Origin of the sequence: Aurantimicrobium minutum (assembly GCF_029893825.1) — a bacterium.
Lineage (GTDB): Bacteria > Actinomycetota > Actinomycetes > Actinomycetales > Microbacteriaceae > Aurantimicrobium > Aurantimicrobium minutum_C.
On the sequence record NZ_JARXXV010000001.1, the window covers coordinates 976465 to 1032558 of the forward strand.

Consider the following 56094-nt stretch of genomic DNA (forward strand, 5'->3'; position numbering starts at 1 on the left):
TCCCTACGGTCTGTTTACTCAAGAAGCCCGCACCACGAACAAAGCAGTCTTTGTTGGTGCAGGTATTGGTATCACTCCTATCCGCGCCCTTCTTGAAGCTTCAGATCTTGCACCACACGAAGCAACCGTGATCTTGCGAGGCAGCGACAACACTGATGTGTACCTCTGGCAAGAGACCTATGACCTGTGCGTCGAAAAGTCTGCCTCCCTACGTGTGCTCGTTGGTCACCGCCCTCGTGGTGTGAACACATGGCTCTCAGCTGAGGCATACGGCAAGGGTGAATCACTGCTGACCCTTGCTCCCAAGATCAAAGAATCCGATCTCTACATTTGTGGCCCCACCCCGTGGACCGAACTCGTCATCCGAGATGCGCAGCGTCTTGGCCTCAAGGATCACCAGATCCACGCAGAAAGGTTTGATTTCTAATGCGTTCAGGTAGTGCATTCATGGCTGGACTTGGTTCAGCAGCAATCATCGCTATTGGTTGGCAGGCAGGCGTGGGAACGCTCACCTCCGCTCTGCCACAAAGCGGAGCTTCTGCTTCTGGCACAAGCAATGCTGCAGGTTCATCTTCAGGAACCAGCTCAAGTTCTTCCAGCTCTGCAAGCACCGACACTTCGAGCCAGGCTGCAACTACTGCTCCTGCGGCAAGTGGTGCAGCGGATGGCACCTATGACGGCTCTGTGGTCAACACCCGTTTTGGAACCGTGCAGGTTCAGGCAGTGATTTCTGGTGGCAAGATCACCGACGTCATCGCAGTCAAGCTCACCGATGCTGACCGTAAATCTGTAGCCATTAGCCAACAGGTGGCACCGATGGTTCGCTCCGAGGTGCTCACCGCGCAGTCAGCAAAGGTAGCCAACATCTCAGGTGGAACCTACACAACCCAGGCATACCTGCAGTCACTGCAGTCTGCACTGGATGCTGCTGGCTTCACTGGCTAACTCTTTCTATGTCCGTTCACACCTTTGACACCATGGGAACCATGGTCAGTATTCGCATTGCGGATACTGAAGAAGGTGTTCCCAGACAGAGCATTGCTGCAATCAATGAGATTGAGCACGAGTGTGCTCGATTGAACGAGACCTTCAGCCTCTATCTCAAAGATTCTGAAATATCTCAGATAGCGCGCGGGGAATTGGCTTTGGCAGATTCCAGTGAACTGATGCGAACCGAATATGCGCGGGCATTGGACTGGCGAGAAAAAACAGACGGCGCTTTCACCCCTCATCGTCCAGATGGCGTTATTGATCTTTCTGGAACCATCAAGGCCGTCGCCATCGATACTGCAGCACAAACTCTGATCGGTTCGGGTTTCAGAAACTTTTCGGTCAATGTGGGCGGCGATCTCACCACCTTCGGAAATCAATCCAGTGAGGAAACGGGCTGGATTACCGGCATTCTGGATCCCCTCGATCGATCTTCACTGCTTGCTGCACTGCGTTTGACCCCAGACTTTCCTGCCGTGGCGACCTCAGGTTCTGCTGAACGCGGTGAACACATCTGGCTACGGCCTGAGACCACAAAGGCATTCGTGCAGGCGAGCGTGATTGCTTCCGACATCATCACAGCAGATGTGTTGGCGACCGCGATCATCTCTGGCGGCCAGGCAACCCTGGATCAGATCACACAGAACTTTGCTGTGGCTGTAATGACCGTTGCGCCAGATGGAGCTTTGCAAGCCAACGCGAAGTTCCAAGAGCTCGTAGCGCGTTAACAATCGCGACCACATCAATAACTTCTTGGAAACCTGCACCAACAACAGCAGGTATGAGTCCAAAGGTTGCCAACACCATCAAAATCAGGCTGAGTGAGATACCAATCCAGATGCTTTGTGTGGCTATTCGAATGGTTTGCTGACCTATCTCAATCGCCCTGGCAATGCGGTGCAGATCATCTTTCATAATCACCACATCTGCTGATTCACTGGCAGCAGTGGAACCACGTGCACCCATCGCGACGCCCACATCTGCAGCAGCCAGCACAGGTGCATCATTGACTCCATCTCCCACCATCATGACGGGACGATCAGTTACTGCCTCAACTGCGTGAACTTTATCCAGGGGCAAACACTCTGCCTGCACGTTCGTCACACCCAATTCGCGAGCCACATGCTCTGCGGTGACTTTGCCGTCGCCGGTGAGCATGAGTGTGTGACGAATACCCAGAGCTGCAAGCCACTGCAAGGTGTCTGGTGCATCTGCGCGAAGTTCATCACGCAATAACAAGGCCCCAGCAAATTTGCCATCGATGGCAACATACACAGCCAGCTCACCGGCGTTAATCTCTACCCGAACTGCGCTGGGGTCTTGTTCGGCAATGAAGCTGTATTTGCCCACCACGACCTTTTTTCCCTCGATGGTGGCGGTCAAGCCCGCAGCGGTGGTTTCGGTCACATCGTTGCAGGCAGTCACACTGAGGCCACGCTGCTGGGCTCCCACCACAATCGAGTGAGCCAGGGTGTGGGAAGAATATTGCTCTGCGATAGCAGCCAGTCGCACCAGCTCGTTTTCATCAATGCCAGGTGCCGTAATCACAGAGCTCAACACGGGTTGACCGTGAGTCAATGTTCCTGTTTTATCGAAGGCCACTGTCTTGATGCGTGCCAGCTTTTCGAGCGTGCCACCGTTTTTGACGATGATGCCGTGACGAGCTGCCCGGCTCATTCCCGCGATAAAGGCAACCGGTGCAGCAATGATCAGTGGACACGGGGTTGCCACAACCAGCACCTCAGCAAAGTGGGACGGGTTGCCGCTGATTAACCAAGCAGTTATGGCCAAGACATACGCCACGATGGTGAAGGGAACTGCGTAGCGGTCTGCCATGCGAACAAACGGAGCTTTGCTCTCCGAAGCCTCTTTCACCAGCTCCACGATGCGCTGATATTGGCTGTCTTCAGCACGTGCGGTAACTTCCATCCGGAACACAGCCGAGCCGTTGACTGAACCACTGATGACTGCTTCGCCTTTTGTCCTCTCGAAAGGGATGCTCTCCCCCGTCAGGGACGACTCATCGAGGATGGCTTCTGCAGTGAGCAATATTCCATCCACAGGAATGAGTTCACCTGGCTTCACGACAACGACGTCACCAACCTGTAACTGTGTAACAGGACAATCTTCGGTCGCGAAGAGTGCACCCTTCTCTGCCCCAGCACTGGAGTAGACCTCACGGTGAGCTATCTGTGGTGTGTTGTTCAGCAGTGACGTCAGCTCCCGCTTTGCGCGGCTTTCGGCGTAATCTTCGAGAGCCTCACCACCGGTGAACATCAACACGATGATGATGCTTGCCCAGTACTCCCCGACCAGCACCGTGGCAATGATGGCGGTTACTGCCAGAACATCAATGCCCCAGTGCCCTTTGAGGATGGATCGAATCATGCCGACTGATTCTTTGGCGGCAACACCTAACGCAAAAATGCTGATGATCCAGCGGGTTGCTTCTTCTAACCCGGAAAGAGCGAGAACTCCACCCACGAGGGCAAGCACAATCGTCGCCGCGATGACGGGATATCGCAGGAAGAAGGGACGATGTTTTTCCACTCTCTCAGCTTCTCACATTCGCCTTAAATGAAGAATGGGCTCCTAAAGGAGCCCATTCACTTCAGGTTCGAGCTGAAGAGACTAGTTGCAGGTGCAGAGTTCGTTTTCAGGAACTCCTTGGAGTGCCTGTTCGATGTGCTCGCCGCAACCGGTCCAGGTGGTCTTGCCGCATGAACCGCACTTGGCTGGACTACACATGTTTTACCTCCGTGTTTGCGATGACCCAAAGGTCAATCTGTATACCCCCTAGGGTATCTTAACTGCGCCCTCTTCGCCAGAGCGAAGAACTGCACAGCGTGAAGTTAAAGGGTAACTCCCAGAAATAGTTAATCAAGCATTTACATTCGCCAGGTGCCCAAAACTCCCTGCGGGTTTACCCTAGAACTATGGGGAACTACAGATTAGAAGAACTCAATGCCAGCAACATCGTTGCGGCAAACAGCCTCACGCTCAAGCGTGGCCAAGAACAGTTCATTGCTCCCCCGTCCTACTCCATTTCGGAAACCTATGTGAACCCCACCACTGCATGGCCACGCGTGGTGATGGATGGTGACACCGTCGTCGGATTCATCCGCGGAAACTTTGATCCAGAAAACCCCAGCGAAGAACTGCGCAGTTGCCTCTGGCGCATCCATGTCTCTGCCGACTACCAGGGCAAGGGTGTGGGAAGTTTCGCTGTTGCAGCTCTGGCAGATGAAGCACGCAAGCGCGGGAACAAGCGCCTGACCGTGCTCTGGGAAAGCGGACCCGAAGGCCCAGAGGCTTTCTTCCACCGCGTTGGCTTTAAAGACATTGGCACCTCCCGCTTCGGTGAAACCATCGGCGAGATCACTCTCTAAGACAACGAACAAAGGGACCCAGTAACCTGGGTCCCTTTGCTGTAAGCCTCAGCGTTGTTAGCGCAGACGCACTGACAAGCAGGTGACACAACCTTCGAGCTTTTCGAACTCGGAGATGTCTACCGTGATAACGCGGTAACCGAGTTCGCGGAAGAGTTCAGCGGACTTAGGTGCTGCCGAGGACATCAGAACGGTGTCTGGAGAGAGCACAACGACGGCAGTTCCATGTGCTTCTGGCACAGGCAAGAAGCGATCGAACACTCCCTGGTCATCGACCAGGGGTGGGTGACCAATGACGGTTCCATCTGGCAAAGCAGTAACAGCAGTCTTGAGGTGAAGAGCCTTCGTCACAGGAACAGCAACAACGGTGTAGTCCTGCTTGGCAGCGATTGCGCGCAGCTGGCGAATACCTTCACCGTTAGTGCGACCACCACGACCGACATAGATCGTCTTGCCAACCTTGAGCACATCGCCACCATCGAGAGCACCTGGGCTCACAATGCGGTCAATTTCAACACCCAGCTCACGCAAGGTTGACTCGGTAGCTTCAATCTCAGGCTTGCGACTGTCTGCACCTGGGTTGGTAATGACGGCAAGCTTGCCGAGCATCACGACGGTGTCCTCAATAAACACGCTGTCAGCGAGGTCATCACGAGGCTCAACCTCAACGGTGGTCCAGCCTGCAGCATTCAGCGCAGCAACGTAGCCATCCCATTGCTGGTCTGCCAGTTCAAGGTCAACCTTCTTGCGCTTGATGTGGGTAACCAAGCCATCAGCCAAAGTTGCAGCAGGAGCGCGCACCAAGGCCACCTTGGTGGGTGTGGCAACACCACGGCCCAAGATTGCACGCCAAATGGCAGTTCCCGCAGTAACGGTGGCAATTGAACCAGCAATAACAAAGATCAGGTTCACACTCAGCAGCGAAGCGAATACACCGGTGAATACCTCGGGCGAGAAGACGGCGCCCTGGACAGCTGCCTGAATGAACATGCCCAGAATGGCTGAAACTACTGAAGCAACGAGGCCAACCAGCCAGGCGTAACGACGCTTAGCCAAGAAGCCAAACACACCCGCGATGAAGATAAGGAAGAACAGGATGGTGCTCGCACCAATGAAGAACGAACCTGCCTGCCACAAGATTGCTTCCTCAAAATTATTGCCAATGAAGAAAGCAAGGCCGGTGGCGTCCTGAGTAATGACCGCGACTGCGAGTGCAGCGAGTGCGGCGGCAATGAGACGACGTGGTGTGAGCATTTATTTATCCTTTAGTGGAAGAAGTGGCGTTCGCCGGTGAAATACATGGTGACTCCAGCCTTCTGAGCAGCGGCGATGACTTCTTCATCGCGAACTGACCCACCAGGCTGAACAACTGCCTTGATACCGGCAGCAAGGAGAACTTCGAGACCGTCTGCGAAGGGGAAGAACGCATCGGAGGCGGCAACTGAGCCCGCAGCGCGGTCTCCCGCACGGTTCACCGCGAGATGGCACGAGTCAACACGGTTGACTTGCCCCATACCCACACCCACTGAAGCGCCGTTGTGGGCGAGAAGAATCGCGTTGGACTTCACCGAGCGGCATGCTTTCCACGCAAACTCGAGATCAACCAAGGTCTCAGCGTCAGCAGGTTCACCTGAAACAAGCTTCCAGTCGCTGATCAGTTCACCCAGCTTGGCGTCACCATCAAAGAGGTCCGCATCTTGAACCAGGAAACCGCCAGAGATCTGGCGGATCTCCTGCGGTTCACGACCAAAGTTTTCCGGAAGCTGCAGCAGGCGCAGGTTCTTCTTTGTCTTGAGCAGGGTAAGTGCGTCAGGTTCAAAACCGGGGGCAACGAGAACCTCGGTGAAGACTTCGCTGACCTGCTCAGCCATCTTGAGAGTGACGGGGCGATTTGCCGCGATGACTCCACCGAATGCAGATACGGGGTCGCACTCGTGAGCCAGGCGGTGAGCTGAGGCAATCTGATCCACTGCCTTATCCCGGCCCACAGCAATGCCGCATGGGTTTGCGTGCTTGATGATGGCAACAGCAGGGTTAATGAAGTCATAGGCGGCACGCACTGCGGCATCAGCATCAACGAAGTTGTTGTAAGACATTTCCTTGCCACCTAAGAGGGTGGACTGGGCAATACCGTGACCACCCTGCTCGAGGTAGAGGGCAGCGTCTTGGTGAGAGTTCTCGCCATAGCGGAGAATTGATCCGCGCTGGGCTGCAATCGAATACGTCTCGGGGAACTTCTCATCCTTGACGAACCAGGCAGAAACAGCAGCGTCATAAGCGGCAGTGTGCGCAAAAGCTTCAGCAGCCAACGAACGTCGCTGGGCCAGCGTCGTTCCACCTTGTGCAACTGCCTCCATGATCTCGCCGTAACGAGCAGGAGAAACCACAATGGCAACATTGGGGTGGTTCTTGGCAGAGGCGCGAACCATGGCTGGCCCACCGATATCGATCTGTTCAATGACGTCTGCATCTTCAGCACCGGAAGCCACAGTCTCACGGAAGGGGTAGAGGTTGACCACAACCAGGTCAAAAGCCTGAATGCCCAGATCGTCGAGCTGATCCGCATGAGCCTGCAGGCGAAGGTCAGCCAAGATTCCTGCGTGCACGGACGGGTGCAAAGTCTTCACGCGACCATCGAGCGACTCAGGGAAGCCCGTGACGTCGCTCACATCCTTAACCAGGTGACCTGCATCGCGAATGGTCTGTGCAGTTGAACCAGTGGACACCAGCTCAACACCGGCAGCGCTAAGTGCACCGGCAAGGTCGAGAAGACCGGTCTTGTCGCTGACCGAAATCAGTGCGCGACGGATAGGAACAACGTCGCGGTGGTTGTAGAGACTGGGGTCGTGTGAAGGGCCGCTCATCAGCGTGCTAACTCCTCAAGGTTGACGTGGGCGTGGGCGATATTGCGAACGGTGTGAACAATGAGTTCACGCTCGACAATCTTGATGCGCTCGTGAAGTGAGTCTTCAGTGTCATCAGCGTTGATGGCAACCTCCACTTGCTCAATCACGGGGCCAGTGTCGACGCCCTCGTCGACAATGTGGACTGTTGCACCGGTCACGGTTGCACCATCTTCCAAAGCGTCACGCACAGCGTGAGCACCGGGGTAGAGAGGAAGCAATGCAGGATGCATATTGATCAAATTGGGCGAGAATGCAGAAACCACATTGGCAGGAAGTATGCGCATAAAGCCAGCACACACCACGAGGTCAGGTGCATACTCTGCTATCTCAGCAACGAGAGCTTCGCCCCAGCTCACTCGGTTGGCATAGTCACTAGGTTTAACCACAAAGGTGGGAACGTTGAACTCCCGAGCATGGGCAAGACCAGAAGCCTCGTTATCTGCGCCAACAGCAACAATTTGTGCGGGGTAGGTCGCATCTGTCGCTGCCTCCAGAAGGGCACGAAGATTTGAACCTGATCCGGAGATCAGGACGACGAGTTTCAGCACCCCTCAAGCCTACCGGCTAGAACTGGGGCTGTTTTGGCGAAGTTTCTGTCTGAGGACTTGTCGATGCTCGAGTCTGTGAACGTGATGCCGCATACATGCCTAAAGATCCCGCAATCAGGAACTCAACCGCTGCAACACCACCCGTGCGCAGGGCATTTGGCCCCACATCAACCAATCGTCCTGGGCCTGCAGCACCACCGCTTGCCCATGCCAGCAAACCAAGTGTTGCGCCACCAATGAGCGCCAGTCCCACGACGACAAAAATAAACCAGCGCACTGCCTGATCTGCACCCAAAGCTCGCACCAGTGCCGGGCGAATAAACCAGGCGGCAACGAAGCCTGCAGCGATGGGAAGCAAGATACCTAAGAACCCAAAAGCCAAATCAGCTGTGGGCATTGCCCCCAAGATGGGAAGCGCAGGAAGCAAACCGAGATCTGTTCCCACTGGTGAAACTGATGAACCGGTTCCCAAAGCAAACCCGGTGCCCACGAACCACGAGGCAACCCAGAGCACAAAGTTTGGCATGAAGAGTAACTGTGCTGCGGTGAGGATGAGGCTTCCACCGCCACCTCCCTGGAGACCTTCATAGAGTCCGAGAATGCTGGAGAAGTTCGCGATCATCAATACCGAAAGCACCACCGCAGAAATGCCGACCACGATAGCGGTGGCAGCAAGACCTCCACGCAGTGCCGAAGCCATAACCGCACGAACCTGGCTGGGCAAGCCGAATGCCCACCCCATGACCTTCTGCTGAACACGTTCAGCACGCCCACCTGAGTGACCAATTTCGCCACGTGCTCCGATGAACAACCCCAGTCCAAAAATGATGGTGGGGAATGACAAAGCCATCCACATCACCGGCATGGCATTGGCATTGATTGCGGACAGTGCAATCAACACGGTCAAACCACCAAAGGTGCTGATTGCGGCAACGGGTCCAACGAACCGTGCTCCCGATTCCAAGGACTTTCTGCCGAGTCGAACACCCAACAAGATGGTCAGCACGGAAAAAAACAGGGGAGCAATAGAAATCAAGAACGGCTTGTCAGCACCTGGCAGGTTGACCGCTGCCGCAAGTACAGGATCCAACGTGATGGTGAGGTCAACACCGTGACCCACCAACCAAATATCAGCTGATGCCCGGTAGAAGACATCCCAGCCAATGCCGCTGTCCAGTTGGACAGCCCACATCAAACTCAGTGGAACGAGCGAAATACCCAGACCAATACCCACTGCCAGGAGAGACTCCAGGGCAGCAAGCAGAGCAATCAGGGTGCGGTTCACCCCTTGATGCTATGACTTTTTAGTGGTTGGCTTCTTCGCGACAGGCTTAGTTGAGCCAGTTGCGCTCTTCTTTACCGCAGGCTTCTTTGCAGGAGCCTTCTTCGCAGGGGCTTTCTTTGCCGGTGCCTTGGCAACAGTTGCCCCTTCAGTTGCAGCGGGAGCTGCAACCTTCGCAGTTGCCGCCTTGACTACGGGACGCTGGAGTACTTCATAAGCAAACAGCAGAACGAGCCCGATAATCGTCCAGATGAACACGTCACCAATACTGAGCGGAATGATTGAGCTGAGAATCAGCGCAACACCACCGATGATGACGATGCGTGCAACGATGCGGTATTTATGCATCACAACAGAAGACTGAGCGAAGATCTTGTTTTCAGGGTCTACTACCTTGCGCAGTGACGTGATCTGCTTGTCAGAGAATCCGCGGAACTTCTCTGCAGATTCGCTGGAGCCCAAAGCCCAACCGGTGACGATAGCCACAATGGAAGCCAGTGCGAGTGCGACAACCACGCTCAAAACGAAGGCAACGAGTGCGTCATAGACAGCACCAACAATGGCGGCATATGCAGGGTCAATCACGGTGGTTGCCACAATACGTCCGCTGGTGAAGGCGAAGGCAAGTACAGCCATTAGGGCCAGCATGACGCTACCGGTTGCCAAGAGTGCTCGTGGGCGGCGGCGTGCTGCAGCGATACCCAGAATGAAGAGACCAGCAACTACCCAAGGAAGCCAGGTTCCTACACCCACACCAACCTGGTAGATCACACGTGCTACAGCGAGTTCGGGAACTTTACCAATGGTGATGTCAGTGTTGACTTCAGGGATTGCCGAGGCAAAGCCCACGCCCTGCTTCACAAGTTCCTTCTTGATGTCCACGATGATGGGCTTCAAAGGAAGGGTCAAGGTTCCATCGTTAGAGAGCTTGAGTAAAGAATCTGGGCTGCCAGAAAGAAGTGCAACAGTCTGCTCCTGAGTCAAAGTGAGCGTCTTGTCCCATGCCTGCGCGAAAGCATCTGACTTAACCACGTTGGTCACGAGAGTCTGGACGAGTCCTTCAACTCCGCTGGCTGCGGGAGCAGCCAACATTCCGAGGGCTTTCTTGGCAGCATCGGGAAGGTCGAGGGCATTGCCCAAACCATCAAAGAGGGACTCGGTCACACCCTTAATGTCGACCTGCTTGTCGATTACCGTGGTGACCTCAGTGATGATGGTCTCTTGAACGGCAGGGTTCTTCGCTAGGGGCGACAGTGTCGAAACAAAGCGCTGTGTGTTTGTTACTTCACTGGTTGCCCAGTGCGTGACGATAGCAGCGGGTGTGAGTGCGACAGCAAGTATGAGTGCAATGGCGGAAAGCCAAGCGCGGCCAGCTGATTTCTTCACAGCAGTAGACATGTGTGTATCCCCTAGAACTAGAACGTAGGTCTAGTCTGCCAGCTTCAGAGGGAAAAATGACGAGGCGTGGATAAATCGTTACCCCGAAGTTAAACGAACTTGGCGCCTCCCCTCAAGGGAAGCGCCAAGTGAGCAGTCTCTCGTGTTTAGAGGTTTGCCATAATTTCGCGCATCAGGCGGGCAGCCTCGGAAGGAGTCTTTCCAACCTTGACACCGGCAGCCTCGAGGGCTTCCTTCTTTGCCTGAGCAGTTCCGGCGGAACCAGAAACAATTGCGCCCGCGTGACCCATGGTCTTACCCTCGGGAGCAGTGAAGCCGGCAACATAGCCAACAACTGGCTTGGTCACGTTTGCCTTGATGAAGTCTGCAGCACGCTCTTCAGCGTCACCACCGATTTCACCAATCATCACGATTGCCTTGGTCTCAGGGTCTGCCTCGAATGCAGCAAGTGCATCGATGTGGGTGGTGCCAATGATGGGGTCTCCACCAATACCGATTGCGGTTGAGAAACCGAGGTCACGCAGCTCGAACATCATCTGGTAGGTCAAAGTTCCAGACTTGGAAACAAGGCCGATGGGTCCCTTGCCGGTGATGTTTGCAGGAGTAATACCTACAAGTGCCTCACCTGGGGTGATGATGCCGGGGCAGTTAGGACCGATGATGCGGGTCTTGCCGCCCTTTTCCTTGGCGTATGCCCAGAACTCAGCAGAGTCCTGAACGGGGATGCCTTCGGTGATCACAACGAGGAGAGGAATCTCTGCGTCGATAGCTTCGATCACTGCATCTTTAGAGAATGCAGGTGGAACGAAAGCGATTGATACATCAGCACCGGTTGCCGCCATTGCCTCAGCAACGGTTGCGAAAACGGGGAGTTCAACGTCACCGTGGGTCACAGTGGTGCCAGCCTTGCGAGCGTTTACACCACCAACAACCTGGGTGCCTGCAGCGAGCATGCGAGCGGTGTGCTTGGAGCCCTCACCACCGGTGATGCCCTGCACGATGACCTTGGAGTCTTTGTTCAGAAAGATTGACATGTCTTTTCTTTTCCTTGATTCTTCGTGCCGGACTTAGCGGGCAGCCAATTCGGCGGCCTTGTCGGCGCCGTCATCCATGCTGTCTGCGAGGGTTACGAGTGGGTGGTTAGCCTCTGCAAGGATACGACGACCCTCGTCAACGTTGTTGCCGTCGAGACGAACAACCAGTGGCTTGTTAGCAGCGGAACCGAGGGTTGCCAGTGCCTGGACGATACCGTTCGCCACAGCGTCACAGGCGGTGATGCCGCCGAAGACGTTGACGAATACGCTCTTGACCTGTGCGTCACCGAGGATGACGTCGAGACCAGCAGCCATCACCTCTGCCGATGCTCCACCACCGATGTCGAGGAAGTTAGCAGGCTTGACTCCGCCGTGGTTTTCACCAGCGTAAGCAACAACGTCGAGGGTACTCATCACGAGACCTGCACCGTTACCAATGATGCCGACTTCACCGTCGAGCTTGACGTAGTTAAGGTCAGCAGCCTTTGCCTTTGCCTCGAGAGGGTCAGCAGCTGCCTTGTCTTCGAGTGCCGCGTGGTTCTCGTGACGGAACTCAGCGTTCTCATCGAGCGAGACCTTACCGTCGAGTGCGATGATGTCGCCTTCTTCGGTGAGAACTAGTGGGTTGACCTCAACCAGGGTTGCGTCTTCGCCGGTGTAGACCTCGTAGAGCTTGACGAAGACAGGTGCAACCTTGTCAACGAGCTCAGCTGGGAACTTGGCAGCAACAGCAATGCGCTTTGCTTCGGCCAGATCGATGCCCTTGATGGGGTTGACCTCAATACGAGCGAGTGCTTCAGGGCGCTCAACAGCAAGCTGTTCGATCTCCATGCCACCTTCGTAGGAGGTGAGGGAGAGGTAGGAGCGGTTTGCACGGTCAAGCAGAACGGAGAAGTAGAACTCTTCAGCAATGCGAGCACCAGCGGCAACCATGACTCGCTTGACGACGTGGCCCTTGATGTCGAGACCAAGAATGGCCTTCGCTGCTTCTTCTGCTTCTTCAGGGGTCTTTGCGACCTTGACGCCGCCCGCCTTACCGCGGCCGCCAACCTTAACCTGAGCCTTGACGACGACAACGCCGCCCAGCTTTTCTGCTGCAGCACGAGCTTCAGCAGGTGTGTCTGCAATGATGCCAGCGAGCACGGGAACACCGTAGCTCTCGAATAGGTCCCTGGCTTGGTATTCGTAAAGATCCACGTGATTTCCCAATCCGCGTTGAGCGATAAAGAGTGGTGAGCGACAATTCACCCGATGAGTTAAAAGTAACTTGATATCAAGATAAATTGACCAGTTCGACTTTACCGGTTTTTTCTCTCGATTACACCCCTAGATAGGTTTGCCTAACCAAAGTGGCACAGAAGACTGTGAGCTGACAGAGTAGAAACATGGCTGAACCAACACTGGAACACGGATTTGAACCCCACGATGCTGCCTCAAACAGCAAGCTGAACTGGCTGCGCGCAGGCGTTTTGGGCGCCAACGACGGCATCGTCTCCATCGCTGCCCTGGTCGTTGGTGTTGCTGCAGCAACAACTGATCCCGCTGTCATCTTCCTTACTGGTATCGCAGCCGTGGCAGCTGGGGCTATCTCGATGGCACTGGGTGAATATGTCTCTGTTTCCAGTCAGCGTGACTCAGAGCTGGCCTGGGTAAACAAGGAACGCCGTGAGCTCGAGATGTTTCCTGAGGAAGAACTTGAAGAGCTCGTTGCTCTCTATGAAGCTAAGGGGCTCAAGCCAGAAACAGCTCGCCAGGTTGCCGTTGAGATGACCGAGGTTGATGCGCTCAAGACTCACCTCGATGTTGAACTTGGTATCGACCACGAAGAGCTCACTAACCCACTTCACGCTGCGGTGTCCTCGGCGATCTCTTTCCTAGTCGGTGCACTACTTCCCCTGCTTGCTGTGTTGCTCACACCAGCACCGTTCAAGATTCCGGCAACTGTTGCCGCATCTCTGATTGCTTTAGCACTCACCGGTGGTGTTGGCGCATACATCGGTGGCGCTCCGATGCCTCGTGCAATCTTGCGCGTGACCATTGGTGGTGCAGCTGCCCTCGCCGTGACCTACTTCATCGGTTCACTCCTCGGTGGAGCTGCAATCTAACATCTGATCAGATAGCTACTCGCGAATAGTTGAGTAAAAAGGCTGGTGGGTTAAGCTTCATCGGCTTCGGTTGCTGAGAGAAACTGCAAGTTTGAGTAAGCATCCTGCGATCAAAGAGAGTGCTGCAAACGTCAGCCAGGCGGTTGCATCGCTACCGGTTTCCGCGAGCGCTGGATCGGTTCCCACAGTCAGCGTGGAAGTGTAAAGGCTGTAATTGCTTATGACTGGGCTTACCGACCATGCCATGAGGACCGCTCCCTGGGCATTGACCGCGAGTGAAGGATTGGACATCAAGATACCGGGGTACGGCAAATTCTGTTGTTGCGACCAATTGATTCCGTCATCCGTGACTGCACTCGTACGAGTTTGATTACCGAGGCCATCATCCACGACCCAAGTGGCAACGAAAGAACCAGAGGGAGTAGCCACCGGAACCGGCCAGTAGGCAGTGGAGGTGTTTGCGGTGAGCTCACGACGAGGAGTGAATGTTGATCCGTCGGTTGTACTGCGAGTAACAACAATTTGATTCGAGCCGGAGAGACTGGAATTCCACATCACGAGGAAGCGGCCAGCGGAGTTGACCGCGATGTGCGGAAAGGCGAGGTCATCTGCAATTCCGTCACCAATCATGACGGGTGTGCTCCATGTGGTGCCATCAGTGCTCGAAGTGGCATAAGCACTAGAAACCGCACCCGCCGAGGCGAGATATGTGACCAGAATGCGTCCTTGAGGTGATACTGCGATACTCGGTGCGTTGCCGACCGCGCCTGAAGGGGAAACGATGGTTCCCCAGGCTGTTGATCCGGTGCTCCAGGTGACGCCGTCTGATGTAGTGCGCACCACAATAGCTACGTAACCGGGCCGATCTGAGTGGTACGCAACAACAAACCCACCGCCCGGTAAAGGTGCAAGAACTTGTTGATTTGCAACGTATCCACTGGTGTCATCTGAGATTGCAGCTGGACTCGACCATGTGGTGCCGTTAGTACTAGTTGCTGCGTAGAGGATGTTGGAGGTGTATCCGCTGGCACCCACATCTCCAATCCAGGCGACCTCGAAATTGGGGCCACTGGCAGACAACTTTGGGAGTGCGTAATCTCGCGACGTGTTTCCAATCATTGCCGGGGTAGACCACGTTTGACCATCGGTGCTTGCCATCGAATAGAGACGACTATTGGGCATATCGGCGACTCGGTAGACGAGTGCAAATATCCCAGTGCTGTTGACTGCCAGTCGCAGATTTTGCAGGTTAGTAGCGGTCGCAGCGGTTGCGACTGGTGTCGACCAGCTCTTACCATCACTGCTCGTTGCAGCTTTTACTTCTTGAGTTGTTCCGTCGCTTTCGACCCATGCCATTACAAAGAGCCCCGAGTTGTTCACGGCGGTCACCGGCTCATCGATGAATGTTGCCGTGGCGACGTTGACGGGTGTTGTCCAGTTAAGAGTCAAGGCCTGGGCTACTGTTGGCAGGCTGAGAGTCAGAATGACTGCAGAAACTATTGTCGCAGCCATGAGAAAGGCTCTTCGGAGGAAACGGGGCACGAGTATCAGTGTGTCCTATGTGTTGCGAGTCTGTCTACTAACGAATGGTTGCTTTGAGGCGCCGGGATGGCAAGACCAGTCCAAGCACAAAACGGCCAAAATTCCTGCGGCTTTGATTGCCAGATTATTGCCGGCTTAACCCCGAAATTGACTTGCATAAAGTTATTTCTGCACGGGAACGTAACGAAGAGAAATAACTAGATCTTTTCGATCGGAGCAATCTTGATCAGGAGCTTCTTGGCTCCAGCAGAATCGAACTTCACGTGGGCAACACGCTTAGCGCCTTCACCCGTGACCTGATTAACCGTTCCTTCACCAAAATCGGCATGAGAAATACGGTCACCAGCAACTAGCTCTAGATCGCCGTTGTCCCGAATCTTGTTGGTGACCCGGTTTGCCCACTCAGTTTTAGGTTTGGGTGCTGCTTCGAGAGAATTCCAGCCACCTTCGGTTGAACCCCAGCCGCCGAGTTCCGACGAGCCAAAGCCGCCGTCATAGCGAGATCCTCGAGCATTGAGCGCACGGGATTGATATCCATCACGACCATTAACCGAACCAGGAGACTGACGCCAATCAATGAGTTCAGACGGTATCTCTTGCAAGAAGCGTGACGGCATCGCAACATTCGTTTGACCGAACTGGGCACGGCTCATCGCGAGGGAGAGGAAGAGACGCTTGCGTGCACGGGTAATTCCCACATAGAACAAACGGCGTTCTTCTGCAGGCCCACCAGGTTCCCCTGCTGACATGCGATGAGGTAGGAGCTCCTCTTCAACACCAGTAATAAAGACAGCGTTGTATTCCAAACCTTTTGCCGTGTGCAATGTCATCAGGGAGACTGTTCCACTGGCATCATCAAGTTCATCAGCCGCCGCCACCAACGAGACTTCCGTCAAGAAGTCCAGCAAAGTGCCACCGGGATTGTTCTTGTCGAATTCCTTAGTCACGGCCAAGAGTTCTTCAACGTTCTCTGCGCGAGCTTCGTCTTGTGGGTCACGAGTTGCACGCAACAGGTCCACATAACCGGTTTCTTCCAGAATTCGAGTGAGCACATCGGCTACAGGCCCTGATTCGGACAGTGCTGTTGCTTCATCAATCAGCGCTGAAAGCTTAGCTATTGCGCCCGAGACTTTGGGCCCCAGGCCCAGTGAATCTGCTGAGCGCAGTGCTTCACGCAGCGTGATCTGGTTGGTGTCAGCGTAGTTTTGCAATCCAGTTTCCGTGGCAGGACCAATGCCTCGCTTGGGCACATTCAAAATACGGCGAATGGCTAGTGAGTCTGCCGGGTTCGCCACCGTGACGAGGTAGCCGAGGATGTCCTTGATTTCTGCCCGCTCATAGAACTTGGTGCCGCCAAGAATTCGGTAGGGAACAGCAGAGCGAATAAAGATTTCTTCCAACGCACGGGTCTGGGAGTTGGTTCGATAGAACACAGCCATCTCGTTGTAACCCATACCGGCCGAATGCAGGGTGCTGATTTCATCGACAACGAACTGTGCCTCATCGTGTGCAGAATAACCAGTGAAGCCCACGATGAGCTCACCATCACCCACATCACTCCAGAGCTTCTTGTCCTTGCGGTCAAAGTTGTTGGAGATCACCGCATTGGCGGCAGAAAGAATTGTCTGAGTCGAACGGTAGTTCTGCTCGAGCATGACAACATGTGCGCCTTTAAAGTCACGTTCGAACTCGGCAATGTTGCGCATGTCTGCACCGCGGAATGCATAGATGGACTGATCCGAGTCACCGACCACGGTCAGTGAAGCACCTGGCATGCCATCTGCTGTTTCACGAGTCAATTCATGAATAAGCGCATACTGGGCGTGGTTGGTGTCCTGATACTCATCCACCAGCACGTGACGGAACTGTTTGCGATAGTGATCTGCCACGTGCGGAAAAGCGCGGAACAAATACACCGTCTGCGCAATGAGGTCATCAAAGTCGAAAGCATTGGCTGCTTGGAGTGCGCGGGTGTAGCCACGGAACACTTCAAGGAACTTCACCTCGGTGGGATCGTTGAGGTTCGCATTGCGCGAATAACTGTCCACATCTGAAAGTTCGTTTTTGAGTCGGGAAATCTTCCCGGCAACACCGGAGACAGAAAGGCCGTAGGTGTCCGCCTCATATTCCTTGATCAATCTCTTGATCAGGGTGCGGGAGTCGTGTGAGTCATAAATGGTGAACGCTTTGGTGAAACCAAAGTTCTCTGCCTCGCGGCGCAGAATGCGCACACATGAAGAGTGGAAGGTGGAGATCCACATACCCTCTGTAGCTACACCCAGCATTTTCTCTGCGCGTTCACGCATTTCTGCTGCTGCCTTATTGGTGAAGGTAATAGCGAGAATCTGGCTTGGCCATGCTTCACGGTTACGGATCAACGACGCAATGCGCCGAGTGAGCACACTCGTTTTACCTGAACCAGCACCGGCAACAATGAGCAATGCGGGTCCCCGATATTCCACAGCCTCGCGCTGTTGGGGGTTCAGTCCATCCAGTAGTGGATCGGCAGAAGAAAGCTCACTCATAGCCCGTCAAGTCTACGGGCGAGTACGGACAGCCAAGTCTGGATGGTCAGCAAAAGCACCATCCACACCCAGTTCCCACACCTTCTCGTAATAGGCCTGCCACTGTCCGTGGGCAGACATGTCAGTAGAACTATGAAAACTGACCGGCAAGAATTCATTTTCAGGGCGCAATGTCCAGACAAAAATCTTCAGACCTAACTCATGAGCCTGGTGAACTATCGCTTGGCCATGACTGAGCTCATCTGGTGTGCCATCAAAGAGAAGGTGCGTAGCTAACGCCAAACCGTCGAGCCTGCCCGAGAAGGCCTCTAGTCCAGGCCCAGAAAGTTCGTCCTCATTACTTATCGGAGGCACCCCCTCAGAGGTTGACCACACTAATTCATCAAAGGCAGTGTGATTGACATCCATGATGTAGAAGTGCTGGGCACCAATCTGGAGTTCTTTGAGCCGAACAATGATGCTCTTCTCAAAGCTCTCCATGATCAACCGTGGGTCATCCGTACGCCAGCCTGCAAGAAAGAGGTCTTGGGTGAGCAGTGCTTCAAAGCTGAACCCTAGACCGGCGAAATAGGTGGGATGTTTGATCTCCACCACGAGTGAGAAGTTATCGCCTGCTTGATCTGCGATTTCGAGCAGGTCAATAAACCGAAGCATTCTTTCGGTGTCGTTGTGTGCGACATTGTCAGGTCGCAGTTCGGGCAAGCGTTCACGGCATACCAATGTGGACAGCTCAGCCCAGGTGAAATCTTCAGTAAACCAGCCGGTCAGTTCCTGACCGTCCACAATTTTGGTCGTCATGCGGTCGGCAAACTGGGGAAGCTGTGCCACATTCGTTGTTTCAGAGATCTCATTCTCGTGACGAATGATGAGTACTCCATCTTTGGAAATCACCAAATCTGGCTCAATGGCGTTCGCACCTTGCTCGATAGCTGCAAGATATGCCGAGCGTGTGTGTTCCGGAAAATACCCACTCGCACCACGGTGAGCAATAACCAGAGGCAGCGATGACATGGCAACAGCCTAGCCAGCCACGAGCAAAACAAAACACAGCAAATTCAAAGGATTTCCTCGATATCGTGGAGGTAACGCTCAGAAAGCGTTCAACTTCCTGAAAGGAACCAACAACCATCATGGCTGTTAACAACCCCGCCTTCACCGGTAACAAGGCCTTCTCGCCGAATGCCACTGCAGAAGAACTGCAGGCACTCTATGACGCACCCTCGGCCAACCGTGCACCCGAACGTGCAATGACCTACGAAGACACCGTTGCTAAGTCATTTATCTCATTCGTTGTGCTTCTGGTCGGTGCCGCTGCTGGCTGGATCCTCACCAGCATGAACCCTGCAGCCGGATCAGGTTTGATGATCTTCGCCGGAATCGGTGCGTTTGTCCTGGCAATGGTTAACATCTTCAAGAAAGAGCCCTCCCCCGCGCTCATCCTCGCTTATGCCGCACTCGAGGGAGCATTGCTTGGTGGAATCTCCCTGGTCTTTGACGCTCAGTGGAGCGGCATCGTTGCGCAGGCCGTCATTGCCACCGTCGTTGTTGTCGGTGTAACCCTGGCACTCTTTGCTACCGGCAAGATCCGCGCATCAGCTCGTGCAACAAAGATCTTCTTCATCGCCATCATCTCCTACCTGATCTTCTCCGTAGTGAGCTTGCTGATGCAGGCCTTCGGTGCAGCGAACGGAACCTTTGGTCTCAACAGTGTTGAAATCTTCGGTGTGCCCCTGGGGCTCATCATTGGCCCACTGGTGATCCTGCTCGCTGCATACTCACTCGTTCTTGACTTCGATATGGTCCAGCGCGGTGTTGCCAACAAGGCACCGGCGAAGTTTGCATGGACCGGAGCGTTCAGCATCATGGTCACCGTGGTCTGGCTCTACATGCAGATCCTGCAGTTCCTGGCTATCGCCCGCGACTAACACGTCAACTCAACGCTGTGGCCTTCCTTCGGGGAGGCCACAGTGCGTTAACCTCACAGCTTTTGTGCGCATCGAAAGAAATACAGAAAGACACTAGGTTGAATGCATGGTCAATTCACTGTTCATCAACCTGCCGATCGAAAATCTGAAGAAGTCGGTCGACTTCTTCAGCCAGTTAGGTTTTAGCTTCAACGCACAATTCACCGATGAACAGTCCACGTGCATGATTGTCAGCGACAACATCTTTGTGATGCTGCTGGAGAAAGCAAAGTTTCAGAGCTTTATTGAAAAGCCGATCGCTTCCAGAGACACCACCGAAGCAATCCTGGCCCTGTCATGCGATTCAGCCGAAGAAGTTCGAACACTCACCGAAAAAGCTCTCGAACTAGGGGCTCGCAAACTCAATGAACCCGAAGACATGGGCTTCATGTTTAGTTGGGGATTTGAAGACCTCGATGGCCATCTCTGGGATGTGTTCTGGATGAACCCAGACCATGTCATGTAAATTCTCAAACGCACAAAAACTTTAAGGACAACCATGGGAACTCCCATTGACTTCGTCAACGTCAGCACTGCTGGTGTTGAATCTTCACCTCATGCAGATGCCCTCGCCGGGCTTCGAGCAAATGAGGCCCGCTACTTCAAAAACAAGTACGACCTTGTTTTCGAAACAACACCTGCCAGTGATGCTCCTGAGCTCGTGGAATATGTGGCAAAGGTTCTTCTCGAGCGAGACATTGTTGTTTCTTCGAAACCTCTCGAGGTCACTGAAATGATGATCGACACTGCAGACGGCCTGGTGCGTTGGACCTATGTGTTCTATGAAAGTGGCCTAGCCATTAACGTGCTCTACACCGTGAACGACAACAAGAAGCGAGCTGTCGGGTTCAAGCTCTCTGACGGTATGGAAGTCCCTGAGGAGTTAAGTAAGTTCAAGTTCGCGCGAATGAAGTCGAAGCTTGCTGGCACCATCCGCGGCAGCTACTTCGTGGTCAAAGGCGAGTACTAACTTCTACTTCCAAGGTGCGGCGCGCTCTTCATCCCTAGTTGCATCGTGCGGGTAACCGGTGAGCTCCCCCGCACCTGCCCGAATGCACAGCCAGCGAAGCTCGCCATCGCTGTCGGGCATAGCGCGCCATGTGCGCCACACTCCTTGACCCACGCGCACGACTGAGCCTGGACCGACATCAACGATGTCGTCATCGAGCCCCATCTGTCCTGTGCCCTCGAGAAAGACATAGAGCTCTTCGATCTCTGAGTGGGTGTGCCAATAACCTGCCTGTTCGCCGGGCTCATACGCATTTGCCGTCATGCCAATGAATTGGTTGGTCATCTCATGATCAACCACACGACGTCCTTGTCGGGAGGTCTGGGGCACAAAGCCGCCATAGAACTCTCGCCAGGTGTCTGGGGCGCCGATGTTGTTGACTTCGTATCCACTCATGTGTTCACGTTAGCAATCTCACCTTGGAATAAACAGAAGTGGGGCACTGGATTTCTCCAGTGCCCCACTTCGTAGTTTGTTGACTATGCGCTCAGATCGAAACGATCTGCGTTCATCACCTTTGTCCATGCAGCCACGAAGTCTGCAACGAACTTCTCTTGTGCATCGTCCTGAGCGTAAACCTCAGAGTAAGCACGAAGGATTGAGTTTGAACCAAACACGAGGTCAACTCGTGAAGCGGTGAACTTAACCTGGCCATTGTTGCGGTCACGCACGTTGAACAGGTTGTCGCTGACAGGTTCCCAGACATAGGTCATGTCGGTGAGGTTGACGAAGAAGTCGTTCGTCAGCTGACCTTCACGCTCTGTGAGAACACCGACCTTTGAGCCACCGTAGTTAGCGCCGAGGGCACGCATGCCACCAACCAGCACGGTCATCTCTGGAGCAGTGAGCCCCATCAGCTGAGTGCGGTCGAGCAGGAGTTCTTCTGCACTAACGGTGTAGTCCTTCTTGAGCCAGTTACGGTAACCATCGTGGATGGGCTCGAGTGGTTCGAAGGAATCAATGTCAGTCTGTTCCTGGGTTGCGTCACCGCGGCCAGGAGCAAAAGGAACAGTGATCTTGTGGCCAGCTGCTGCTGCAGCCTGCTCAACACCGAGGTTTCCAGCAAGCACGATAACGTCAGCAATGCTGGCGCCAGTCTCTGCTGCGATGGGCTCAAGAACTGCAAGTACACGTGCCAGACGCTCTGGCTCGTTGCCTTCCCAGTTCTTCTGAGGCTCCAGACGGATGCGTGCACCGTTAGCACCACCACGCATATCTGATCCACGGTAGGTGCGAGCAGAATCCCACGCAGTTGAGACCATGTCGGAGATGGACAGACCTGCTGCTGCGATCTTTGCCTTCACTGCGTCAACGTCATACTTCGCATTGCCTGCAGGAATAGGGTCCTGCCAGATCAGATCCTCAGCAGGAACCTCAGGACCGAAGTAACGAACCTTGGGTCCCATGTCACGGTGAGTGAGCTTGAACCAGGCACGAGCGAATACTTCAGAGAAGTACGCAGGGTCGTTGTAGAACTTCTCAGAAATGGCACGGTAGGCAGGGTCCTTAACCATGGCCATATCTGCATCAGTCATCATCGGCATCAGACGAATCGAAGGATCCTCAACATCAACAGGCTTGTCTTCTTCCTTGATGTTGATGGGGTGATAGATCTGAGCACCTGCTGGTGAGTGAGTGAGCTCCCAGTCATAGTTGAACAAGAGGTAGAAGTAGCCGTTGTCCCACTTGGTGGGGTTGGTGGTCCAGGCACCTTCAATACCGGAGCTCACGGTGTCACGACCCACGCCACGAGTGGTGTGGTTCATCCAGCCAAGGCCCTGCTCTTGAATATCTGCGCCTTCGGGCGATGGGCCCAGGTTGCCTGCATCGCCGTTACCGTGTGCCTTACCCACGGTGTGGCCACCTGCGGTGAGGGCTACAGTTTCTTCGTCGTTCATCGCCATGCGAGCGAAAGTTTCACGAATCTGCTGTGCAGTCTTCAGTGGGTCAGGCTTGCCATTGACGCCTTCAGGGTTGACATAGATCAAACCCATCTGAACAGCAGCAAGAGGGTTCTCCATGGTGGAGGGGTCTTCCAGGTTGCCATAACGCTCATCTGAGGGGGCAAGCCATTCCTTCTCTGAACCCCAATAGGTGTCCAGTTCAGGGTGCCAGATGTCTTCACGACCGAAGCTGAAACCAAAGGTCTTCAATCCCATCGATTCATAAGCTACATTTCCGGCAAGAATAAACAGGTCAGCCCAGCTGAGTTTGTTTCCATACTTACGCTTGATAGGCCACAGCAAACGGCGGGCCTTGTCGAGGTTAACGTTGTCAGGCCATGAGTTCAATGGTGCGAAGCGGAAGTTTCCGTTTCCAGCACCACCACGACCGTCTGCGGTGCGGTAGGAACCTGCGGAGTGCCATGCCATACGGATCATGAGGCCGCCGTAGTGTCCCCAGTCTGCTGGCCACCAGGACTGGCTGTCCGTCATCAACATCTCAAGATCCTTCTTGAGAGCTGCAACATCAAGCTTCTTCAGCTCAGCGCGGTAATCAAAATCTTGACCAAGAGGATTTGTCTTGGTGTCGTGCTGGTGCAGGATGTCCAAATTCAGTGCGTTAGGCCACCAGTCCATGTTGGACTTTCCAGTGGTGGTTTGTGCGCCGTGAATGACGGGGCACTTTCCAGATGATTCCATCGATTTTCTCCTTATTCAGCAAACTTCAGGCATGAGACGACGCCTTGAAGTCCTTATTACATCGTAACGAGATGGCACTGACTACGGCATAGGCCTTGGTGATTCCATACATGTGCAACCCCTATTTCAGCTGAATATTTACACAACTTGTACAGCGAGAATTCCAACGCCTGAAACTGGGACGCAGGAGACCTCCTATGCCGCCTTGAGCATGAGTAAGAACTGACCTCCGCCAGGAACGACCTCGACGTCGAAGTTCGACTCTGGCGAATAGCGACTGAGACGATCTAATAACCACGAGGCAGCCTCTAACCCATCCTCACGGCTTGGGCACCGGGCAATAGCTTCACGGCCACCCTTCTTATTGAGCCGGTCAACAGTGGCCACGATGGGTGAGGGATCAACAACGAGTAAATGTTCAGGCCACGGCACCACTGGAGCAATTTTGCCCTTCATCGTGTTGCACGAACGGTGTGCCAATCGCTCAACGGTGTCGCTCTTTTTCTTTGAACGAGCTACCTCAAAACTGTCAACGCTTGGCCCACGATCCGAATTCACCGACGCATCAGGATCTACTGGGGTGTCGCACAACCAACAGATCCAGTTATCGCGTTCCCCAACCTCATTCAAATCACTCATTGTTTTAGGCTACGCGAATTCAGTAATACAAGGTGACTTTAGACAAGCGAGCTATAAACTCAAGAAATCCCTCCGTTACAACAGTTACAAGAGCCATGAGCGAATACCCCATTGATCACCTCAACGATGAAGAATCGTGGGAGATTATCCAGTCCAACCAAATAGGCCGCATTGCAAGCGCTCGCGAAGGCGCTCCCGACATCTATCCGGTGACCTATGTTGTGCACAACTGGAAGATCTACTTCAGGACTGGGGCAGAATCCCGACTCAGAAAAGAGACCGACGGTCGGCTTGTGGCATTTGAAGCAGGTTGGCAATTGATGCGTCACTTCTCCAGCACCGTTGCTTTGGGCGTGCTGAGAACTCTGACAAATGAGGAAGCAGCCAATACCTTGGACCAACTGCCCATTGTGAACTTTGCACCAGATCGTGACTACGTCTGGATGGAACTTACCCCCAGTGAAGTCCGTGGTCGCAGACTCAATGTCCTCGACACAACCCGGTAGCGCATTTTCCACACCGCGAGGAGAAGCACATGAAACCCCTGTTGAGTTTTTCACTTATTGCGCTTCTGCTCACCGCTTTGACCGCCTGCACCCAGCACGGTGAAGCAAAACCAGCGGCATCCAGTGTTGATGAGGCTTTAAGTAACTATGCCGAGGTTGCCCCCACTGCCTATGCCTCCATGGATGCTGCGGAAGAACCGGTACTTCAGGGCATTGAAATCGACTTCGACTTCCAAGATGGTGTTTCTGAAGAAATGCGCGGATACATCACAGAGAACGTGGGGTATTCGGTAGCTCACCTCGGTGCTCTATTGGGTACTCCAGAGATTGTCCACGTGGTGGGTATGTCAACGCGAGACTGGGGTAAAGAACACATCACAGGCATCTACCCCAACGACGGTGTTCTGTCAGATGACATGAACAATATGCTCGCTGACGGTAGCCAATGGGGTAAAGCTACTGCCCCATGCCGTGGCATGGGCGGCTTTGCTATTGGCTACACCGAGAACCCCATCATCGTTCTGGATGCGGGCACTGGATGCACCTGGGTAGACCCTCAAGAAGAAGCTGCCGGTATTGATGTTGCTTCTGATGTCGTCTCGCACGAATTTTTCCACCTCGGCCAAACCGCGCTGTCGGGAACAGACAACATCAGTTGTGTTGCACCCACTTGGTTCTCGGAGGGACAAGCCGTTGTCGTGGGAATCCACTCCTCACGAATGGATTCGCAATCCAGATCAGCTCAAACACGCAATGCAACCCTGAACTGGCTTGAGAAGGCATCTTCCTCGAGTATGAAACAGCTCGAGAAGCCAGATTACGACAAGATGCAGGAATACCGACAAGGTGCACTTGCTGTTGAATATCTAGTTGCTCGAAGTGGGTGGAAAAAGAGCTTGGAATTGATTTCGGAAGCAGGACGCCTAGCCGGTGGACAGTGCCTCTCTGATCAAGACCTTATTGATGGATTTAACACTGCTTTTTTGACCGTCTATGGTCAAAGTCTTGACCAATTCTATGCAGAAGTGACCCCCTACTTAGAGTGGTCTTTTGAGAACAAGCAACCTGCTCTTTAACTTCTGTGTTCTCGCGACTTTAGAGAACCATAAATATTGCAAGCAAGAGCAGCAAAACAGCTAGAACAACGCTGGGGATAGCACCCTTGTTGTCATTGTGGCGGAAGTGCCAGATCGCTGCTGCAACCATGAGCACTGCCAGGCAGATTGCTGCAGCAAACTGGAGAATTCCCAGGCCAACGATGCCCGGAAGAATCAGACCGATACCACCCAAGAGTTCAGCCCAACCAATGAGCTTGACGGTGCGAGGGGTGTAGTCCTTGACCCAGGCCATCTTGGGTTCTAGCTTCTCTACAGGCTGAAATGCCTTGGTTGACCCAGCAAAAACAAAAACAACTGCCAACAGCAGATCAAGAATAGACAGAACAACGGCCATGGTTTACCTCCAGTAACACAGGGGGAAACATCGTATTCCCCCTCTACGAGCCTAACCGGGAAAGCAGGTGCGCTATTCCCGTTTAGAGCCGATTGAGGATGAATTCAACGCGCTCTTCCGGTGAGAGAACGGGAACCTCAACAACGTCGTTATCGAGTTCTAGATAGACAGCCTCAATTGAATCATGGATGGCATGTTGAGTTTGTTCGTCCTCAAGACGATTCCAGTCCAGCTTCACAGGCAACGGATCCAAGATAAAAACCCGGCGATAGGAGGTGGCCTTGGCGGCAGCAGTGAGTTCGGGATTAGGAGTCAACTTCAAAAAGCGTTCATAGCCCAATCCGTCAGGAATCCCACGATCAAGGAAAACCGTCTGCGCTGGATCTAGCGAATCTTCATGTTCTTGCTGCCTGCGAAGAATCTCTTTCTGAAACCATTCCCCGTCAGCACGAACTTCCTGCAGAGTGCGGCCCTTGACTATCTCTTCGGCAATGATTTCAGAGGCATGCTCATGCGCTATCTCAAAACCTTTGCCACGAAGTAGTTCAACCGTGGTGGTTTTTCCTGAGCTCGGTCCCCCAGTGATGACATACCACGGAGGTGAATCTGCGGAACTCATCGGGTGTGAAGAAGTAAGGAACTTACTTCTTCCCCTTCTCCAGGGCTGCTGCTTTGAGGTCTCCCATCAAGACGGCAGCACCACCTTCGACAATGCCCTGGGCAGCGTATTGCTCGAGGCGCTCACGAGAGTCAGCAATGTCGAGGTTACGCATGGTGAGCTGGCCAATGCGATCTTCAGGACCAAAGGCAGCATCTTCCACACGCTCCATAGAGAGCTTGTCAGGGTGGTAGCTCAAAGCTGGGCCAGTGGTGTTGAGGATGGTGTAGTCATCACCGCGACGCAGACGCAGTGTGACAGCCCCGGTGACAGCAGAGCCAACCCAGCGAACAATGGATTCACGCAGCATGAGTGCCTGGGGGTCGAACCAGCGACCTTCATACATCAAACGACCCAGGCGACGACCTTCTGCTGCATAGTTTGCGAGGGTGTCTTCATTGTGAATGGCGTTGAGGAGACGTTCATAAACAATGTGAAGCAGAGCCATTCCCGGTGCTTCATAAATTCCGCGGCTCTTTGCCTCGATGATGCGGTTCTCCACCTGGTCGGAAATGCCCAGACCATGGCGACCACCAATAGCGTTTGCTTCAAGAACCAATGCAACGGGGTCGTCATAACGCTTGCCGTTGATCGAGACGGGGCGTCCAGCTTCGAATGCAATGGTGACCTCTTCTGTCTTCACCTCGACGTCATCTCGCCAGGCAGCAACACCCATAATGGGCTCGACCAAATCAAGGCCCTGATCCAAGTGCTCAAGAAGCTTTGCTTCGTGCGAAGCACCCCAGATGTTGGCATCCGTGGAGTAAGCCTTCTCCTTCGATGCGCGGTAGGGGAGGTCACGAGCAAGAAGCCATTCGCTCATCTCGTGACGACCGCCGAGCTCGTTAACAAAGTCAGCATCAAGCCATGGCTTGTAGATGCGCAGGGCAGGGTTAGCCATCAGGCCGTAGCGGTAGAAACGCTCAATGTCGTTGCCCTTGTAGGTGGAGCCATCGCCCCAGATGTCCACACCATCTTCGTGCATGGCACGAACCAGCATGGTTCCTGTCACTGCACGACCCAAAGGGGTGGTGTTGAAATAAGTTTTTCCCGCGGTACGAATGTGGAACGCACCACACTGCAGAGCAACAAGCCCCTCTTCAACCAGTGGTCCACGGCAGTCAATCAGGCGAGCAATCTCAGCACCGTATTCGAGTGCGCGGCCGGGAACGCTGTCAATGTCTGGCTCATCTGCCTGGCCGAGGTTGGCGGTGTAGGTGCAAGGGATTGCTCCCTTTTCACGCATCCACGCAACTGCAACAGAGGTGTCGAGACCTCCAGAGAATGCAATACCGACGCGCTCACCAACGGGCAGGGAAGAAAGAACCTTAGACATAGCTCAATTCTAGTGACGGGAACGAAAGGCTGTTCTTCCCCTACTTCCGCCCACTTTCTTCGTAACAGACTTCTTCAGCGAACTAGGCTGAACACGAAGACGAAAATCGTCCATCCCAGCGAAATTGAGTAGCGATGACAACCCCGAGCAATCCTCCCTCGACGAACCGTCGAGCGCGTGCACTTCGGGTTGTGCCCCTGCTTGGGCCGGCACTTGTTGCAGGTGTTGCCTATCTTGACCCGGGCAATGTTGCTTCCAACATGACCGCAGGTGCTCAATTCGGCTACCTCTTAGTCTGGGTGGTTGTGGTGGGCAACTTGGTTGCCTGGCTGGTGCAGTATCTGTCTGCCAAGTTGGGTCTTGCCACCGGGAAATCACTCACTCAAATCTTGGGTGAGCGGATAACCAATAAGTGGCTCCGCCGAGGATTCTGGGTTCAGGCGGAAATCGTCGCCATGGCGACAGACCTCGCAGAGGTTGTCGGTGGCGCTATCGCGTTCAACCTCTTGTTTGGTTTCCCGCTCCTTGCCGGTGGAATGGTGATGGGACTGCTGTCCTTGTTCCTGCTTTCCTTGCGTGATCGCTCGGGGGCGAAAGCTTTCGAACGCGTCATCATCGCACTGCTGGTGATCATTTCCATCGGCTTTGGCATGGGATTAGTCGTTGCACCGCCAGACCCAGGGTCATTTTTCGGTGGCCTGGTACCTCGTTTTGAAGGTCCCAGCTCAGTCCTCCTAGCCGCATCCATTTTGGGTGCGACGATCATGCCTCACGCAATCTATGCGCACTCTGCCCTCACCCGTGATCGTTTTGGTCAAGTACTTGCCGGAGTGGAACGCGGAAAGATTCTCAAGGCAACCCGGGTCGATGTCACCGTTGCTTTGATTATTGCCGGCGGAGTAAATCTCGCCATACTGCTCACTGCTGCAGTGAGTCTGCAGGGTGTTCCCGGCACGGACACACTCGAGGGTGTCTATGCGGCACTGAACAACAATCTCGGCCCGGTCATTGCCGTTCTGTTTGCTGTGGGGTTACTAGCTTCCGGACTTGCTTCCACTTCAGTTGGTGCCTATGCCGGTGCGGAGATCATGAGTGGTCTGACTGATATTCAGATTCCGCTGTTGTGGCGCAGAGTCATCACCTTGATTCCTGCCTTTGTGATTCTCAGCATTGGCGCAGACCCCACCTGGGCCTTGATCATTAGCCAAGTGGTGCTCTCGTTCGGCATACCTTTTGCACTTATTCCGCTGATCATCTTCACGCGCGACTCAGCACTATTAGGTACCGAAATTAACTCGAGAACAACAACAGTTCTGGCTGTTGTGGCATCGGTGTTCATTATTGGTTTGAACGCTGTACTGTTATGGATTTCTTTCACCGGCGGGATTTAGGAATAGCAAAAGGGCGCCAACTCCGAAGAGTTGACGCCCTGAAGCGTGTAGTGCTTGAGACTACTTGAGGACGACGGTTGCGCCAGCCTCGGTAAGAGCAGCCTTTGCCTTCTCTGCAGCGTCCTTGTTTGCGCCTTCGAGAACGGTTGCAGGTGCACCATCAACGAGTGCCTTAGCCTCACCCAGACCGAGGTTGGTGATGGTACGCACCTCCTTGATGACAGCAATCTTGTTTGCGCCAGCAGCCTCGAGAACGACGTCAAAAGAGTCCTTCTCTTCAGCAGCTTCAGCAGCGCCACCAGCAGCAGGTGCGCCAGCAGCAGCAACAGCTACAGGAGCAGCTGCGGTTACTTCGAAGGTCTCCTCGAATGCCTTAACGAACTCGCTGAGCTCGATGAGTGAGAGCTCCTTGAAAGCCTCGATGAGCTGCTCAGTTGAGAGCTTTGCCATGATTTTCTCCTTGTTGTTTTTTCGTCTAAACCGATAACTAGTAAGTGACTAGTTGCCGGACTCTTGCTTTGCACGCAGTGCGTCGACCGTGCGAACGGCCTTCGACAGTGGTGCGGTGAACAGGTATGCGGCACCGAAGAGTGAGGCCTTCGCAGCACCGGCAAACTTTGCCAGAAGTACTTCGCGGGACTCGAGATCGGCGAGCTTTCCAACCTCAACTGCGTCGAGAGGCTTACCGTCGAAGTAGCCGCCCTTCATGATGAGCTGAGGGTTTGCCTTGGCAAAGGCACGCAGGGCCTTCGCAACAGCGACAGCGTCACCGTGTACGAAAGCAATAGCCGAAGGACCAGCAAGCTGGTCATCGAGACCGGTGATGCCAGCCTGAGCGGCAGCAATCTTGGTCAGCGTGTTCTTTACCACGGCGTAAGTCGCGTGCTCACTGATGGACTTGCGCAGCTCCTTGAGCTGAGCAACAGTGAGGCCGCGGTACTCGGTGAGCAGAACTGCGTTCGAGTTTTCGAAGTTCTTCGAAAGCTCGGAGAGCATTGCTTCCTTGTTCGCCATGGCGCTCCTTGTGGTTTCTCACACCCCACTTGTGTGGAGTGATTAGCCTCAGGCCGCTAAAACTAAAAAAGCTCCAGCGCAGGGCTGGAGCGAAAGCGTTCATAGAAAATGAACATCACTAACAGTTTGCCTGCGCGGGTCTTCGTCGAAACGAAACTTAGATTGGGGCTTACTTTCGAAAGCACACCAATAACCAGCGGTCTTTGGTTATCTCTAGGTTAGGTGAGAAACACTACCTCTGGCAAATCGGTAGACTAAAGACTTCCCTCCCTGTTAGCGCTGATGCTCACATCGGATGCCCGTGAGATCGGCATCACATAGTGAGCTTTGGCTTGTCACGAAGATTTGAGGCCTCGTGAACGCTGTAGTAACCCTGACCCCCGCCCCCGTGCTGGACCGCACCTACCTCGCCGAGGATCTCACTGTCGGCAAGGTGAACCGTGCCTATGAAGTCCACGAATACATGAGTGGTAAAGGGCTCAACGTTGCCCGCACCCTGCACCTGGCAAAGCACCCCGTATCTGCCGTGCTTCCCATTGGTATGCAGGACCAGTACCTCCTGTTCTCCACCCCCTTCCCACAGATTCTGCGCATCATGCCCGTGCAGGGACGTGTCCGCGTAAACACCACCGTGGTTGAGCGAGGTGGTCGCACCACCAACATCAACCAGCAGGCCATCCCCTTCACCACCGAAGACTGGCGCAATGTTGTCGAGACCACACTGGAGCAGGTCTCCGACATGAATGCAGACTGGCTGGTTGTCTCGGGTATGCACCCCAAGATGATTGACACGGGTCTTCCTATTGATCTGAGTGAACTGTTCTCTCGTGCACGTGACCTTGGTGCTCGCGTAGGTTTGGACACCTCCGGCCCTGAACTCAAGCACTGGGGCCGCAGCGGCGAGGTCAACCTGATCAAGCCCAATGCGGACGAACTTGCGTCTCTCGTAGGGCACGAACTTCACACTCTTGGTGACGTCATCGATGCAGGACGCGAACTGATTGCGACCGGTCTCGAGATTGCGTTGGTGAGCCTTGGTCCCGACGGCGCTATTGCGATCACCGCTGATGACGTTGTCTGGGCGAGTGCTGTAGCACCTGAAGTAATTAACACCACCGGTGCTGGTGACGCGTTCTTGGCAGGATTCCTCAGCCAGGTCGTCAGCCCTGAAGCTTCAGCTGCAGGTCGTGAATCAGGAACACTTCCTGCTTTGAGCCCAGAAGCAGCGTTGACTACCGGATGTTCCTGGGGTGCTCTCGCAGTGTCACTGCCCACCACCTTGATCAGTTCTTTCGGAGATGCTCCAGTAGCCCAGCTTCGTGAGGTTGATCCTGCATACTCCTTGATGGAGAAGGCAACAGTTCGCTACTAAGCGTTTGTGAACTCGATAACGAAGTAGGCCCCGCAGATGCGGGGCCTACTTCGTTAATCTTGACTAAGTGGCAGCCGGCAAGCTCACGGTGAACATCGTCTTACCTGGTTCACTTGTCACAGTGACACTGCCATGGTGGGCCTGAACAACTGCATTCACAATGGCCAACCCCAGACCGGTTGTGCCCGTTGCACGATTACGGGAAGCATCCCCACGGGTAAATCGTTCAAATAGCTCAGCCATCTGTCCTTGAGGTATTCCGGGACCATCATCAATGACGCGCAGAAGAACTTTGTCCTCCTGCTGCTCTAGAACGACCTGAACAGTTGAACCTGCAGGAGTGTGGACCCTGGCATTGGCAAGCAAGTTCACCACAACCTGGTGTAAGCGAGCAGGGTCACCAATTACTTCGAGTGGCTGCTCAGGCAGCTCCATATCCCAGATGTGGTCGGGGCCTGCAGCATGTGCATCGCTCACCGCATCCACGATGATGCGTGAAAGATCAACAGGCTTCTGCTGAAGTTCACGACCTTCATCCAATCGTGCAAGCAAGAGCAGATCTTCAACAAGTCCAGTCATGCGGGTTGCTTCAGACTCGATGCGATTCAAGGAATGACGAACATCCTCAGGAAGTTCAGCACCACCTCGACGCGTGAGTTCTGCGTAGCCGCGGATGGACGCCAGTGGTGTGCGCAATTCGTGGCTTGCGTCTGCAACGAAACGTCGCACTTTTTCTTCACTGGCCTGGCGCGCAGCGAAGGCGCGGCTGATGTGACCGAGCATGTGGTTGAAGGCAGAGCCAACACGACCAACTTCTGTGCGAGGATCGGTGTCGTCCTCACTCAAACGTTCAGCGAGTTCAACATCACCCTTATCCAGAGGCAATTCAGACACTCGAGCTGCGGTGTCAGCAACCCGATCAAGCGGTGTGAGTTCGTAACGAATGAGGAGGCGCCCGGCAATAATCGCCGCGGCAAGACCAAGTCCCGTGACGGAAAGAATGACAATCAGTAGCTGAGTGGTCGCCGCATTGACCTCCGTCATGGGCAGAGCAATCACGAGCGAACCGCCAGATGCTCCCACGGATACAGCGCGGAATTCTCCCGCACCCTTGATGTGGATAGTTTCTGGGCGGTTATCTGAATCAACCTCTGCCAACGCGTGAGTATCTTCGAGGTTTATTGCCACGACAGCACCGCGGTCGTTGAGCACTCCCGCGGTGACATCACCGGAAGTTCCCACGAGCGCAACGAGAGTTCCTGCAGCCTGCCCAGGAGCAAGGAGTGCATTGTTGGGACGATCGTCATGGTCGGCATCGCCATCGCTGTGACCAGGGCGACCGTTGATGATTCCGTTGTCTACTGCGGTGGTTGAACGAATCACAGCACTGGTGAGCTGTTGATCAAGTCGGTCAGTGAGGAATGCACGCAGCGACACAACACTGACTACACCGATGAGTGCAGCAGCTACGACCAACAACCCTGCCATTGTCACCGTGAGGCGACGACGCAGGGTCCAGGGTGCTCGAGTGGTCTTCGACATTATTCAGCCGGTTTGATCATGTAACCGGCACCGCGAACGGTGTGCAGCATGGGAGCGCCCTCTGCATCGATCTTCTTGCGCAGGTAGGAAATATAGATCTCCACAACCGAGCTCTTGCCACCGAAGTCGTAGTCCCAGACTCGATCCAAGATTTGGCTTTTGCTCACCACGCGGCGAGGGTTACGCATGAGGTAGCGCAGGAGTTCAAACTCTGTTGCTGTCAGCTCAATCAATCGGCCAGCTCGGCGGACTTCGTGGCTATCTTCGTCCAACTCCAGGTCGCCCACAACGAGCACGGGTGATTCATTTGCATCCACGGTCAATGTGGAGCGACGAATCAGGCCGCGCAGGCGTGCAACGACCTCTTCCAAGCTAAATGGCTTGGTCACATAGTCATCTCCGCCAGCTGTTAGTCCAGCAATGCGGTCATCGAGTGCGTCCTTGGCGGTGAGGAAGAGAACGGGAATATCGTTACCGTCTGCGCGCAATCGCTGTAATACCTGAAGTCCATCAATGTCGGGAAGCATGATGTCGAGCACGATTGCATCGGGACGGAAATCACGAGCCGTGGCGAGGGCAGACGAGCCATCAGCGGCAGTTTTGATTTCCCAGCCTTCATAACGCAGTGCCATCTGCAAAAGGTCAGTTAGCGAGGCTTCATCATCCACGACGAGAACGCGGATGGGGGAACCATCGGCGCGAGTCAAGCGAATGGGGGCTGCGGCAGTTGTTTCGTTCACATGATGAGTATGACGAAGTTTCCTATGAGATTCCTATGAACCACCTAAGAACCCTATGAATACTCCCAGACTCCCCAATTTCGGCGAGCGCGCCCAAGGATGTCAGAGGAAACCAGCAGAATAGAGCACGTGAGTTCAGTAGCTAATGTGGCGGATATGCCCGAGACCGAGCCCCAATCTGAACACCCACATATTGCGTATCTCACTCGCATGGTCACCGATGGCAGTGATGAAGCAGCATGGCTGAGGGCACGCTCTCGTGGCATCACAGCCACGGATGTTGCCAAGCTCAATAGCGTGAATGCCATACCAACTGCAGCTTTAGAAAAGCTTCGCGGTTCGAGCTTCACCGGAAATGCCTACACAGATCACGGCAAAGCACGAGAACCAATCATTGCTGCCTGGGTGAAAGAGAACTTTTCTATCGAGCCCAGTTCCGCACTGTTTCATTCAGAACCTGAACCTCGCCACCTCGCCACTCCTGACGGTATTGGCGTGGTTGATGAAACGTTGATACTGGCAGAGATTAAAACGAGCCAGAAACCTTTCGAGGGTGTTCCTGCCGGATACCTGCGTCAGGTGTATTGGCAGCAATACGTTCTTGGGGCCCAGCGCACATTGTTTGTGTGGGAACAGCACGAGAATTTCACACCCATCTCAGATACGCCCAAGCACATTTGGATTGAACGTGATGAACGCGCCATACGTGAACTTGTTTACCTCGCCAATGGCCTCATTGGTGAACTGCACCGTCTGACCAATTAAGGATTCTCATGGCACTACCAGATATGCCCACGCTCGAGGGTGACTACGTTCGCCTGGAACCATTGAGCCATGACCATGCTGCCGATCTGTGTGAGGCCACAGAGGATGGCAAGATTCATGAGCTTTGGTATACCGCAGTGCCAAGTCCTGAGGCGATGACTCAAGAAATTGATCGCCGCTTAGGACTCTATGGCCAGGGAACCATGATGCCTTTTGCCACCATCGATGCTGCAACCGGCAAGGCAATCGGGATGACGACCTTCATGAACATTAAGTTGGAAAACTTCAAGGTAGAGATTGGGTCAACCTGGATGGCTAACAGCTACCAAGGAACCGCAATCAACCCCGAGGCTAAACTTCTCATGCTCAGCTATGCCTTTGATGTGTTGAACTGTAATGCGATTGAACTGCGCACTCACGAGAAAAACGCTCAGTCACGTGCAGCTATAGAAAAGCTGGGCGCCAAGCTCGATGGCATGTTGCGTAACGACATGGTGATGCCCAATGGCACCCTGCGCAACACTGCCGTCTACTCCATCACCAAGGATGAATGGCCCGCAGTTCATGACGGCCTCGTCGCTCGCCTGGATGACCTCGAGCAAGCAGAAGAAGCCTAGGCTCTACTTCTTATAGGAGCCGAGCGCTTCAACAAGCGCCTCATTGGCTTCAGGGGATCCAATGGAAATACGGATACCGTTTCCACTAAATGCGCGACCAATGATGCCTCTGCTCATGAGGTGAGCTTGCAGGGCATCTGTTTCTTCGCCGGCAGCTAACCAGACAAAGTTTGCCTGCGACAGTGGCGCATCCCAGTCAGTTGTTGCCAGATATGCCTCAAGCTTGTTGCGTTCCTGGAGTAAGACATCGATGCGTTCTTGCAATTCGGGTTCCGCAGCGAGCGAGGCAACGCCTGCAGCCTGTGCAATATCCGTCACACCGAAAGGCAAGGCAACCTTTGCTAAACCTTCCATGACGTCAGGGCGAGCAACGGTGTATCCCAGGCGCAGCGCAGCAAGACCATAGGCCTTAGAGAAAGTGTGAAGAACCGCCACATTCTCAAACTCCCGGTAGAGCTCAAGTCCACGTGCCGCTTCGGGATCGTTCTGGAAGTGAACATACGCTTCGTCGATCACAACCAGAATGTGGGAAGGAACCTTGGTCAAAAACTCGCGCAATTCTTCGTGCCCAACGGCAGTGCCAGTTGGGTTATTGGGCGTGCAGATGAAGATGACTTTGGTTGCTGGGGTGATGGCAGCCAGCATGGCTGGAAGGTCATGGCGGTGGTCGACAGTGAGGGGAACCTCAACCGGGGTTGCCCCCGCCCCGCGAACCAAGATGGGATATGCCTCAAAGGAGCGCCACGCATAGATCACTTCATCCCCGTGGCCAGCGAAAGCACGAATGAGTTGACCGGCAACCTCAACTGAGCCAGTACCAAAAGCCAGCTCTGGTTCGCTCACACCCAAACGCTTCGCCAGTGCTGTGGTGAGCTCGGGTGCTGCCATGTTGGGGTAACGGTGCATCGTGGATGCCGCGTCAGTAATTGCCTGGATGACAGAAGGCAATGGTGGGTAGGGGTTCTCATTAGAAGAGAGTTTGTATACCGGACCGTCCCATCCATCCACCGTTGACTTCCCTGGCTTATACGCAGGGATGTTTTCAATGTGGGCAGGTTGCTTAATCACCCTTCCACGATACCGGTGAGTCAGAGTGCTTTAACCAGTCAGGGTCCGTCGCTTACGCGACGGACCCTGAGCTGTATGTTCAGTTGAACTTAGATGCTTGCAACATCGAGGGGGATGCCAGGACCGAAAGTGGTCGAGACTGCGCCCTTCTGGATGTAGCGACCCTTTGCCGATGAAGGCTTGAGACGAACAACTTCGTCCAAAGCTGCAGCGATGTTTTCAGAAAGCTGCTCAGCGGTGAAGGATGCCTTACCAATGATGAAGTGAACGTTCGAGTGCTTGTCTACCTTGAACTCGATCTTTCCACCCTTGATGTCAGTAACTGCCTTAGCAACATCAGGAGTAACGGTTCCAGTCTTGGGGTTTGGCATCAGGTTACGAGGACCGAGTACCTTACCGAGACGACCAACCTTACCCATGAGTTCAGGGGTAGAAACAGCTGCATCGAAAGCGGTGTAACCAGCGGCTACCTTCTCGATGAGCTCGTCGCCGCCAACCTCGTCAGCACCAGCAGCAAGAGCTGCCTCAGCTGCAGGACCGGTTGCGAACACGATAACGCGTGCAGTCTTACCGGTACCGTGAGGCAACATGACGGTTCCACGAACCATCTGGTCTGCCTTACGAGGGTCAACACCGAGCTTGAGGGCTACCTCAACGGTGCTGTTGAACTTAGCGGAACCGGTTTCCTTAGCAATAGCAACTGCTTCAGGCGCGGTGTAGAACTTGCCTTCTTCAATCTTTGCGGCAGCAGCAAGGTATGCCTTTGACTTCTTAGCCATGATTTATACCCCTTAGCCCTCTACCGTGATGCCCATGGAACGAGCGGTTCCGGCAATGATCTTCTTAGCTGCATCAATGTCGTTGGCGTTGAGGTCAACCATCTTTGCTTCTGCAATGGTCTGGACCTGTGCCTGAGTGAGCTTGGCAACCTTCACGGTGTGAGGAGTACCAGAACCCTTAGCAACGCCAGCAGCCTTCTTGATCATTTCAGCTGCTGGAGGGGTCTTGAGGATGAAGTCGAATGAACGGTCTTCGTAAACAGTGATCTCAACAGGGATGATGTTTCCGCGCTGAGCTTCGGTTGCTGCGTTGTATGCCTTGCAGAAATCCATGATGTTCACACCGTGCTGACCCAGAGCGGGACCAACAGGAGGAGCTGGATTCGCGGCGCCGGCCTGGATCTGAAGCTTAATCAGACCTGTGACCTTCTTTTTCGGTGCCATTTCTTTTTCCTTTTTTTAGATTCGAACTCATCGGGGTTCCGATGAACTCTCCCGTGAAATCAGGCGAACCTGATTCGCGGTAATCCCAGCGACAAGCGCCGGGAAGCTTTACTGCTTGGTGACCTGGTCGAAGCTGAGCTCGACGGGGGTCTCACGCTCGAACAGTGAAACAAGCACGGTGAGCTTGCCGCTCTCGGGCTTGATTTCGCTGATGGTTCCAGGTAGACCCGCGAACGAACCTTCCTTGATAACCACGGTCTCGCCGATTTCGAAGTCGATCTCTGCGATAGGAGTACGAGCAACTGCCTGACCACCCTTGGCCTGAACAGCCTTGGCGGTGGGAACATCCTTGACCTCAACCAAAGGCTTCAGCATGTTGAATGCTTCCTGGAAGCGCAGTGGGGTGGGGTTGTGAGCGTTGCCTACGAAGCCAGTAACACCGGGGGTGTGACGAACACACGACCAGCTGTCTTCGTTGAGGTCCATACGCACGAGTACGTATCCGGGGATACGAACGCGGGTGACCATCTTGCGCTGACCGTTCTTGATCTCAACAACGTCTTCCATAGGAACTTCGATCTGGAAGATGAAGTCGCCCAGCTGCATCGAGGTGCGACGGTTCTCAATGTTGTGCTTCACCTTGCGCTCGAAACCGGCGTAAGAGTGAATGACGTACCACTTGCCTGGCAGGGTGCGAAGCTCTGCTTCGAAAGCTGCGTAGGGGTCGTCTGCTACTTCTTCTTCGTCTTCAGCTGCAACGATTGCTGCTTCAGCTTCTTCGATGGTGTCAACGTCGAGTGCGTCTTCAATAACGGCGTCAGCCTCTACGTCCACAACAGCAGCTGCGTCAGTTTCAGTAAGTGCATCCAGTGCGGCCTCGAGCAGCTGCTCGTCTTCGCGCGTCGATTCAGTCACGGTGTTCCTGTCTTATCTAGAAAAACGTTTACTGCTTAGCCAGCAGTGGTTGGCTGGGTGGGATCACCGAAGACGGTAACCACAGTCCAACCGAAGATGTAGTCCAAGCCCGAAACGATAGCCATCATGATGACGACGAATGCGAGCACAACCAACACATAGTTGATGAGTTCCTTGCGGGTAGGTGTGACGACCTTCTTCAGTTCGCCGATCACCTGTCGAATGAAAAGAGCAATGCGCGAGAAAGGATTGCGCTTTCCAGCACGCTCCTTCTTTGCACGAGCGACGATGTCCTCACCGGGTTCGTCGGCTACGTCTTGCGCCATTTACTTTTCCTTTCGATTTGCAGGGCGGACAGGACTCGAACCTGCAACCTGCGGTTTTGGAGACCGCTGCTCTACCAATTGAGCCACCACCCTTTGCTTCGCAGAACTTCTTCAATTGAAAGAAGGCGCGCGAAAGCATGGCATATTGCAACCACTTCGCACTAGCTTAGGTCAGAAAGTGCCTCTCTGTAAAGCTGGGCTCTGCGCCCTATAGTGGTAACCGTGCCTGAATTGAAGCGAATTTCTTCTCGTATTTCCGCCATTGCTGAATCGGCAACCCTCAAGGTTGATGCCAAAGCAAAGGCTCTCCAAGCTGCTGGTCGCCCCGTGATTAGCTATGCAGCCGGTGAACCTGACTTCCCCACACCCCCACACATCGTTGAGGCGGCGTTGGCGGCAGTGAAGGACCCAAAGAACCACCGCTACACCCCCGCTGCTGGTCTGCCCGAGATGCGCCAGGCCATTGCGGATAAGACCAAGCGCGACAGTGGTTGGGCCATTGACCCCAGCCAGGTCGTCGTGACCAACGGTGGCAAGCAGGCTGTGTACCAGGCATTTGCCACACTTCTTGATCCAGGTGACGAGGTTCTCGTTCCCACTCCGTACTGGACTACCTACCCCGAAGCCATCAAGCTTGCCGGTGGCGTTCAGGTTGATGTGTTTGCTGGTGCTGACCAGGAGTACAAAGTCACTGTGGAGCAGCTGGAAGCCGCACGCACCGACAAGACCAAACTGTTGCTCTTCGTATCTCCTTCCAACCCCACTGGCGCTGTGTACTCCCCTGAGGAAACCAAAGCAATTGGTGAGTGGGCAGACAAGCACGGCCTGTGGGTTATTGCTGACGAGATTTACCAGAACCTCACCTATGACGGCGTGAAGGCAATCTCCATTGTGGAAGCAGTTCCTGCACTGCAGGACCGCACCATCTTGGTCAACGGTGTCGCGAAGACCTATGCCATGACCGGGTGGCGTCTGGGCTGGATGGTCGGCCCCGCCGATGCCATCAAGGCCGCTGCCAACCTGCAGTCACACCTGAGCTCAAACGTCTCCAACATTTCCCAGCGTGCTGCTATTGCTGCTCTGACTGGGCCTCAGGAACCTGTTGAGGAAATGCGCCTCGCCTTTGATCGCCGTCGCAAGCTCATTGTGGAAGAACTGCGCAAGATTCCTGGTTTCGAAGTTCCCATGCCTGAAGGTGCGTTCTACGCATACTGCGATGTGACTGCACTTCTGAACAAGGAATGGGATGGTGTCACACCAACCAATACTTTGGAACTGGCAGACCTCATCTTGGACAAGGCAGAAGTTGCCGCTGTTCCTGGTGAAGCATTTGGCCCCAGTGGCTACCTGCGCTTTAGCTACGCTCTCGGAGACGCACCCCTGCTCGAGGGTATTCAGCGCCTGCAGAAGCTCTTCGGCACCAAGTAACAGCTGTTCTAGATACCTAGTTCGGCTTTGCGTGCCGAAATCATGTCACCGATGAGGTGTTCGTCAACGTCCCAATCAACGGGTATGCGGATGAGACCTTTTGTCGTTTCATATCCTGCAAGTCGGGGAGCGAACTCGGCCATCACTGCTTCGCTCCACGGCGCCAAGGCTAAATGGTTCTTGAAGGCGTTCACACCAAAGACATACTTGCCTTGGATCTGAACCTGCGGAACGTTCCACGCTAACTTCAACTCTGCTTCAGGGAACTGCTTCAGAATCGAATCCAACACCGCACGCAGAGTTTCCTGTTTGGGGCTTTCCAGAGAATTGAGATAGTCCTCAACAGATGCAAACTTGGCCATGGCTAAATCTCCACACCAACCAGGTTCGGCTCGGGATACAAGATCACACCAAAGTGAGACTGAACCATGGCCTGCACATAGGTTGCCAAGCCGACAACCTCGGCTGCCGTGGCACCGCCCTGGTTTGTAATTGCCAGGGTGTGCTTCGAGGAGATTGCCGCATTCGAACCTGGAATGCGGTAGCCCTTCTTCACTCCTGAGTTCTCAATCAGCCATGCTGCAGAGAGTTTGACTAGTCGAGGCCCTTGCTCTGCAGAGGCCAGCGGCGGAACTTCTGCACCAAGAGGCAGCACACGATCGTGTTCCACCTGCTGAATCGGGAATCGTGGCGCATCCTCGGGCAGGTTACGGGCAAAGTTCTCGGTGACGATGGGATTCATGAAGAACGACCCCGCACTGGCGGTGTCTGGATCAGCAGGATCTAGCACCATGCCTTTGCTCGCACGCAGAGCAAGAACGGTGTCTCTCACCGTGGCTAAAGCCACCTGGTCACCAAGGTTCACACCCAATGCTGTAGCCAGCTGTGGAAATGCGATGGGTGCAGAAAGGTTATCTCCGAAGGACGCCAGACTCAGCTCAATCGTGAGTACCACCCCCTCTTTGCCCTGCTTAAATACTGAATCGCGATATCCCAGCCCAAGCTCTTCAGCTGGGATCCATGAAATCTCTTGGGTGTAGCGATCTAGGAATTCGACGGCGGTGAGGACTGTGGAAAGTTCCTGACCATACGCACCAATGTTCTGGATTGGTGCAGCGCCACAGGAACCTGGAATACCCGAGAGCGCCTCTATGCCAGCGAGACCTTGCTCCACACTCCACGCAACAAGATTGTCCCAATTCTCTCCAGCTGCAACGCGAACGGTGCTGTGGTTAGGGCTGCGGGAAATGTCCTGCTGACGCTCGATGCCTGCGGTCTGAACATGAATCACAGTGCCATCAAAACCGTCGTCAGCAACGATGGTGTTGGAACCACCGCCGAGTAGCAGCCACGGTTCGTTGGAATCCCACGTGTTGAGGGCAGCTTCAATGAGTTGCTCTCGCGTGGTTACGGTAATGAGTTCGCGCGCTGGACCGCCCACCTGCATGGTGGTGAGGGTCGAGAGCGGAACTGAACTCATATTTAGGCGAGGTTGACGCGAACCTGTGCTTTACCCAGCACAGTTTCATCGTTGAAGGTTGCCGTGAGGTCGATACGAGCAATCTTGCTCTCGTCTTCGAGCGCTCCCACGGTTGCCTTGACGGTGACATCCGCACCATGTGCGCCATCGACCAGTACGGGGCGTGTGAAGCGAACTTGGTAGTCAACAATGCGAGCAGGGTCACCCACCCAGTTGGAGACCGGCTGAACTGCCAGGCCCATGGTCAGCATGCCGTGAGCTAAAACACCGGGCAGGCCAACTGAGGTGGCGACGTCGTCGCGGTAGTGGATGGGGTTGAAGTCTCCCGATGCCCCGGCATAGCGAACCAGGTTGTCGCGAGTGAGGTGGAAAGACTCCTCGGCAACGACGTCACCCTTGGTCAATGAGCTGTAGTCAACCATGATTAGTCCTCATCTCCTCGAACCACGAGGGTGGAGATCGCCGTCACCACGTGCTTGCCTTCAGCATCCACAATCTCAGAATCAGCGGTGACCATGTTATGGCCGCCGAGACTTTTCACGCTGGAGACGGTCAGAGTTGCTGTGAGCTCATCACCAGCAACAATTGCTCTGGTGTAGCTAAAACGTTGTTCGCCGTGTACGACGCGAGAGAAATCGATACCTGCGTCAGGCTCAGCAAGGAGCTGCGCCAATGTGGCCTCCTGCACGACTACAGGAAAGGTAGTCGGGGCAACAAGGTCTGCATGACCTGCTGCACGAGCAGCATCCACGTCAAAGTTGATGGGATTGGTTGCGAGTACTGCGCGAGCAAACTCGCGAATCTTTTCGCGACCAACAAGATACGGTGCGGTCGGAGGGAAAACACGACCTTGGAGTTCAGGATTTACAGCCACGCCACAATTCTAGGCGTGGGAGGCATAACCTTCAGGGTTAAACGCAAGAACCCCAGACCGTCTTTGACCTGGGGTTCTTGTGGCAGCTACTGCTGCGAAGTTATTACTGGCAGCTGTCGCACTGAAGCAGATCCATAGGATCTACGGGTACTGCGTAGCCACCAACGGTGTCGTTTGATTCGAATTCCATTTTTGCCTCCATAAAACTTGTCGAAACATTTGCATGTTTCTGCCGCACCCCTGCGGTGAATTATTACTATATAACGTGAATCACACCTATGTCATTCCACTACATCTAGTGTTTGTGAGTTTTTTCCCAACTTGCTGTGAGTATGCCTAGAGAACCGCATATTTACGCCATTTCCGTCCCAAAAAAACTTTTTTCGCTGCGGGGTTTCGGCGTGTCGAGTTTCCCCGGTAGTGTGGTCTGAGCCTGCTGAAGGGCCCCAGTCGCACGACACTCGTCGTGGCGGGCATTGAGCGGATGAAACATCGAAGTGGATGTCTGCCGATATGACAACTCCCCATGCAAATCACATGCACACCGTAGATCTCGAAACTATGAAGTTGCGTGAGCAAGTTTTCGAATACGCTCGTCGCCGCATGAATTACGACCCACCACCGCTGGATGGTCCCAAGACCATCTCTCAGTTGCGTGCTGAGGTTCCTGCCACTGTGACCGAAGCGGGTATGGGCGGTTTAGAAGCACTCAACCTGTTTGAGAATGTTCTGGCTGAAGCGACCATTTCGAACGATCACCCCAACTACCTCTCCTTCATTCCGTGTGCGCCAACCGAGGCAGCGACTCTGTTTGACCTCATCGTCTCTGCCTCGACCATCTACGGTGGCTCCTGGATGGAGGGCGCCGGTGCCGTCTACGCTGAGAACCAGGTTCTCGAATGGCTCGCACGTGAAGCAGGCATGCCTGAGGGCGCCGGTGGCGTCTTTGTTCAGGGTGGAACCCTAGGTAACCTTTCTGCTCTTGTTGCAGCTCGCCACACCGCCAAGGAAGCCCTGCTGGCCGCAAGGAAGGAACTGCCCGCTCGCTGGCGCTTTGCCTGCAGTTCAGAAGCGCACTCCTCCCTCAAAGCAGCTGCCCGCGTAATGGATGTCGACATTGTTCCTGTTCCGGTCAATGCCGAAGGCCGTTTGACCGGTGCTGCCCTGGAATCAACTCTTGAGGGTGACTGGGACGGCATCTTTGCCGTAGTTGCTACCGGAGGCACAACCAACTTCGGCATCGTCGATGAGCTCGAGGCTGTCGGAACTGTCACCAAGGCACACAACGTCTGGTTCCACGTGGATGGTGCCTACGGCATCGCGGCGATGCTGGCACCCACCACCAAGCACCTCTTTGCTGGTGTTGCACTGGCAGATTCGTTTATTGTGGACCCACACAAGTGGCTGTTTGCACCCTTCGATGCGTGTGCACTGGTCTATCGCAACCCAGAGCTTGGTCGTAACACCCACACCCAGCATGCTGAGTACCTAGATGCACTCGAGAACCCCGAAGAGTGGAACCCCAGTGACTATGCCTATAACCTGACTCGTCGTCCACGTGGATTGCCTCTGTGGTTCTCACTGGCCACCTATGGTGTTGCTGCATACCGTGAAGCCATCGAACAAAACATTCAGCTTGCCTACAAGATTGCTGATGAGATTCGTCGTCGTCCAGATCTCGATTTGGTCCGTGACCCTCAGCTCTCGGTTGTGGTCTTCACCAAGAAGGGCTGGACCTTAGATGACTACACCCGTTGGTCGAACAAGCTGCTTGCCGACGGCATTGGTTTTGTTGTTCCTAGTTCACACAAGGGTGAGCCCAACACTCGCTTTGCAATTGTGAACCCCAGAACTTCCTACGAATCTTTGGTCGAAATCCTCGACACGATGGTCTAACTAGGAATACGGTCTAAACGTGACTTCTCGTGAATTTCACATGCCAGCCGAGTGGGCTGAGCATGAGCGCACCTGGATGGCATGGCCTTCTTCCGGATACACCCTCGGAGAAACTGAGGAACTAGCTAACGAAGCACGCCAGTGCTGGTCGACTGTAGCCAACACCATAGTCCGCTTTGAGCCAGTCACAGTCCTCGTCGACCCGAGCGCCTTAGACGAAGCTAAGAAATGGCTTGACCCCCAGGTCGAGATCCTCATTGCCGAATTAGATGACGCCTGGATGAGAGACATTGGTCCCACCTTTGTCCGGGACTCACACGGCAAGCTTGCGGGCATTAACTGGATATTCAATGGTTGGGGAGGGCAATCCTGGGCAAGCTGGGAGCACGACTCTCAAGCAGCAACCAAGATTCTCGATGCTATTGGCATCCCCCGGATTGACTCCCCCCTCACCAATGAGGGTGGCGGTATTCATGTCAATGGTTCCCGCACCATCATGATCACCGAAACGGTTCAACTTGATCCTGGCCGCAACCCCGACTGGACAAAGGAACAAGTAGAAGCTGAACTTCAGCGAACCCTCGGCGTTGATCACGTGATCTGGTTGCCCCGGGGTCTCACTCGCGACTACGACGAGTTCGGCACCCGTGGTCACATCGACATCGTTGCCTGCTTCGCTAACGAGGACACTGTGCTGTTCCATGACCAGAAGAACCAAGATCACCCTGACTACTGGATCAGCCAAGAGGTGCGCCGCGTTCTCAAAGGGGCACGAGACTCAGAAGGCAACAAGCTCAACGTGATCTCGGTACCAGCACCTGAAACTCTGCAAGATGACGAGGGCTGGGTCGACTACAGCTACATCAACCACTACGTCTGTAATGGTGCAGTGATTCTGTGTGCTTTCGATGACGCTAACGATGCGAAGGCAAAGAAGGTTCTTGAAAAGGCATATCCCGGCCGTGAAGTGGTCCTCGTGGATGCCAGGCCACTCTTTGCCCGCGGTGGCGGAATCCACTGCATTACACAGCAGCAGCCAAAGGCTTAGAGCTTACTTTTCCTCTTCAGCTGTTCCACGAAGAACATCGACTTGATGTTCCATCATTTTGGCGAGCTTGTCCATCTTCTGGTATTCCTCTGAGGATGAATCAGGGCGTCCAGTTGTGGGGTAGTTTGCAGCAGGTTCAGCAGGTCGTTGTTCAGACATGAGAATTCTTTCGCTCTAGATAGTTGCAGTGTCGATGACGAAACGGAATTGAACATCGCCTGCGATGACGCGTTCATATGCTTCGTTAACCTGATCAGCTGAGATGAGTTCAACATCCGCGGTGATGTTGTGCTTTCCGCAGAAGTCGAGCATCTCTTGAGTTTCTCGCGTGGAACCAATCATGGATCCGGAGATTGAACGCTTGCGCTTCATGAGGTTCACCAAAGAGAACGGGTGTGTGGCATTGCCCACTGCCCCCACCACGCAATACGTTCCCCCGCGGTTGAGCAGTTTCAGGAAGGGATCCATATCGTGATCGCTAGGAAGAGTTGAGATGATGAGATCAAAACGCTCAGCAGCGGCTTTCATCGCGTCGAGGTCTGTTGTGAGAATGACTTCGTCTGCACCGAGCTTCTTGGCCAGCTCACCCTTTTCTGGGCTGGTCGTCAACGCAACAGTGTGAGCACCGAGTGCGTGTGCGAGCTTGATCCCCATGTGGCCCAGACCGCCGATGCCGGCAATGCCTACGGTCTTGCCAGGTCCTGCTTCCCAGAACTTCAGGGGCGAATACAAGGTGATTCCGGCACACATCAAGGGAGCAGCAGCAGCCTTGTCCAGATTGGTTGGAACGCTGAATACAAAGCGCTCTGTCACTACTATTTCTTGTGAGTAGCCACCCTGTGTGGTGTGGCCAGGCATATAGGGATCTGGTTCCGCATAGGTCAAGAGTGGCCCACCGGGAGCTGAACACATGTGGTCTTCACCACTGATGCAGTAATCACATTCACCGCAGCTCTTGACCAAACAGCCCACACCTACGGTGTCTCCCACCTTAACCTTGGTCACATTGGCACCGACTTCGGTTACTGTTCCCAAAATTTCGTGACCAGGAACCACGGGGTAAGTCATGTCTCCCCAGTCGCCACGCACGGTGTGAATGTCAGAATGACAAATGCCGCAGAACTCAACGGCAATGCGTACATCCTCAGGTAGAACATCACGACGGGTAATCTCCATCGTTTCCAGTGGAGCTTTTTCAGCGGGAGCGCCCACGGCGCGAACCTGAGTGGTCATGATATTCCTTTCACATCAGCAACAGTGGTGCACAAAGTTTACGCAGTTGCGGTGAGTCCGACCTTATTGCGGTAACTCATCACTTTAGAGCGCATGCCGATGCCACAGACACCAACCATGTCCTCGCCCTTGAAATATCCATAGATGCAGTCGCCACCGACTTCTCCTTCGAGAAGACGAACTTCCTCTCCCTGATCAAGAAGCCCATACGCAAGCAGGCTCACTTCAAACTGGTCACTCCAGAAGCTGGGGATAGGTGCAAAGTTCTTCGCGAGTTCTGTTGCATGTGCTTCGGCATCTTCACCGAGCTGGAGAGCAACTTGCTTGCCCACCTTGCGCGCCATCTCAGTTGGAATATTCCAGTGTTCAACTCGACGCGTTGTGGGGTCAAACTGCGGGATGGGAAAACGTGCAACGTCACCTATGGCAAAAACATTCGACCATGGGGTTCCGTTCTGGTGAAGAGCGTGCAGGGTGGAATTAACGTGAACACCCGATGCAATGTCTATGTCATTGCCTTCGAGGAATTCTGTGTTCGGCAGAGAACCGATTGATTCAATGAGAACATCACACTCAAGGGTTTCGCCATTGTCGAGGACAACACCAGTGACCTTGTCATCCCCCAGGATCTCAGTCAGTTGAGTCTTCATCACAAATCGAACGCCATGAGCTTCGTGGCGGCGTTGGATATCTTCAGCAAGCTGGTGTCCTAAAGGACGCAGCATGGGGACAGGACCCTTACCTACAACCGTGACGGATGCACCGAGCTTGGTAGCCGTGGCTGCTGCTTCACATCCAATGAATCCTGCTCCATAGACCACAACCTTCGCTCCAGGCTTGAGCTCTGGTCGCAACGCCATTGCATCATCGAGTGTGCGAATCGCGTGTGCTCCACGCGTGGGTGCCCCCGGCATGGAAAGCCTGCGCGGACGCAGTCCGGTAGCGATGATCAATAAATTGTACTCAATGACGGTGTCATCAGCGAGAGTGATGGTCTGTGCGTCGAGGTCTGAACTCACAACAGCATTACCGAGAACCCACTCGACATCTTCGAGCACTTCGGCAATCGGGAAGGCCACAGCAGCGTGGTCTACCTGTTCAGCAAGAACCTCTTTAGACAGCGGAGGGCGGTTATAAGGTGCGTGAGGCTCGTCGCCTATGACGACCAGACGCCCCGCATAACCACTCTTGCGCAGTGTTTCGGCGGCACGAAGTCCACCCATGGAGGCCCCGACGATAACGACAGGACGTGTCATGGGGTGACCTTAATCTGCTTTGGTGAAAGTAATTGCCTGCATAGGGCAAATGTCTACTGCGAGCTGGACGTTGTCCTGTTCGCTGTCATCTGCCGTTGCTTCGTATTCCAGCTTGTCGTCATCATTGAGACGGAATACGTTCGGTGCATCAAATACGCACTGACCGTAGTGCTGGCACTTTTCCATATCGACATGAATCTTCAACATGTTATTTTTCCTCCACTGTGGATGGGTATAGGTCTTTGGATGGGGTGCGAATTCCGCGGAATTCCCAGTCTCCACCGAGTGCTGTCGAGACTACTTCTTCACTCTCGGTGGGCTGTGCTCCCACGTCGGTGCGAATAGGGGTTGGTCCAACAACGATGTGGTTGGTCAAGCGACCAAGACCCTCAACCTCGACCTCGACGATGTCGCCGGGTTCGACTGGGCGAGAGAATGCGGGGGTTCCAGAGAAGAGCATGTCTCCAGGAACCAAGGTGATGGTGCGGGCAATATCTGCAACGAGATAGTGCATGTCCCATTCCATGTTGTCGGTGTTGTCTTCTTGCTTGATTTCACCATTGACGTAGGTGCGGATTATCTTGTTGCGGAAGTCCCAGTCAGTTACAAGTCCTGGACCTACTGGTGCCAGAGTGTCTGAACCTTTCACACGCAGCATAGAGCCGGCGTCGGTATCGCGGAAGTCGTGCAGACCATAGTCATTACCCACGGTGTAGCCGGCAATGTACTCGCCAGCTTCCTGAGGGGAAATGTTGCGGCAGGTCTTGCCGATGACGATGACAATTTCACCCTCATAGTTCAACCACTTGCACCCTTCAGGACGCACAATGGCACCCTTGTGGCTGTTCAGTGCCGTAATCGGCTTGTGGAAATAGGTAGGTGCATCGGGGAGCTTGGTCATGAACTCCTTGGTGCGGCTGTCATAGTTCAGGTGAACTGCGATGATCTTGGTGGGCTCCGAAGGTGGCAGGTGCTGCGCATCTTCAATAGCCACGCGACGACCGTCAGCGGCAACAAGGAACTCTCCGTCGCGCACGGTTTGCACCGCAGCGCCGTCAAGCAGGATTCGACGATATTCAGTCACGAGAGAGAACCATGTCCTTTGGCTGGGGGAAGCCACCTTCAGGCTTCGGGAAGTAGATGTGAACCTGGCCGGTTCCTACTGAGTTTTCGTACTCAGAGTACATAACACCCTTAGAGGTGTTTGCCTCTTCACCAATGGCACCAGCCATGGTGAGGTAGTGGCTGAAGTTTGCCTCAGGCTTGAACTTCAGGAATTCAGGCATGGTCTCCAGCACGCGTGCGTGGTCACCTGCCTTGAACCATTCAATGCGCTCTTCATCTGCTGCACGAGCTTCTGGGGAGAAGATGTGGCTGGGGTCACTTGCTTCGTGCTTTCGCAGATCGCGCAGCTTGTAGAAGGTGTGCGAGAGTGCGCCTGAAGCCAGCAATAAAACCTTGCGGTCTGAGTCGCGGATAGCTTCACCCAGTGCACGACCTGCACGCAGGAAGTCTTCGGTGGTTGCTGTCTGGCATACCGAGACCGAAACCCAGCGCTTGTCCAGACCCTTACCCAAGTAGTCCCACAGGTTCACAGTTGCATACATGATGGGCAAGTAAGGGTCAGAGATAGGGGTAATCCAAGTACCGTTCTTCTCGTCATACTTCACAACTGACTCAGCCAATTCACGGTCTCCCTTGAAGGAGTAAGGAATCTGCGACATTCCACGGGGAAGCTCTTCCGCGGTGTACTTACCTTCGCGGTGATCGTGAGAGGTGATCACGAACTCAACGGTGGTTGCCCAGTGAGAGTCGAGAACAATCACAGTGTCATAGTCGAGTTTCTCCATAACGTCCTTGCGGAACTTCTCGAAACCAGGAACAAGCGAAATTTCCTTGCCCTCATTGAGCTCAAGACGAGTCTCCAGGGGGAGCATGACGGTGGGTACGTGCGCAAGGATTGCCGCGCCTACTACTTCGCCCATGATTATTCCTTCCATCCATGTGGTGAAACTACGGTGTTTTTGACATCTGCGTAGAAGTCGAATGACCAGGTGCCGCCATCGCGGCCGATACCCGACTTCTTAGATCCGCCGAAGGGTGCACGCAGGTCACGTACGAAGAAGCAGTTCACCCAAATGGTTCCTGCAACTAATACGTCCGTGATCTTCTTGGCGTGCTCTTGGTTTCCAGAAACAACTACTGCTGCCAGACCAAACTCGGTTCCATTGGCACGCTCAATGACTTCTTCGTCAGTCTTGAATGTCATCATGCACAGCACGGGTCCAAAGATCTCACTGGTGACAATCTCTGAACCTGGCGTGGGGTTCTTTACCAAGGTTGGCTTGAAGAAGAGTCCACCTAGTTCAGCATTGGGCTCACCGCCCCACACAATCTCTTGACCTTCCGCCTTGGCGCGGTCAACGAATCCCTTTACACGGTCGAAGTGGACCTGGTGAATCTGGGGACCAATGTCTGTGTTCTCGTCGCGGGGGTCACCCTGCTTGATGGCAGCTGCCTTTTCGCCAAACTTGGTGGCGAATTCATCCGCAACATTCTCGTGAACAAAGATTCGAGTACCCGAGAGGCACACCTGGCCTGCGTTGTCATACTGCTCAACTGCAATCTCTGTTGCCAAATCAAGGTCAGCATCTTCGAGCACGATCATGGGGCTCTTGCCACCAAGTTCGAAGGAGCATGGCGTGAGGTTATCTGCCGCAGCCCGGGCAATCACCTTGGCAGTGGGAACGGAACCTGTGAAAGAGATGCGGTTGATTTCTGGGTGGGCAACAAGTGCAGAACCAATTTCCTTGCCATAGCCCTGAACCACATTGAAAACACCGTCAGGAATACCTGCCTGCTTGGTCAAGTCGGCAAAGAAGGATGCACTCAGTGGAGTCCACTCTGCGGGCTTAAGAATGACGGTGTCACCGGCGGCGAGCGCGGGACCAATCTTCCAGGTTGCCAACATCAGTGGGGCATTCCAGGGGGTGATCAGCACAGCAACACCGGAAGGATCCCAGCTGACGTTGTTGGTGTGACCACGGGTTTCGAACTTCTCGTGGTGAAGCTCGTTGATTGCCCAATCTGCAAAGAAGCGGATGTTCATCGCAACACGGGGCATGACACCGCGGCGGTGTGAGCGCAGTAGCGAACCGTTGTCCATGGTTTCTAGCTGCGAGAGGGTCTCGTTGTTCTCTTCAATCAAGTCAGCAAGTTTGTGGAGGAGTACTCCACGGCCCTGGGGGCCCAGTGCTGCCCAGGCGGGGAAAGCAGCTCGCGCAGCGGCTACCGCTGCGTCTGCTTCTGCTTGACCACCGCGAGAAATCTCGCCGAGGAAGGTGCCATCAATGGGTGAGGTGTTGGTAAAAGTCTCTGCAGAGGAGACGCGTGAGCCACCGATGTAGTGGCGGGTGTCAATCTCGACACCGGCAACGCTAATTGAGCTCATGTGGCAGGTCCTCACATCTTTGTGTAGAAGTAATCATTCGTATACTAACGATTATTGCTACTATATAAAAGTCATGCAAGATAAAAATTGTTTTTATCACTAAGGAAGGTCTGCAGATGGTTCGCCCTCGCATTGCCATACTCGCAAGATTCGCCGAGAACACCTCCGCTACGCGCTATGCAGCTGTCATTACTGCCCGCCGCTTGGCCGAAGGCGTCTGGGCCGCAGGCGGAGAACCGTTGACCTTCCTCCCCGTTGCAGGAAGTAACTGGGCAGAGCGACTTGACGGTATCGATGGTGTGCTCATGCCGGGCGGGGCCGACATCAATCCCTCTACCTATGGCCAGTCCATTTCCTCTGAGCACGTCTATGACGTCGATGACCTAGCTGACGAAACTGATATTTCTCTCGTGAAATATGCCCTGGAAAAGGGCATTCCAGTTCTCGCCATTTGTCGAGGCCTCCAAATCACAAATGTTGCCCTCGGTGGGTCGCTTGTTCAGCACATGGACATTCCCCACCAGCACCATGTTGCTCCAGTGACGATTGATAAGTATGTCGATGAGTTGGGCCTGAGCTCTGCCACAGTCGAAGCGTCGTGCTACCACCACCAAATGATTGATCAGGTGGGAGCTGGTGTTGAGGTTATTGGACGCTCTGCCGAAGGTTTTGTTGAAGCAGTGAAATTCGATTCACCTGCTTGGGCCTTTGGTGTGCAGTGGCACCCAGAAGATAACTACGACACCAACCGCCCACAAGCGGAGTTATTTGAACGCTTTGTTGCCGAATCTGCAGCGTTCGGTAAAAAGAACTAGCCTTCGATCTTTTCGGTAATGGCACGCAGCATGTCTGCAAGTTCACTGCGCTTGCCCGGTGCAACCGGTGAAACAACCTCAACCTCTTGACGGTTGAAAGCGGGGAAAAGGTTTTCCATCAAGTCGTGACCCTTTTTGGTGAGGGTGACAAGTACAAGGCGACCATCTTCTGTGCTGCGGGTGCGCACGACGAGATCGAGCTTTTCCAGTGTGCTGAGCACACCAGTCAATGTTGCTTTTGAAATTCCTGCCTCAGCAGCAATGTCTCGGGTTTCTGCAGGCTCCCAAATCCAAGTCACCCACAGCACTACAAATGCAGTCCAGCTCAAACCACTCTCGGAAAGCACATTGCGCTCGAAGTGATTGCGAACAGCACTAGCAGCACGGAACAGGTTAGATGAGACAGCCATTGCTTCAAAGTCCAACGCCATGTGGCTCAGGCGGTTTGCAACGCGAGCTTCTGTTTCCCCGAGGGTGTGGCTACCAGTCATATGTGTTCCTCAAACTTTCTCTAACCATTGTGGAGGAAGGACTTGACTTCGGCACTCTGGTTTGAGTTATATTATTTATATTGTTCGTATCCAAACAATCTCGATGAGGAGATCTCAATGGCAAGTCGCTCACTAGCCGACCTCGATGTTTTTGACAACGGAGCTCCTTGGGATCTCTTTGCTGAACTTCGCCAGAACGATCCAGTTAACTGGAGCGACGAAACAGATGGCGGCCACGGTTTCTGGTCTGTTATGCGCTATCACGACATTGTGAAAGTTCTGCGCGACCCAGATACCTTCACCAGTAGCCACTTCACCAACCTGGAAGAACTCGAACCTGACCAGGAAGAGGCACGTCGTTCTCTTCTCGACTCGGACGGAACACGTCACCGCGCACTGCGTCGTCTGCTTCAGAACGACTTCACCCCAAACAACGTTGCGAAGTATGAAACATTCCTGCGTGGTTTGACTGCAACCACTCTGGACAACGCTTTTGCCAAGGGTGAGTTCGACTTCCTACACGATGTAGCAGCGGACTACCCCATTCGCGTTCTGGCACGTCTGCTTGAAATTCCAGACACCGACATCGAGAACATCATTCGATGGGGTAACGCAATGATTGGCTCTAGCGACCCCAGCCTGACAGATCTTCTTCCTACAGATCCTGAAAGTGAAAAGTACCGTCTGGTTCCTTTCCGCTCCCCTGCAGCTCTCGAGGTGTTCGCCTACGGTGACGAACTCAAGCGTCAGCGCAAGGGTCGCAATGGTACTGACATCATCTCCACCATGATCAACTCTGTGCCCATGGACGGAATGCCACTGAGCGATCAGGAATACCACACCAACTTCCTGCTGTTGATTGTCGCTGGTCACGAGACCACTCGTCAGACCATTGCACACACGATGAACAACTTGATCAACAACCCTGAGGTCATTGCATACCTCCAGGAGAACCCTCAGGACATTCCTTGGGCTGTTGAAGAGTTCCTGCGTTACGCAAGCCCCATCTATCACTTCCGCCGCACCGCGACCAAGGATGTTGAATTTGGTGGCAAGGAAATCAAGGCGGGCCAGAAGGTTGTGACCTGGTTCGCTTCTGGTAACCGTGACCCTGAGGTCTTCGCAGACCCAGAAAAGATGATTCCTACTCGTCTTCCAAACGAACACATGACCTTCGGTCGTGGTGGCCCCCACATGTGCTTGGGTAATGCCCTGGCACGTATCGAACTCATCATTATGTTTGAAGACATCATCTCCCGTATCGACAAGATGGAGCGCACCGGTCCTATGGACTTCGTTCACTCCAACTTCATCCACGGCATCAAGTCCATGCCTGTGAAGGTCACCCTTCGCTAGGGCATAGATCACCTGCAGTCGTCTCACTGCAGTATTGGTCTCCAATAAGTAATGCCCCCGATTCTTCGGGGGCATTACTTTTGTATTGCTGTGATTGTTAGATCAAGCCTGCTACACGACTGAGGAAAGAATCCACGAGTGCATAGGTGCGCTCTTGTCCGGCGGCATCTTCTGCCCGTGTTTGGTTGAGGAGTATTTCTGGGTTTTGGTGATCGCGTTCAACCTGGGGCACGCCTCCCTCATCCAACCAGCCTTTGAGCGCTGCGGAGTCGAGTTCAGGGTGGAACTGCACACCGAGTGATTTGTTGATGGTGAATGCCTGCGGTGCAATAGGGTTACGAGCAATCTCTGTGGCTCCTGGAGGAACAGTCAAAATGTCGTAGTGGAATTGGAACCATGGGCCATTGCCAACCAGGCTCTGATCATCGCTCCAGATATAGGTCCATCCGATTTCAGGATGTTCACCCGGTGCCACTGAACCGCCAAGTGAGCGAGCCATCAGTTGTGCTCCGAAGCAGATGCCTAGAACAGGCTTGTTTGATGTGACGAGATTGCGGCACAGTTCGATTTCTGGAGTGAGCCAGTTGCCGATGCACTTGTCATCCCACGCACCCCAAGGCGCCCCTAAGAAGACGACGAGGTCAAACTCATCGGTGTTGGGAAATTCAACAGAAACGTTGGGCTCTTTAAATGACGACTTTGGAACCACAAGGAACTCAGTGATTTCAAATCCATGGTGCTCAAGACGACGTCCGAGTGGGCCCGTTGGGCTGACATGGTCGTGTTGAATAACAAGGGCTTTCACAAACTGCTCCTCAGTTAGAGAATGAGTACACATAAGAATATGTGAGAAATATTTTGCGGTTCTAGAGGGAATCGGTAATATTCGTTAGTATCCTAACGATACCTCTTAGACCACACATTTGCCACAAAGGAGTAGCAATGGTTCACGATCTAGCCAAGCTTCGCGATGACCTCGGGGAGCGCGGAATTGATGTTCTGCGCGTTATTTTTTCCGACGTGCTCGGAATCCCCCGCTCCAAGGACATCCTTGTCAGCCAGCTAGACAAAGCTGCCCACAACGGTCCTGCTTTTAGTCAAGGAGTGTGGACCACAACAACAGGTGGTGAATTCCACGAAGCCAACGGCATTGCTAACGATGGCCTCCAGGACTTCGTAACCAAGATTCTTCCCCGCACTATTTCTCCTCTGGGTTGGGAACCTGGAGTTGCCTACATCATCGGCGACGCCTTCAACCCGGACGGCAAGCCCAACATGATGTCACCACGCTCTGTGTTGGAGAAGGTGCTCCAGAGCTACAAGAAGCTCGGACTTCACCCCGTGGTTGGACCAGAGCTTGAGTTCTATATCTCTAACCAAGATGAGAATGGCAAATTCTCACGCTCCCTATCTCAAACCGGTCGTGTGTATATGACAGGCACCTTGGTTGACCCAGACGGAGACTTCCTTCACCTGATGCGTATGCTCGATGGCCTCAACATTGGAGCATTCGCTGGCAACCACGAATTCAGCCCCAGCCAGTATGAAATCAACCTGTGGCACTCAGAAGCACTTGATGCAGCTGACCGCACCTTCTTCTTCAAGACCGCAGTCAAGGACATCATTGCCAAGCGCGGCAAGCACGCCACCTTCCTCGGCAAGCCATGGAGCGACGAGGGCGGATCTGGATTCCACCTGCACTTCTCTGTCACAGACGCTGACGGAATCAACAAGATGCACGACGGCCGAGGAAACCTTTCTCCTGCAGCCAAGATGTTGATTGCGGGAATTGTGAAGCACGCAAATGCCTTAACTGCGTTCACCAACCCCACCGTCAACGCATTCAAGCGTCTTGGTCCAGACACCCT

General features: G+C 54.0%; 59 protein-coding genes and 1 tRNA gene (2 of these 60 cut by a window edge). 20 read left to right on the forward strand and 40 right to left on the reverse strand.

Annotated features, from left to right (window positions below; translation table 11 throughout):
* The 3 genes in view from M2120_RS04650 to M2120_RS04660 are tightly spaced (at most 8 nt apart) and all read left to right on the forward strand, a layout consistent with a single transcriptional unit that may run on beyond the window.
* Window positions 1-427 carry the 3' end of a ferredoxin reductase family protein gene (locus tag M2120_RS04650; protein WP_280797551.1) on the forward strand. It extends 1007 nt beyond the left edge of the window, so only the last 427 of its 1434 coding nucleotides appear in the window; the start codon falls outside the window, past its left edge; the stop codon is at window positions 425-427.
* On the forward strand, window positions 427-945 hold the full coding sequence (locus M2120_RS04655; protein ID WP_280797552.1) for an FMN-binding protein: 519 nt from the start codon (window positions 427-429) through the stop codon (window positions 943-945). The genes M2120_RS04650 and M2120_RS04655 overlap by 1 nt, the downstream gene beginning before the upstream one ends.
* 8 nt (window positions 946-953) lie before the next feature.
* The gene (locus M2120_RS04660) at window positions 954-1718 is read left to right on the forward strand and encodes an FAD:protein FMN transferase (protein ID WP_280797553.1); all 765 of its coding nucleotides are present in this window, start codon (window positions 954-956) and stop codon (window positions 1716-1718) included.
* On the opposite strand, the gene M2120_RS04665 is transcribed toward M2120_RS04660, so the two are convergent.
* The gene (locus M2120_RS04665; RefSeq protein WP_280797554.1) at window positions 1627-3540 is read right to left on the reverse strand and encodes a heavy metal translocating P-type ATPase; all 1914 of its coding nucleotides are present in this window, start codon (window positions 3538-3540) and stop codon (window positions 1627-1629) included. The two genes, M2120_RS04660 and M2120_RS04665, sit on opposite strands and share 92 nt — an antisense overlap.
* Before the next feature lie 386 nt (window positions 3541-3926).
* Here M2120_RS04665 and M2120_RS04670 point away from each other — a divergent pair, with 386 nt between their 5' ends.
* Window positions 3927-4379, forward strand: a complete 453-nt coding sequence (locus M2120_RS04670; protein ID WP_280797555.1) for a GNAT family N-acetyltransferase — start codon at window positions 3927-3929, stop codon at window positions 4377-4379.
* 57 nt (window positions 4380-4436) lie between these two features.
* On the opposite strand, the gene ddaH is transcribed toward M2120_RS04670, so the two are convergent.
* From ddaH to sucC, 7 genes are all read right to left on the reverse strand, one after another.
* The gene (ddaH, locus tag M2120_RS04675) at window positions 4437-5633 is read right to left on the reverse strand and encodes a dimethylargininase (protein WP_280797556.1); all 1197 of its coding nucleotides are present in this window, start codon (window positions 5631-5633) and stop codon (window positions 4437-4439) included.
* A gap of 11 nt (window positions 5634-5644) precedes the next feature.
* Window positions 5645-7243 (reverse strand): bifunctional phosphoribosylaminoimidazolecarboxamide formyltransferase/IMP cyclohydrolase, encoded by a 1599-nt coding sequence (gene purH / locus M2120_RS04680; RefSeq protein ID WP_280797557.1) that lies wholly within the window; start codon window positions 7241-7243, stop codon window positions 5645-5647.
* Window positions 7243-7833 (reverse strand): phosphoribosylglycinamide formyltransferase, encoded by a 591-nt coding sequence (gene purN / locus M2120_RS04685; protein ID WP_280797558.1) that lies wholly within the window; start codon window positions 7831-7833, stop codon window positions 7243-7245. The genes purH and purN overlap by 1 nt, the downstream gene beginning before the upstream one ends.
* Window positions 7834-7849: 16 nt before the next feature.
* The gene (locus M2120_RS04690) at window positions 7850-9118 is read right to left on the reverse strand and encodes a cell division protein PerM (protein WP_280797559.1); all 1269 of its coding nucleotides are present in this window, start codon (window positions 9116-9118) and stop codon (window positions 7850-7852) included.
* 9 nt (window positions 9119-9127) lie between these two features.
* Window positions 9128-10513: a hypothetical protein gene (locus M2120_RS04695; protein WP_280797560.1), complete on the reverse strand. Its 1386-nt coding sequence runs from the start codon at window positions 10511-10513 to the stop codon at window positions 9128-9130.
* A gap of 146 nt (window positions 10514-10659) precedes the next feature.
* A complete protein-coding gene (gene sucD, locus M2120_RS04700; RefSeq protein ID WP_280797561.1) occupies window positions 10660-11547 on the reverse strand; it encodes a succinate--CoA ligase subunit alpha in 888 nt (295 codons plus the stop codon).
* A gap of 33 nt (window positions 11548-11580) precedes the next feature.
* Window positions 11581-12744: an ADP-forming succinate--CoA ligase subunit beta gene (gene sucC, locus M2120_RS04705; RefSeq protein ID WP_280797563.1), complete on the reverse strand. Its 1164-nt coding sequence runs from the start codon at window positions 12742-12744 to the stop codon at window positions 11581-11583.
* A gap of 188 nt (window positions 12745-12932) precedes the next feature.
* On the opposite strand from sucC, the gene M2120_RS04710 reads away from it, so the two are divergent.
* Window positions 12933-13652 (forward strand): VIT1/CCC1 transporter family protein, encoded by a 720-nt coding sequence (locus M2120_RS04710; RefSeq protein WP_280797564.1) that lies wholly within the window; start codon window positions 12933-12935, stop codon window positions 13650-13652.
* Between the two features lie 57 nt (window positions 13653-13709).
* On the opposite strand, the gene M2120_RS04715 is transcribed toward M2120_RS04710, so the two are convergent.
* From M2120_RS04715 to M2120_RS04725, 3 genes are all read right to left on the reverse strand, one after another.
* On the reverse strand, window positions 13710-15164 hold the full coding sequence (locus M2120_RS04715; protein WP_280797565.1) for a sialidase family protein: 1455 nt from the start codon (window positions 15162-15164) through the stop codon (window positions 13710-13712).
* Window positions 15165-15391: 227 nt separating this feature from the next.
* Entirely contained in the window at window positions 15392-17719 is a 2328-nt protein-coding gene (locus M2120_RS04720) for an ATP-dependent helicase (protein ID WP_280797566.1), read from the reverse strand.
* 12 nt (window positions 17720-17731) lie between these two features.
* Window positions 17732-18730 carry a glycerophosphodiester phosphodiesterase family protein gene (locus M2120_RS04725; RefSeq protein WP_280797567.1) on the reverse strand — a complete coding sequence of 333 codons (999 nt, stop codon included), beginning with the start codon at window positions 18728-18730 and terminating at the stop codon, window positions 17732-17734.
* Window positions 18731-18849: 119 nt separating this feature from the next.
* On the opposite strand from M2120_RS04725, the gene M2120_RS04730 reads away from it, so the two are divergent.
* The 3 genes from M2120_RS04730 (at window position 18850) to M2120_RS04740 (ending at window position 20653) form a co-directional block, all read left to right on the forward strand.
* Window positions 18850-19644, forward strand: a complete 795-nt coding sequence (locus M2120_RS04730) for a Bax inhibitor-1/YccA family protein (protein WP_280797568.1) — start codon at window positions 18850-18852, stop codon at window positions 19642-19644.
* Window positions 19645-19750: 106 nt separating this feature from the next.
* Entirely contained in the window at window positions 19751-20149 is a 399-nt protein-coding gene (locus M2120_RS04735; RefSeq protein WP_280797569.1) for a VOC family protein, read from the forward strand.
* A gap of 33 nt (window positions 20150-20182) precedes the next feature.
* Window positions 20183-20653, forward strand: a complete 471-nt coding sequence (locus M2120_RS04740; protein WP_280797570.1) for a phage tail protein — start codon at window positions 20183-20185, stop codon at window positions 20651-20653.
* A gap of 3 nt (window positions 20654-20656) precedes the next feature.
* Here M2120_RS04740 and M2120_RS04745 read toward each other — a convergent pair whose 3' ends face one another.
* The 3 genes from M2120_RS04745 to M2120_RS04755 form a co-directional block, all read right to left on the reverse strand.
* A complete protein-coding gene (locus M2120_RS04745; RefSeq protein ID WP_280797571.1) occupies window positions 20657-21088 on the reverse strand; it encodes a cupin domain-containing protein in 432 nt (143 codons plus the stop codon).
* A gap of 83 nt (window positions 21089-21171) precedes the next feature.
* Window positions 21172-23334 carry a catalase/peroxidase HPI gene (katG, locus tag M2120_RS04750; protein WP_280797573.1) on the reverse strand — a complete coding sequence of 721 codons (2163 nt, stop codon included), beginning with the start codon at window positions 23332-23334 and terminating at the stop codon, window positions 21172-21174.
* 195 nt (window positions 23335-23529) lie between these two features.
* Window positions 23530-23973: a hypothetical protein gene (locus M2120_RS04755; RefSeq protein WP_280797574.1), complete on the reverse strand. Its 444-nt coding sequence runs from the start codon at window positions 23971-23973 to the stop codon at window positions 23530-23532.
* A 95-nt stretch (window positions 23974-24068) separates the two neighbouring features.
* Here M2120_RS04755 and M2120_RS04760 point away from each other — a divergent pair, with 95 nt between their 5' ends.
* Window positions 24069-24479, forward strand: a complete 411-nt coding sequence (locus M2120_RS04760; RefSeq protein WP_280797575.1) for a pyridoxamine 5'-phosphate oxidase family protein — start codon at window positions 24069-24071, stop codon at window positions 24477-24479.
* Window positions 24480-24508: 29 nt separating this feature from the next.
* Window positions 24509-25555, forward strand: coding sequence for a hypothetical protein (locus tag M2120_RS04765; protein ID WP_280797576.1), 1047 nt, complete (start codon window positions 24509-24511; stop codon window positions 25553-25555).
* Window positions 25556-25574: 19 nt separating this feature from the next.
* Here the strand turns inward: M2120_RS04765 and M2120_RS04770 are convergent, their stop codons facing one another.
* The 3 genes from M2120_RS04770 to argG form a co-directional block, all read right to left on the reverse strand.
* Window positions 25575-25931: a DoxX family protein gene (locus M2120_RS04770; RefSeq protein ID WP_280797577.1), complete on the reverse strand. Its 357-nt coding sequence runs from the start codon at window positions 25929-25931 to the stop codon at window positions 25575-25577.
* A gap of 82 nt (window positions 25932-26013) precedes the next feature.
* Window positions 26014-26550: an ATP-binding protein gene (locus M2120_RS04775; protein WP_280797578.1), complete on the reverse strand. Its 537-nt coding sequence runs from the start codon at window positions 26548-26550 to the stop codon at window positions 26014-26016.
* A 22-nt stretch (window positions 26551-26572) separates the two neighbouring features.
* Window positions 26573-27925 (reverse strand): argininosuccinate synthase, encoded by a 1353-nt coding sequence (argG, locus tag M2120_RS04780; RefSeq protein ID WP_280797579.1) that lies wholly within the window; start codon window positions 27923-27925, stop codon window positions 26573-26575.
* Between the two features lie 134 nt (window positions 27926-28059).
* Here argG and M2120_RS04785 point away from each other — a divergent pair, with 134 nt between their 5' ends.
* The gene (locus M2120_RS04785) at window positions 28060-29316 is read left to right on the forward strand and encodes an Nramp family divalent metal transporter (protein ID WP_280797580.1); all 1257 of its coding nucleotides are present in this window, start codon (window positions 28060-28062) and stop codon (window positions 29314-29316) included.
* Between the two features lie 60 nt (window positions 29317-29376).
* On the opposite strand, the gene rplL is transcribed toward M2120_RS04785, so the two are convergent.
* Together rplL and rplJ are read right to left on the reverse strand one after the other, a co-directional pair.
* The gene (gene rplL, locus M2120_RS04790; RefSeq protein WP_280797581.1) at window positions 29377-29766 is read right to left on the reverse strand and encodes a 50S ribosomal protein L7/L12; all 390 of its coding nucleotides are present in this window, start codon (window positions 29764-29766) and stop codon (window positions 29377-29379) included.
* A 48-nt stretch (window positions 29767-29814) separates the two neighbouring features.
* The gene (rplJ, locus tag M2120_RS04795) at window positions 29815-30330 is read right to left on the reverse strand and encodes a 50S ribosomal protein L10 (protein WP_280797582.1); all 516 of its coding nucleotides are present in this window, start codon (window positions 30328-30330) and stop codon (window positions 29815-29817) included.
* Window positions 30331-30685: 355 nt separating this feature from the next.
* On the opposite strand from rplJ, the gene M2120_RS04800 reads away from it, so the two are divergent.
* Entirely contained in the window at window positions 30686-31702 is a 1017-nt protein-coding gene (locus M2120_RS04800; RefSeq protein ID WP_280797583.1) for a 1-phosphofructokinase family hexose kinase, read from the forward strand.
* Window positions 31703-31765: 63 nt separating this feature from the next.
* Here M2120_RS04800 and M2120_RS04805 read toward each other — a convergent pair whose 3' ends face one another.
* Both M2120_RS04805 and M2120_RS04810 read right to left on the reverse strand, forming a co-directional pair.
* Window positions 31766-33244 (reverse strand): sensor histidine kinase, encoded by a 1479-nt coding sequence (locus M2120_RS04805; protein WP_280797584.1) that lies wholly within the window; start codon window positions 33242-33244, stop codon window positions 31766-31768.
* The gene (locus tag M2120_RS04810) at window positions 33244-33984 is read right to left on the reverse strand and encodes a response regulator transcription factor (RefSeq protein ID WP_280797585.1); all 741 of its coding nucleotides are present in this window, start codon (window positions 33982-33984) and stop codon (window positions 33244-33246) included. The genes M2120_RS04805 and M2120_RS04810 overlap by 1 nt, the downstream gene beginning before the upstream one ends.
* 156 nt (window positions 33985-34140) lie before the next feature.
* Here M2120_RS04810 and M2120_RS04815 point away from each other — a divergent pair, with 156 nt between their 5' ends.
* Complete coding sequence (locus M2120_RS04815; RefSeq protein WP_432418550.1) at window positions 34141-34749, forward strand: YqaJ viral recombinase family protein; 609 nt, start codon at window positions 34141-34143, stop codon at window positions 34747-34749.
* An 8-nt stretch (window positions 34750-34757) separates the two neighbouring features.
* Window positions 34758-35366 (forward strand): GNAT family N-acetyltransferase, encoded by a 609-nt coding sequence (locus tag M2120_RS04820; protein WP_280797587.1) that lies wholly within the window; start codon window positions 34758-34760, stop codon window positions 35364-35366.
* A 3-nt stretch (window positions 35367-35369) separates the two neighbouring features.
* Here M2120_RS04820 and hisC read toward each other — a convergent pair whose 3' ends face one another.
* The 6 genes from hisC to M2120_RS04850 all read right to left on the reverse strand — a co-directional run bounded on the left by hisC (window position 35370) and on the right by M2120_RS04850 (window position 38991).
* Window positions 35370-36434, reverse strand: coding sequence for a histidinol-phosphate transaminase (hisC, locus tag M2120_RS04825; RefSeq protein ID WP_280797588.1), 1065 nt, complete (start codon window positions 36432-36434; stop codon window positions 35370-35372).
* An 89-nt stretch (window positions 36435-36523) separates the two neighbouring features.
* Window positions 36524-37213 carry a 50S ribosomal protein L1 gene (gene rplA, locus M2120_RS04830; RefSeq protein ID WP_280797589.1) on the reverse strand — a complete coding sequence of 230 codons (690 nt, stop codon included), beginning with the start codon at window positions 37211-37213 and terminating at the stop codon, window positions 36524-36526.
* A gap of 12 nt (window positions 37214-37225) precedes the next feature.
* Window positions 37226-37657 (reverse strand): 50S ribosomal protein L11, encoded by a 432-nt coding sequence (gene rplK / locus M2120_RS04835; protein ID WP_280797590.1) that lies wholly within the window; start codon window positions 37655-37657, stop codon window positions 37226-37228.
* A 108-nt stretch (window positions 37658-37765) separates the two neighbouring features.
* Window positions 37766-38572 carry a transcription termination/antitermination protein NusG gene (nusG, locus tag M2120_RS04840; RefSeq protein ID WP_348519939.1) on the reverse strand — a complete coding sequence of 269 codons (807 nt, stop codon included), beginning with the start codon at window positions 38570-38572 and terminating at the stop codon, window positions 37766-37768.
* A 35-nt stretch (window positions 38573-38607) separates the two neighbouring features.
* Window positions 38608-38898, reverse strand: a complete 291-nt coding sequence (secE, locus tag M2120_RS04845) for a preprotein translocase subunit SecE (RefSeq protein WP_280797591.1) — start codon at window positions 38896-38898, stop codon at window positions 38608-38610.
* A 20-nt stretch (window positions 38899-38918) separates the two neighbouring features.
* Window positions 38919-38991 (reverse strand) — tRNA-Trp (locus tag M2120_RS04850).
* A gap of 129 nt (window positions 38992-39120) precedes the next feature.
* Here M2120_RS04850 and M2120_RS04855 point away from each other — a divergent pair.
* On the forward strand, window positions 39121-40326 hold the full coding sequence (locus tag M2120_RS04855) for a pyridoxal phosphate-dependent aminotransferase (RefSeq protein ID WP_280797592.1): 1206 nt from the start codon (window positions 39121-39123) through the stop codon (window positions 40324-40326).
* An 8-nt stretch (window positions 40327-40334) separates the two neighbouring features.
* Here M2120_RS04855 and M2120_RS04860 read toward each other — a convergent pair whose 3' ends face one another.
* Genes M2120_RS04860 through M2120_RS04875 form a run of 4 tightly spaced genes read right to left on the reverse strand, consistent with a single transcriptional unit; the run spans window position 40335 to window position 42680 of the window.
* Window positions 40335-40688: an iron chaperone gene (locus M2120_RS04860; RefSeq protein ID WP_280797593.1), complete on the reverse strand. Its 354-nt coding sequence runs from the start codon at window positions 40686-40688 to the stop codon at window positions 40335-40337.
* A gap of 2 nt (window positions 40689-40690) precedes the next feature.
* A complete protein-coding gene (locus M2120_RS04865) occupies window positions 40691-41806 on the reverse strand; it encodes a UDP-N-acetylmuramate dehydrogenase (protein ID WP_280797594.1) in 1116 nt (371 codons plus the stop codon).
* Window positions 41807-41808: 2 nt separating this feature from the next.
* Window positions 41809-42228, reverse strand: coding sequence for a MaoC family dehydratase (locus M2120_RS04870; RefSeq protein ID WP_280797595.1), 420 nt, complete (start codon window positions 42226-42228; stop codon window positions 41809-41811).
* A 2-nt stretch (window positions 42229-42230) separates the two neighbouring features.
* A complete protein-coding gene (locus M2120_RS04875; protein WP_280797596.1) occupies window positions 42231-42680 on the reverse strand; it encodes an FAS1-like dehydratase domain-containing protein in 450 nt (149 codons plus the stop codon).
* 513 nt (window positions 42681-43193) lie between these two features.
* On the opposite strand from M2120_RS04875, the gene M2120_RS04880 reads away from it, so the two are divergent.
* Complete coding sequence (locus M2120_RS04880) at window positions 43194-44576, forward strand: pyridoxal phosphate-dependent decarboxylase family protein (protein ID WP_280797597.1); 1383 nt, start codon at window positions 43194-43196, stop codon at window positions 44574-44576.
* A 19-nt stretch (window positions 44577-44595) separates the two neighbouring features.
* The gene (locus M2120_RS04885; protein ID WP_432418530.1) at window positions 44596-45624 is read left to right on the forward strand and encodes an agmatine deiminase family protein; all 1029 of its coding nucleotides are present in this window, start codon (window positions 44596-44598) and stop codon (window positions 45622-45624) included.
* 3 nt (window positions 45625-45627) lie between these two features.
* Here the strand turns inward: M2120_RS04885 and M2120_RS04890 are convergent, their stop codons facing one another.
* From M2120_RS04890 to M2120_RS04920, 7 genes are read right to left on the reverse strand one after another with little or no spacing between them, the layout of a single operon-like run.
* Window positions 45628-45783: a hypothetical protein gene (locus M2120_RS04890; protein WP_280797598.1), complete on the reverse strand. Its 156-nt coding sequence runs from the start codon at window positions 45781-45783 to the stop codon at window positions 45628-45630.
* A 15-nt stretch (window positions 45784-45798) separates the two neighbouring features.
* On the reverse strand, window positions 45799-46857 hold the full coding sequence (locus M2120_RS04895; protein ID WP_280797599.1) for an NAD(P)-dependent alcohol dehydrogenase: 1059 nt from the start codon (window positions 46855-46857) through the stop codon (window positions 45799-45801).
* Between the two features lie 38 nt (window positions 46858-46895).
* Window positions 46896-48113, reverse strand: coding sequence for an NAD(P)/FAD-dependent oxidoreductase (locus M2120_RS04900; RefSeq protein WP_280797600.1), 1218 nt, complete (start codon window positions 48111-48113; stop codon window positions 46896-46898).
* Between the two features lie 9 nt (window positions 48114-48122).
* Window positions 48123-48320: a ferredoxin gene (locus tag M2120_RS04905; protein ID WP_280797601.1), complete on the reverse strand. Its 198-nt coding sequence runs from the start codon at window positions 48318-48320 to the stop codon at window positions 48123-48125.
* A gap of 1 nt (window position 48321) precedes the next feature.
* The gene (locus M2120_RS04910) at window positions 48322-49197 is read right to left on the reverse strand and encodes a fumarylacetoacetate hydrolase family protein (protein ID WP_280797602.1); all 876 of its coding nucleotides are present in this window, start codon (window positions 49195-49197) and stop codon (window positions 48322-48324) included.
* Window positions 49190-50098, reverse strand: coding sequence for a catechol 1,2-dioxygenase (locus tag M2120_RS04915; RefSeq protein WP_280797603.1), 909 nt, complete (start codon window positions 50096-50098; stop codon window positions 49190-49192). Before M2120_RS04915 ends, M2120_RS04910 begins: the two co-directional genes overlap by 8 nt.
* 2 nt (window positions 50099-50100) lie before the next feature.
* Window positions 50101-51564, reverse strand: a complete 1464-nt coding sequence (locus M2120_RS04920; RefSeq protein WP_280797604.1) for an aldehyde dehydrogenase — start codon at window positions 51562-51564, stop codon at window positions 50101-50103.
* Between the two features lie 116 nt (window positions 51565-51680).
* On the opposite strand from M2120_RS04920, the gene M2120_RS04925 reads away from it, so the two are divergent.
* Window positions 51681-52379: a gamma-glutamyl-gamma-aminobutyrate hydrolase family protein gene (locus tag M2120_RS04925; RefSeq protein WP_280797605.1), complete on the forward strand. Its 699-nt coding sequence runs from the start codon at window positions 51681-51683 to the stop codon at window positions 52377-52379.
* On the opposite strand, the gene M2120_RS04930 is transcribed toward M2120_RS04925, so the two are convergent.
* A complete protein-coding gene (locus M2120_RS04930) occupies window positions 52376-52870 on the reverse strand; it encodes a MarR family winged helix-turn-helix transcriptional regulator (protein ID WP_280797606.1) in 495 nt (164 codons plus the stop codon). The two genes, M2120_RS04925 and M2120_RS04930, sit on opposite strands and share 4 nt — an antisense overlap.
* 117 nt (window positions 52871-52987) lie before the next feature.
* On the opposite strand from M2120_RS04930, the gene M2120_RS04935 reads away from it, so the two are divergent.
* Window positions 52988-54226: a cytochrome P450 gene (locus M2120_RS04935; RefSeq protein ID WP_280797607.1), complete on the forward strand. Its 1239-nt coding sequence runs from the start codon at window positions 52988-52990 to the stop codon at window positions 54224-54226.
* Window positions 54227-54323: 97 nt separating this feature from the next.
* Here M2120_RS04935 and M2120_RS04940 read toward each other — a convergent pair whose 3' ends face one another.
* Window positions 54324-55031 (reverse strand): type 1 glutamine amidotransferase, encoded by a 708-nt coding sequence (locus M2120_RS04940; protein ID WP_280797608.1) that lies wholly within the window; start codon window positions 55029-55031, stop codon window positions 54324-54326.
* Window positions 55032-55168: 137 nt separating this feature from the next.
* On the opposite strand from M2120_RS04940, the gene M2120_RS04945 reads away from it, so the two are divergent.
* Window positions 55169-56094, forward strand: the 5' portion of a protein-coding gene (locus tag M2120_RS04945) for a glutamine synthetase family protein (protein ID WP_280797609.1). The gene runs 427 nt beyond the window's last position; only the first 926 of its 1353 coding nucleotides appear in the window; the start codon lies at window positions 55169-55171; its stop codon lies beyond the right edge, outside the window.

Excerpts from the sequence above, each read along its gene's own strand:
- purH (WP_280797557.1), bottom strand. The coding sequence starts at position 7,243 with ATGAGCGGCCCTTCACACGACCCCAGTCTCTACAACCACCGCGACGTT.
- M2120_RS04730 (WP_280797568.1), top strand. The coding sequence starts at position 18,850 with ATGGCTGTTAACAACCCCGCCTTCACCGGTAACAAGGCCTTCTCGCCG.
- M2120_RS04660 (WP_280797553.1), top strand. The coding sequence starts at position 954 with ATGTCCGTTCACACCTTTGACACCATGGGAACCATGGTCAGTATTCGC.
- M2120_RS04735 (WP_280797569.1), top strand. The coding sequence starts at position 19,751 with ATGGTCAATTCACTGTTCATCAACCTGCCGATCGAAAATCTGAAGAAG.
- M2120_RS04870 (WP_280797595.1), bottom strand. The coding sequence starts at position 42,228 with ATGGTTGACTACAGCTCATTGACCAAGGGTGACGTCGTTGCCGAGGAG.
- ddaH (WP_280797556.1), bottom strand. The coding sequence starts at position 5,633 with ATGCTCACACCACGTCGTCTCATTGCCGCCGCACTCGCTGCACTCGCA.
- M2120_RS04905 (WP_280797601.1), bottom strand. The coding sequence starts at position 48,320 with ATGTTGAAGATTCATGTCGATATGGAAAAGTGCCAGCACTACGGTCAG.
- rplJ (WP_280797582.1), bottom strand. The coding sequence starts at position 30,330 with ATGGCGAACAAGGAAGCAATGCTCTCCGAGCTTTCGAAGAACTTCGAA.
- M2120_RS04695 (WP_280797560.1), bottom strand. The coding sequence starts at position 10,513 with ATGTCTACTGCTGTGAAGAAATCAGCTGGCCGCGCTTGGCTTTCCGCC.
- M2120_RS04720 (WP_280797566.1), bottom strand. The coding sequence starts at position 17,719 with ATGAGTGAGCTTTCTTCTGCCGATCCACTACTGGATGGACTGAACCCC.
- M2120_RS04930 (WP_280797606.1), bottom strand. The coding sequence starts at position 52,870 with ATGACTGGTAGCCACACCCTCGGGGAAACAGAAGCTCGCGTTGCAAAC.
- katG (WP_280797573.1), bottom strand. The coding sequence starts at position 23,334 with ATGGAATCATCTGGAAAGTGCCCCGTCATTCACGGCGCACAAACCACC.
- M2120_RS04760 (WP_280797575.1), top strand. The coding sequence starts at position 24,069 with ATGAGCGAATACCCCATTGATCACCTCAACGATGAAGAATCGTGGGAG.
- M2120_RS04715 (WP_280797565.1), bottom strand. The coding sequence starts at position 15,164 with ATGGCTGCGACAATAGTTTCTGCAGTCATTCTGACTCTCAGCCTGCCA.
- M2120_RS04815 (WP_432418550.1), top strand. The coding sequence starts at position 34,141 with ATGCCCGAGACCGAGCCCCAATCTGAACACCCACATATTGCGTATCTC.
- M2120_RS04785 (WP_280797580.1), top strand. The coding sequence starts at position 28,060 with ATGACAACCCCGAGCAATCCTCCCTCGACGAACCGTCGAGCGCGTGCA.
- M2120_RS04925 (WP_280797605.1), top strand. The coding sequence starts at position 51,681 with ATGGTTCGCCCTCGCATTGCCATACTCGCAAGATTCGCCGAGAACACC.
- M2120_RS04775 (WP_280797578.1), bottom strand. The coding sequence starts at position 26,550 with ATGAGTTCCGCAGATTCACCTCCGTGGTATGTCATCACTGGGGGACCG.
- M2120_RS04895 (WP_280797599.1), bottom strand. The coding sequence starts at position 46,857 with ATGACCACTCAGGTTCGCGCCGTGGGCGCTCCCGCTGAAAAAGCTCCA.
- rplK (WP_280797590.1), bottom strand. The coding sequence starts at position 37,657 with ATGGCACCGAAAAAGAAGGTCACAGGTCTGATTAAGCTTCAGATCCAG.
- M2120_RS04740 (WP_280797570.1), top strand. The coding sequence starts at position 20,183 with ATGGGAACTCCCATTGACTTCGTCAACGTCAGCACTGCTGGTGTTGAA.
- M2120_RS04670 (WP_280797555.1), top strand. The coding sequence starts at position 3,927 with ATGGGGAACTACAGATTAGAAGAACTCAATGCCAGCAACATCGTTGCG.
- M2120_RS04725 (WP_280797567.1), bottom strand. The coding sequence starts at position 18,730 with ATGTCATCGCTGCCTCTGGTTATTGCTCACCGTGGTGCGAGTGGGTAT.
- rplA (WP_280797589.1), bottom strand. The coding sequence starts at position 37,213 with ATGGCTAAGAAGTCAAAGGCATACCTTGCTGCTGCCGCAAAGATTGAA.
- M2120_RS04860 (WP_280797593.1), bottom strand. The coding sequence starts at position 40,688 with ATGGCCAAGTTTGCATCTGTTGAGGACTATCTCAATTCTCTGGAAAGC.
- secE (WP_280797591.1), bottom strand. The coding sequence starts at position 38,898 with ATGGCGCAAGACGTAGCCGACGAACCCGGTGAGGACATCGTCGCTCGT.
- M2120_RS04890 (WP_280797598.1), bottom strand. The coding sequence starts at position 45,783 with ATGTCTGAACAACGACCTGCTGAACCTGCTGCAAACTACCCCACAACT.
- M2120_RS04935 (WP_280797607.1), top strand. The coding sequence starts at position 52,988 with ATGGCAAGTCGCTCACTAGCCGACCTCGATGTTTTTGACAACGGAGCT.
- M2120_RS04920 (WP_280797604.1), bottom strand. The coding sequence starts at position 51,564 with ATGAGCTCAATTAGCGTTGCCGGTGTCGAGATTGACACCCGCCACTAC.
- M2120_RS04820 (WP_280797587.1), top strand. The coding sequence starts at position 34,758 with ATGGCACTACCAGATATGCCCACGCTCGAGGGTGACTACGTTCGCCTG.
- M2120_RS04765 (WP_280797576.1), top strand. The coding sequence starts at position 24,509 with ATGAAACCCCTGTTGAGTTTTTCACTTATTGCGCTTCTGCTCACCGCT.
- M2120_RS04805 (WP_280797584.1), bottom strand. The coding sequence starts at position 33,244 with ATGTCGAAGACCACTCGAGCACCCTGGACCCTGCGTCGTCGCCTCACG.
- M2120_RS04900 (WP_280797600.1), bottom strand. The coding sequence starts at position 48,113 with ATGACACGTCCTGTCGTTATCGTCGGGGCCTCCATGGGTGGACTTCGT.
- M2120_RS04915 (WP_280797603.1), bottom strand. The coding sequence starts at position 50,098 with ATGGGCGAAGTAGTAGGCGCGGCAATCCTTGCGCACGTACCCACCGTC.
- rplL (WP_280797581.1), bottom strand. The coding sequence starts at position 29,766 with ATGGCAAAGCTCTCAACTGAGCAGCTCATCGAGGCTTTCAAGGAGCTC.
- sucD (WP_280797561.1), bottom strand. The coding sequence starts at position 11,547 with ATGTCAATCTTTCTGAACAAAGACTCCAAGGTCATCGTGCAGGGCATC.
- M2120_RS04655 (WP_280797552.1), top strand. The coding sequence starts at position 427 with ATGCGTTCAGGTAGTGCATTCATGGCTGGACTTGGTTCAGCAGCAATC.
- M2120_RS04745 (WP_280797571.1), bottom strand. The coding sequence starts at position 21,088 with ATGAGTGGATACGAAGTCAACAACATCGGCGCCCCAGACACCTGGCGA.
- M2120_RS04770 (WP_280797577.1), bottom strand. The coding sequence starts at position 25,931 with ATGGCCGTTGTTCTGTCTATTCTTGATCTGCTGTTGGCAGTTGTTTTT.
- M2120_RS04865 (WP_280797594.1), bottom strand. The coding sequence starts at position 41,806 with ATGAGTTCAGTTCCGCTCTCGACCCTCACCACCATGCAGGTGGGCGGT.
- M2120_RS04710 (WP_280797564.1), top strand. The coding sequence starts at position 12,933 with ATGGCTGAACCAACACTGGAACACGGATTTGAACCCCACGATGCTGCC.
- argG (WP_280797579.1), bottom strand. The coding sequence starts at position 27,925 with ATGTCTAAGGTTCTTTCTTCCCTGCCCGTTGGTGAGCGCGTCGGTATT.
- M2120_RS04755 (WP_280797574.1), bottom strand. The coding sequence starts at position 23,973 with ATGAGTGATTTGAATGAGGTTGGGGAACGCGATAACTGGATCTGTTGG.
- M2120_RS04880 (WP_280797597.1), top strand. The coding sequence starts at position 43,194 with ATGACAACTCCCCATGCAAATCACATGCACACCGTAGATCTCGAAACT.